The sequence below is a fragment of the Streptomyces sp. NPDC048659 genome, assembly GCF_040650575.1.
Lineage (GTDB): Bacteria > Actinomycetota > Actinomycetes > Streptomycetales > Streptomycetaceae > Streptomyces.
In genome coordinates this window covers 1-45,128 of sequence record NZ_JBEZHM010000060.1, presented here as the reverse complement: position 1 = coordinate 45,128, position 45,128 = coordinate 1, and the positions used below count along the sequence as shown (strand labels likewise).

The window sequence follows — 45,128 nt, the reverse complement described above, 5'->3', positions numbered from 1 at the left end:
GGACCAGTCCGTCGCCGGGCGCGCTGTCGTCCGTGGGTGCCGAGGGGGCCGAGGGGGGCCCCCGCCGCGCGGGGGCGGGACCACCCCCGTCGGAGGACGTCCGTGACCAACAGCAGCAAGGGCTGGGGCATAGCCGTCGCCGCCTGCGTCGGCCTGTGGCTGATCCAGAACGGCTCGGGCGAGATCACCCCGCCCGTCCCCTCCGCCGCCCAGGCGTTCGCCGCCGGGCCCAGCGTCCACACCGACGCCGCCGCGGACCCGCTGCCGCCCTCGCAGCCGCTGCGGATGCGCATCCCGGAGATCGACGTGGACACCCCGCTGACCGCCCTCGGCCTGGACGCGAAGGGCTCCCTGGAGGTGCCGCCGGCGTCCGACCGCAACCTGGCCGGCTGGTACGAGGACGGCACGACCCCGGGCGCCAAGGGCACCGCGATCGTCGCCGGACACGTCGACAACGACCGGGGCCCGGCGGTCTTCTACGCGCTGGGCGCCCTGAAGAAGGGCCACCGGGTCGAGGTGCTGCGGCAGGACGGGCGCACCGCCGTGTTCACGGTCGACGCGGTCGAGGTCTACGACAAGGACCGCTTCCCCGACGCGAAGGTCTACGGGGAGGCGGACCGCGCCGAACTCCGGGTGATCACCTGCGGCGGCGGCTTCTCCCGCAAGGACGGCGGCTACCAGGGCAACGTGGTCGCCTTCGGCCACCTGATCGGGGTGCGGTGAGGGCGTCCCGGCCCGCCACCCGTCCTACGCCCACTGGTCGAACGCCAGCTTGGCGACCAGGGAGAAGACGACCACCAGCAGCACCCCGCGGACGAACTCGGCGCCCTTGCTCAGGGCCATGCGGGCGCCGACCATGCCGCCCGCCAGGTTGAAGACGGCCATGACCGCCGCGAGCTGCCACAGCACGCTGCCGTGGTAGGCGAACATCGCGAGGGCGCCCACGTTGGTGCAGACGTTGACGATCTTGGCGGTCGCGGAGGCCGTCACCAGGTCGAGGCGGAGGACGGCGGTCAGGGCCAGCACCAGGAAGGTGCCCGTGCCGGGGCCGAAGAGGCCGTCGTAGAAGCCGATGCCGCCGCCGACCACCACGATCGCGGTGATAATGCGGGCCCGGGTGAGCGGCGGCTGGGCGGCGCCCTCCGGGCGGGTGCCGAAGGAGGGTCGGAAGAGGACGAAGAGGGCCACCCCGACCAGCACCACCATGATCACCGGGCGGAGCACCTGGCTGCTGATCCCGGCCGCGAAGAAGGCCCCGCCCATCGAACCGGCCAGCGCGGCGCACCCGATCCGCACCGCCCGCCCCACCGCGACCGGCGCCTTGCGGACGTACGTGACGGCGGCGCCCGAGGTGCCGACGATCGCGACGGCCTTGTTGGTGCCCAGGATCTGGGCGGCGGGCAGGTGCGGCAGCCCGAGCAGCAGGGCGGGCAGCAGGAGCAGTCCGCCGCCCCCGACCACGGCGTCGATCCAGCCGGCGACCAGCGCGGCGAGACAGAGCAGGACCAGAGTCGTCAGGGATATGTCAGGCATGGCGTGAGCCTAGAGAAGAAATGGCTGGCCGTTCCATCAATCCTTGGAGAGTTGAGCTACGCCAGAGCTTACGGAGCCCGCCGGCGCCCGGTCCGGCGCCGGCGGGCCCTCCGGGTGCAGCACGCCGGTCAGCAGCGTGGCGGCGCAGGCCCCGGCGGCGAGCAGCCCGGCGGCGGTCCGGCGGCGGATCCGGTCGCGCGGGACCCGGCGGTGGTGGCTAGGCATGGCTGAAGTCCTCACTGTGGATGCGGCGGGCCGGCACCCCGGCCCTGATCAGCGACGCGGTCGCGGCCCGCGCCATCCCGGGCGGCCCGCACAGGTAGACGTCGTGGGCGGCCAGGTCCGGCACCAGGTTGCGCAGCGCCCGGGGCGCCAGCGGGTCGAAGGAGTCGTCCGACGGCCCGAGCAGGAAGTGCAGGGCCGCCCCCCGCTCGTACGCGATGGCCTCCAGCTCCGCCCGCAGCACCAGCGCGCCCGCGTCGGACGCCCGGTAGAGCAGCGTCAGGTCGCCCGGCCCGCCGTCCAGCGTCTCGAACAGCGCCCGCAGCGGCGTGATCCCGACGCCGCCCGCCAGCAGCAGCACCTTGCGCCGGGTGCGCCGGTGCGCGGTGAGCGCGCCGAACGGCCCGGTCGCCACCACCCGGGTGCCGGGGCGCAGCCGCCGGATCCGCCGGGTGTGGTCGCCGCACGCCTTCACGGTGATCCGCAGCACGTCGTCGCGGACGGGCGCCGAGAGGGAGAACGGCAGCGCGGTGGAGCGCAGCCCCGGCCGCAGGAAGCGCCAGCGGAAGAACTGCCCCGGCTCCGCCCGCAGCTCGGCCACTCCCCTGCCCCGGACCAGCACCGACACCGTGTCGGGCCCCTCGGCGACGACCTCCGCGACCCGCAGGTCGTGCCGCAGCGCCCGCCGGACGGGCACGACGATCCGGTACCAGACGAGGACGACGGCGACCGTCGCGTGGGCCATCGCCCACAGCCAGCGGACCACCGGCCCCTCCACGTCCGGACCGGCGAGCTGGTGCACGAAGCCGAGCGCCGCCGCCAGGTGGCTGAGCAGGTGGATCCGCCGCCAGGTCTCGTGCCGCAGGTGCCGCCGCGCCGCCGAGGCCGCCCCGACCCCCGCGAAGAGCAGGGCCGCGACGCAGGCGGCGGCGATCCAGAAGTAGCCGAGCAGCCCCCGGACGGCGGCGAACAGGTCGGTGCCGGTGTGCAGGGCGTAGCCGCACAGGGCGAGCACCCCGTGGGCGGCGACGAGCCCGAGGACGTACCGCCCGCCCCTCGCGTGCCAGCGGGCCAGCCGGTCGGCGCCGACGCCGTGCTCGACTGCCGGGATCCGGGCCATCAGCGCCAGCATGACGAGCACCCCGTACCCGGCGAGCAGCCCGGTGAGGTGGGCGCCGGTCGCGAACAGGGCGTCGAGCCGGCCGGACGGGCGGGCCTGCACGCCCCAGCCGAGGGCGACGGCCCCGGCGCCGGCCGCGACGGCGGTGCGCAGCCGCTCGGGCGAGAGGCGCGGCGGCGCGGGCTCGGGGCGGGGCGGCGCGGGGGTCACCGGCACGGCGAGCGGGGCGTAGAGAGGGTGCGGGGCCTCGGTGGTCACGACCGGCACCCTAGGTCGCCCGCCCCCTCCGAAAGCCCCGCTCGGCGCCGCCCGCCGGATCCTTAAGCCCGCCTTGAGCGGCGCCTCACCGGGGGTTAATGCTGACCGGCGGCCGACGGCCGGGGCCTCCGGAGACTCACACGGGGCCTCCGGGGCCTCCGGGGCCTCCGGGGCCTCCAGCCACGAAAGCATCCACACTATCTTGACCGGACGTTCCGGAAAGGCGTACGGTCCTCCCATGGCACGGACCAAGGAATTCGACCCGGACGCGGCCCTCCGCTCGGCGCTCGACCTGTTCTGGGAGCGGGGTTACGAGGCGACGAGCATGGCCGACCTGGTCGAGCGCCTGGGGATCGGCCGGGCCAGCCTCTACGCGACCTTCGGCAGCAAGCACGAGCTGTACCTGAAGGCGATGGAGCGGTACGCGCAGACACAGGACCCGCGCCTCTTCGAGGAGCTGTCCGCGCCGGGCCCCGCGCTGCCGGCGGTCCGGGCGCTGGTCCGCCGCTTCGCGGCCGAGTCGGGCGCGGACGAGACCCGGCTGCGCGGCTGCCTGGTCACCAACTCGGCGGCGGAGCTGGGCCCGCACGACGCGGGTGTGGCGCGCCGGGTGGAGCACAGCTGGCAGACGCTGGAGACCCTGCTGCACGCGGCGCTCGTCCGGGCCGCCGCCCAGGGAGAGCTCCCGGCGGGCCGGGACCCGAGGGCGCTGGCGCGGATGCTGCTGGTGCTGTTCCAGGGCCTGCGGGTGGTCGGCAAGGCGTCGAGCGACCCGGGCAGGGTGCACGACGCGGCGGAGCAGGCGCTGACGCTGCTGGACTGAGGACCGAACCGCGGGCACGCGGGAGGGCGCCATCGGGCGCCCTTTCTTCGGGGCCAATTCTAGAATGTACGGTCAATTACAGGGGGATGCATGAACAGCAGGACGCTCACACGGGACCAGGGCGACCAGCCGACGCCACGGCACACGGAGCGGGCGCCCCAAGCGCCCCGCTCACCCCACGCACCCCACACACCCCGCTCCTCGGCCTCCCCCTCCCCCGCCCCCGCCTTCGCCCTCCTCGGCACCGTCCAGGCCACCCTGATCTTCACCCTCGCCTCGCTCGCCGTCCCGCTCCCCCGGATCGGCGCCGAACTGCGCCTGGACCGGGCCGAGCTGATCCTCCTCAGCGCCGCCTACGGGCTGACCTTCGCCGGGCTGCTGCTCTTCGGCGGGCGGCTGGCCGACCGGTACGGCGGGCGCCAGGCGCTGACCGCCGGGCTCCTCGTCTTCGGCGCCGCCTCCGCCCTCGCCCCGCTCGCCCCCGGCTACGGGACGCTGCTCGCCGCCCGCTTCGCCCAGGGACTCGGCGCCGCGCTCGTCGCGCCCGCCGCGATGGGCCTGCTGCGCGCCCTGTACCCGGCGCCCGCCGCGTACGGCAGGGCCATGGCCACCTGGGGCGGCCTCTCCGTGCTCGGCGCGACCGCGGGCAATCTGCTCTCCGGGGTGATCTCGGCCGCCGCCTCCTGGCGCTGGAGCTTCGCCGTCCCGGTCGCCGTCGCCGCCGCCGCGCTGCTGCTCGGCCCGCGGCTGCTGCCGGGCACCGGCCCCGCGAAGGGGCCGGGCGCCGCCCGCGGCCTCGACCTCCCCGGCGCGCTGCTCGCCACCACCGGCATCTCGCTGGCCAGTTACGGGCTCGTGCTCACCGACACCAGCCCCTGGTCCTCGGCCGCCGTCCTCGTACCGCTGCTCGGCGGGGCGGCCCTGCTCGCGGGCTTCGCGCTCGTCGAGCGGCGGGCCGCCGACCCCCTGCTGCCGCCCGCGTTCCTGCGCGACCGGCGCCGGGGCCTCGGGCTGGCTGGTGTCGCGCTCACCGCCTCCGGCACCGCCGGGGTCTTCGTCCTGCTGTCGCTCGGCCTCCAGGACGGCCGCGACTGGTCCGCGCTGCGCACCTCCGGCGCCTTCGTGCCCTTCGCCGCCGCCCTGCTGCTCGCCGGCCGGGCCGCCGGTCCGCTGATCCGGCGGTACGGGGCGGGCCGCGCGACCGCCGCCGGGCTCGCCACCGGGGCCGCGGGCCTCGGGCTCCTCGCGGCGACCGGCCTCGACCCGGCCGTGCCCTACGCGTACGGGCTGCTGCCCGGGCTGCTGCTGCTCCCGGCGGGCGCGGCGGTCTCCTTCGCGGGATCGAGCGTGCTGGCCACCGAGGGCGTGCCGCCCGAGCGGGGCGGGCTCGCGGGCGGTGTCCTCAACACCGCGATGGAGCTGGGCCCCACCGTCGTCTTCGCCGCCGTGCTGACCCTCGGCACGGACGCCGCCTCGCTGGCGGCGACGGCGCTGGCCTTCGCGGTCCTGGCCGCGGCGGCCTCCCGTACCCGCTGAATCGATTCGCCCACCGGCACCGCTGACGCCACTGGCACCACCAGCACCACCGACACCACCGACACCACCGACACCACCGACAGACACTCAAGGAGCAGACATGACCTCCGCACGCTTCACCGGCCGCAGCGTCCTCGTCACCGGCGGCGGGAGCGGTCTCGGCCGGGCCATCGCGCTCGCCTTCGCCGCCGAGGGCGCCAAGGTGGCCGTGGCCGGCCGGGGCGCCGCCGCCCTCGACGAGACGGTGGCGCTGATCGAGGCCGCGGGCGGCACCGGCACCGCCATCACCGCCGACGTGGCCGACGCCGGGTCCATGCGCCGGCTGGTCGCCTCGACGGTCGCGGCCTTCGGCGGCCTCGACGTCGCCGTCAACAACGCGGGGGTGTTCCGCGGCGGCCACTCCGCCGCCGACTTCCCCCTGGAGGACTGGCACACGCTGCTCGACGTCAACGTCACGGGCGTGCTGCACGCGCTCCAGGCGGAGATCGGCCACATGCGCGCCCACGGCGGCGGGGCGATCGTCAACATCTCGTCCAACCTGGGCCCGCACGTGCGGATCCCGGGCGTCTTCGGCTACCAGGTCTCCAAGGCCGCCGTCTCCGCGCTCACCCGGGCCGCCGCCCTGGACCACGTGGCCGACGGCATCCGGATCAACGCGGTCAGCCCGGGGGCCTCGGAGTCCTCGATGTCGCTGCGCCCGGGCGAGACCGAGGCCGACCGGGCGGTCCGGATGAAGGAGGAGTCGCCGCTGGGGCGGATCTCCTCGGCGGCGGAGGTGGCGGCGGCGGTGCTGCACCTGGCCTCCGACGCCGCCGGTTCGACGGTCGGCGCGGACCTGGTCGTCGACGGCGGCGTCTCCGCCTGACGCCGCCGCCCGCCCCGGGGACCCGCCCGCGCGGGCGGGTCCCGCTCAGCCCTGGACGGCGGCCGGGTCCATCCAGAAGACCTCCCAGTGGTGGCCGTCCAGGTCGCTGAACGAACGCCCGTACATGAAGCCGTGGTCCATCGGCTCCTTGGCCTCGCCGCCGCCGGCGGCGAGGGCCGCGTCGGCCAGCTCGTCGACGGCCTCGCGGCTGTCGCGGCTGAGGGTGATCAGCACCTCGGTGTTCTTCGTCGCGTCGGAGATCTCCTTGCCCGGCGCGGTGAAGGTGCGGAACTTCTCCTCGGTGAGCAGCATGGCGAAGATCGTGTCGCTGATCACCAGACAGCCCGTCGTCTCGTCCGAGAACTGGGGGTTGAAGGAGAAGCCCAGCTTGGTCCAGAACGCCTTGGTGGCGTCGAGGTCCTTGGTGGGCAGGTTCACGAAGATCATCTGAGCCATGGTGTCGTCTCTCTCGTCTCTCACGCGTCTGTCGCTCACGCGTCCGCTTGCGTATCCGTGCTTACGAGAGTGAAGACGGGGCGCGGCGAAGAAACTCATCGCCGCGCCGGAAACTTTTTCGAGATTCGTTCAGACCAGGTTCCGGACGGAGGTCGTCCCCGCCCCGGAGTCCACGATCCCGGGCACCCCGGCGCCCCGCCCGGTGAGGTCGTTGCCGACCAGCCAGGTGTCGGTGGAGCCCGCCATCACCCCCACGGCGGTACCGCCGGCGCCGACGGCGGCCACGGTGTTGCCCTGGACGAGGGACCCGGCCGCGTTCCCGCCGACGCGGACGGAGTGGGCGGCGGCGCCGGTGATCCGGTTGCCGCGCAGGGTGGCGCCGTCGACGCCGGCGCTGATGCCGTGGCCGGTGGTGGTGGAGACGGTGTTGTCGGCGACGAGGGCGCCGGTGGCGGCGGAGTCCACGCCGATGCCGTCGCCCTGCACGTCGGAGACCTCGTTGCCGACGACGAGCGCGCCGGGCGAGGTCTGGACGTGGATCGCCTGGCAGTTGCCGGTGGGGCTGGTGCGCAGGGTGGTGGTGACGGTGTTGCGGCTGACGGTGAGGCCGTCGGTCTGGCTCGCGTAGATCCCGGCCTCGCCCCGGACCGACCGGATCGTGTTGCCGCCGATGGTGACGGCCCGGTGCCGGGCGCCGCCGGCCGGCACGGTGACCGTGATGCCGCCGCCGCCCTCGATGCCCTGGAGGGTGTTGCCGGTGACGGTGATGCCGCCGAGGGCGTTGCCCTGGGGCGAGTTGAGGTAGATCGCGTGGGAGGCGGTGCCGCCGATCACGTTGTCGGCGATGACCGAGTCCTGCCAGTCGGCGGCCCGCACCCCGTACGCCCCGCTCTTCTCGACGGTGTTGCCGATGACCCGGATCCGCCGGTGGGTCACGCCCTTGGCGCCCCAGTGGTCGCCGCACAGCGCGCCGAACGGGCCCGTGTTCGTCCCGGGGCGCAGGGTGCAGCCGGTGACGAGGATGTCCTCGCAGGGGGTGCCGTCGTACGCGGGGGCGGGCAGGTTGCCCTCGGTGGCGCAGGTGATCTGGACGGCCTCCTTGGTGGTGAGGCTCGCCCCGTCGCCGGGGTGGTGCCCGTCGAAGACGCAGTTCACGACGGCGGCGCCGCGGACCGCGTTGAGCTCGACGGCGTGCGCGGAGGGGGTGTCGACGAAGGTGCAGTCCTTGACGAGGACGCCCTCGCAGTGGGCGAAGCCCATGGCGTCGCTCTGGGCGGGGAACGCGGCGCCGCGCATGTCCCAGGTGCCGCCGAGGACGGCGATGGAGCCCGCGCCCCGGTAGCCGGTGACGGAGGTGACGGAGTCGAAGTTCTTCAGCAGCCCGCCGTTGTCGCCGGTACGGACGATCCGGGCGCCGTACGCGAGGACGGTGGCGCCCGCGCCGACGACGAGCCCGGTGCCGGTGAGGTAGGTGCCCGGCGGTATCAGCAGGGTCGCCGGGCCGCCGACGGCCTTCAGGGCGGTGAGGGCGCTCCGGAACGCGGCGGTCTCGTCGGCCTTTCCGTCGCCCTTCGCCCCGTACGCGGTGACGTCCACGACGGGGCCGCCGGTCCCCGCCGCTGCGGCCGGTCCCGCGCCGAGGACGGCGGCGCCGCCCCACGCTCCGACGAACCCGCCCATGGCCAGCATCAGTGAACGGCGCTCCACGCTGCGCTCCCCCTCGTGTTCCGTACGCGTACCGGAGGAGGAGGCTACGTCAGCCCCGCGCGCGGGGTGCCACAGGGCCCCGTCCGCCCCTCGCCTCCCACCCGTCACCGCGTGTTGACTCCCCGTCATCTCCCCGTTGACCCGCCCCTCCTAGGTTCCGGAGGCGCGCGACCCCGTCGCCGACCGGCGCGGCGGGGCGGTTCACACCTCGATCGGGAGTGGAACGTGGAGCGACGCGGTTTCCTGCGTGGAGCGGTCATCGGCACCTCGGCCGCCGTCTTCGGCGGCACCCTGTGGCGCGGGGCGGCCTTCGCCGCGCCCGCTCAGCCCGGCATCGGCCCGTACGGGGCGCTCGGCGCCGCCGACGCGAACGGCATCCAGTTGCCGGCCGGCTTCACCAGCCGGGTGATCGCCCGGTCCGGCCAGGCGGTCCCCGGCACCTCGTACACCTGGCACAACGCCCCGGACGGCGGCGCCTGCTTCGCCGACGGCACGGGCTGGATCTACGTGTCGAACTCGGAGATCAACCCGGGCGGCGGCGCGAGCGCGGTCCGCTTCGACGCCGCCGGTGCCGTCACCGGCGCCTACCGGGTGCTGTCCGGAACCCGGCAGAACTGCGCGGGCGGCAAGACCCCGTGGAACACCTGGCTGTCCTGCGAGGAGGTGTCGCTGGGCTACGTCTACGAGTCGAACCCGTGGGGCGGCACGGCCTACCGCCGGGACGCCATGGGCCGGTTCAAGCACGAGGCGGCGGCGGCCGACCCGGTCCGCAAGGTGGTCTACCTGACCGAGGACGAGACCGACGGCTGCCTCTACCGCTTCGTCCCCACCACCTGGGGCGACCTGTCCGCGGGCACCCTCCAGGTGCTCAAGGCGGGCACGGCGACCTCCGGTTCGTTCACCTGGCAGACCGTGCCGGACCCCGACGGCTCGCCGACCACCACCCGCGCCCAGGTCTCCGGCGCCAAGCGCTTCAACGGCGGCGAGGGCTGCCACTACGCGGACGACACCGTCTGGTTCACCACCAAGGGCGACAACCGGGTCTGGCAGCTGAACGTGGCCGCCGGGACGTACGAACTGGCCTACGACGACTCGCTGGTGACCGGCGGCGGCGCGCCGCTGACGGGTGTCGACAACATCACCGGCACCGCCTCGGGCGACCTGTACGTCGCCGAGGACGGCGGCAACATGGAGATCTGCGTCATCACGCCGGACGACGTCGTCGCGCCCTTCCTGCGGATCGGCGGCCAGTCCGGCTCGGAGATCACCGGACCGGCCTTCTCGCCCGACGGGCGGCGCCTCTACTTCTCCAGCCAGCGCGGCACCAGCGGCAGTTCCTCGGGCGGCATCACCTACGAGGTGACCGGCCCGTTCCGCGCGTAGCACCGCGCCTCGCGGGGGGTCCGGGCGCCGCCGAGCAGGGCGGCGCCCAGGGGGGTCAGGGTGTGCAGCACCGCGTTGCCGTGGCGCAGCGTGGTGACCAGGCCGGCCTCGCGCAGCACGCCCGCGTGCTGGCTCGCGGAGGCGAGGGAGACCCCCGCCCGGCGGGCCAGCTCGCTGGTGGTGCCGCCCTCGCCGATGGCGCTGAGGACGGCGGAGCGGGTGTGGCCGACGAGCTTGGCGAGCGAGGGCAGGCCCGGCTCGCGCACCGTCGGCGCCTCGGAGTGGGTCACCGGGTAGACCAGGACCGGCGGCAGCCCGGGGTCGCGGAGCACGACCGGGGTGCCGCGGCAGAAGTACGAGGGCTGGAGCAGCAGTCCGCGCCCGTCGAGATGCACGTCCCGCTCGACCGGGTAGTCGGCCTCCAGGACGGGGCTGCGCCAGCGGAGCATCGGCGGCAGCGAGTCCAGCAGCTCCTCCGCGCCGCCGTCGAGCAGGGCCCGCCCGCGCAGCGCCCGGTCCGCCTCGACCCTGGCCCGGACGTGCGACCAGTACGGCTCGACGGCGGCGCGGTGGTAGCCGCGCAGGGCCCCGACGAGCCGCCCGAGGGGCTCCGAGGCGCCCTCGGCGAGGGCCCGCAGCGCGGCGGGCACGGCGGGACGGCCGGCCCGGGTGGCGCCGAGCAGGGCGAGCTCCGCGTGTATCCGGCCGGGCGGGGTCGCGCGTATCGCGTCGAGCCCCTCATCGACTCCGAGGACGCCCTGCGGCGGGGTCAGGAAGTCGGGGAAATAGCCGCGGCCCGGAACGAGCGCGGCGAGCAGCCGGGTCTCGGCGCCCAGCCGTACGCGGGCTTCCGACCGCCATTCGCCGTAGACCATCGGCCCGCGCCGGTCCCTTAAACGGTGAAAACTGAGAATCGTTTCCCAGAGAACGTCCGGCTGGGCGGCCATCCGGACCCCCGCCAGATCGTTTCCGCTGAAATGAATCCGCAGCATCGAACCCCCACCTGTGCACTCGCAACCACCCCCGACGTCGAGTATGCACAGCATCACTGCACGTTACCAGGGTGTTTCAGCCACACTTGAAAAGCCTCGCGGCGAACGCCGGTCAACCGAAAAGCTGTGCCTGTCGGGCAGGAAACCTTCAGGACCGAGGTGACGTGGCGAAGACCGTGGGGGGCTTCGTCTCGTCCGGCGGCGGTCGGCGAGGTTACGGCTCAGCTGCCCGATGAAAAATGGGCGCGGCCTCCGGGTGGGGATCCGGGGGTCGCGCCTGTCTCATTCTTTGCGAAAATCCAACGCCGTTTGAACGGCGTTCGACAGCGCCCATTGTCGTTCAATGTCCAATAATCCGATGCCCCGTATTCGCGCATGGACTTGAACAGGAACTCACATATATCCAACGATCATGTAACGCCGTGTCCGGAAGGCCCCTGAAGGGCCCCTCGGAGCCGGACGGCATACGACGGGGCGGACACCTCCGCACAAGGTGTCCGCCCCGCCCCTCTTGCGAACCGGAACCGCCGCCCATCGGTACTGAGGGTCGGGGACGGACGGCGGCTCCGGTGGTCATCGGGTGCCCATCGGGTCAGCGGCTGTCGCTGCCCTTCGCCTCGGCCGCCGCGCGGCCGGCCTCCAGGCGCGCCACCGGGATCCGGAAGGGCGAGCAGGAGACGTAGTCGAGGCCCACCTCGTGGAAGAAGTGCACCGACTCCGGGTCGCCGCCGTGCTCGCCGCAGACGCCCAGCTTGATGTCGGGGCGGGTGGCGCGGCCGGCCTCGACGGCGCTGCGGACCAGGGCGCCGACGCCGTCCTTGTCGATGGTCTCGAAGGGGCTGACGCCGAAGATGCCCTTCTCCAGGTACGCGGTGAAGAAGCTGGCCTCCACGTCGTCGCGGGAGAAGCCCCAGACCGTCTGGGTGAGGTCGTTGGTGCCGAAGGAGAAGAACTCGGCGGCCTCGGCGATCTGACCGGCGGTCACGGCGGCGCGCGGCAGCTCGATCATGGTGCCCAGGGCCAGCTTGAGCTCGATGCCGGTCTGCGCCCGGACCTCGGCGATGACCTCCTCGGCCTCCTCGCGGACCAGCTCCAGCTCCTGGACGGTGCCGACGAGCGGGATCATGATCTCGACGCGCGGGTCGCCCTTGGCGTCGATCCGCTGGGCGGCGGCCTCGGCGATGGCGCGGACCTGCATGGTGAACAGGCCGGGGATGACCAGGCCGAGGCGGACGCCGCGCAGGCCCAGCATCGGGTTCTGCTCGTGCAGCCGGTGCACGGCCTGGAGCAGGCGCAGGTCGTTCTCGTGCGGCTCCTTGCGGGCCTCGGCGAGGGCGACGCGCACCGACAGCTCGGTGATGTCGGGCAGGAACTCGTGCAGCGGCGGGTCGAGCAGGCGCACGGTGACGGGCAGCCCGTCCATGGCCTCGAAGAGCTCGACGAAGTCCTGCTTCTGCAGCGGGAGCAGCGCCTTCAGCGACTCCTCGCGCTCCTCGTCGGTGTCGGCGAGGATGAGCCGCTCGACGTACTGGCGGCGCTCGCCGAGGAACATGTGCTCGGTGCGGCACAGGCCGATGCCCTGGGCGCCGAAGCGGCGGGCGCGCGAGGCGTCCTCGGCGTTGTCGGCGTTGGCGCGGACGCGGAGCCGGCGGACGCGGTCGGCGTAGGCCATGATCCGGTGGACGGCCTGGACCAGCTCGTCGGCGTCGTCGGCGCCGGCGTGCATCCGGCCCTCGAAGTACTCGACGACCGGGGACGGCACGACGGGTACCTCGCCGATGTACACCTTGCCGGTGGAGCCGTCGATGGAGACGACGTCGCCCTCCTCGATGACCACGCCGGAGGCGGTGGTCATGCGGCGGCGCTTGGTGTCGACCTCCAGCTCCTCGGCGCCGCAGACACAGGTCTTGCCCATGCCGCGGGCGACGACGGCGGCGTGCGAGGTCTTGCCGCCGCGGGAGGTCAGGATGCCCTCGGCGGCGATCATGCCGTCCAGGTCGTCCGGGTTGGTCTCGCGGCGGATCAGGATGACCTTCTCGCCGGAGCGGGACCACTTGACGGCCGTGTACGAGTCGAAGACGGCCTTGCCGACGGCGGCGCCCGGGGAGGCGGCGATGCCGCGGCCGATCTGCTCGACCTTGGCCTTCTCGTCGAACTTGGGGAACATCAGCTGGGCGAGCTGGGCTCCGTTGACCCGCTGGAGCGCCTCGGCCTCGTCGATCAGGCCCTGGTCCACGAGCTGGGTCGCGATGCGGAAGGCGGCACCGGCGGTGCGCTTGCCGACGCGGGTCTGGAGCATCCAGAGCTGGCCGCGCTCGATGGTGAACTCGATGTCGCAGAGATCCTTGTAGTGGGTCTCCAGCGTGTTCATGATCTGCATGAGCTGGTCGTACGACTTCTTGTCGATCGACTCCAGCTCGGCGAGCGGCACGGTGTTGCGGATGCCCGCGACGACGTCCTCGCCCTGCGCGTTCTGGAGGTAGTCGCCGTAGACGCCCTCGTGGCCGGAGGCGGGGTCGCGGGTGAAGGCGACGCCGGTGCCGGAGTCGGGGCCGAGGTTGCCGAAGACCATGGAGCAGACGTTGACGGCGGTGCCGAGGTCGCCGGGGATGCGCTCCTGGCGGCGGTACAGCTTCGCGCGGTCGGTGTTCCAGGAGTTGAAGACGGCCTCGATGGCGAGGTCCATCTGCTCGCGCGGGTCCTGCGGGAAGTCGCGGCCGGTCGCGGCCCCGACGATCCGCTTGAAGTGCTCGACGAGCCCCTTCAGGTCCTCGGCGTCGAGGTCGGTGTCGCTGGCGACCCCCTTCGCCGCCTTGGCCTCGTCGAGGGCGTCCTCGAAGAGCTCGCCGTCCACGTCGAGGACGGTCTTGCCGAACATCTGGATGAGGCGGCGGTACGAGTCCCAGGCGAAGCGCGCGTTGCCGGCCTGGGCGGCGAGGCCCTCGACGGAGACGTCGGAGAGGCCGATGTTGAGGACCGTGTCCATCATGCCGGGCATCGAGAACTTGGCGCCGGAGCGGACCGAGACCAGCAGCGGGTCGTCCGCCTGGCCGAGCTTCTTGCCCATCCGGCGCTCCAGGGCGTCGAGGTGCGCGGTGACCTCGTCGCGGAGCTCGGCGGGCTCGGAGCCGCTCTCCAGGTAGACCTTGCACGCCTCGGTCGTGATCGTGAAGCCGGGGGGAACCGGCAGGCCGAGGTTGGTCATCTCGGCGAGGTTCGCGCCCTTGCCACCGAGCAGGTCCTTCAGGTCCTTGTTGCCCTCGGTGAAGTCGTAGACGAACTTCTGATCATTAATTTCCGACACGGGTCCCGACTCCTCGACGACTCGGTTGGCTGCCCTGACGGCGAGGAACATACCCAGATCGAAGGCTTCTGGGGAGGTACGCCTACCGGTCATCCGGTCTTAACCACCCGTCCGCCAGCACATCGAAAGTAACCGACCGGTAGCTTCCGCTTTCAGGCCCCGAAGTCGAGTTGACTCATTCCAGGGCTTCGCCGCTCACATGAGCGTTCAAATGACCATCTGTGTTCAACTCTTGAACGCAAAAAGGGTGGCACTCCGTGCCACCCTTCAAGCGGGAGACGGGCCCGTAACATGCTCATCTGAGCACTACCCCTATCAAGGGTGGCGAGAATCACTCGCCGAAAAGGGCCCGGAACACCGCCCCGTCTCAGCCGCCGGACGTGTCCAGCTCCGCGTCCTCGCTCACCCCGGCGCAGTCGTACGGGTCCTTCAGCCAGCCGTCCGGCAGGACGACCCGCCCATTTCCGGACGTACGGCCCCGGGGGCCGTCCGCGCCCACCGGCCAGGGCTGGTCCAGGTCGAGCTCGCTCAACTGAGCGCTCAGCTCGTCCAGCGACGAGGTGATGGCCAGCTTCTTGCGCATCTCCGAACCGACGGAGAAGCCCTTCAGGTACCAGGCCACGTGCTTGCGGAAGTCGACGACACCGCGCGACTCGTCGCCCAGCCACTCCCCGAGCAGCCGCGCGTGCTTCACCATCGTGTCCGCGACCACCCGCAGCCCCGGCTGCGCGTACGCGCCGGTGCCCTCGAAGCCCGCCACCAGGTCCCCGAAGAGCCAGGGCCGCCCGAGGCAGCCGCGGCCCACGACGACGCCGTCGACACCGGTCTCGCGCATCATCCGCAGGGCGTCGTCGGCGCACCAGATGTCGCCGTTGCCCAGCACCGGGATCTCCGGCACGTGCTCCTTGAGGCGCGCGATCGCGTCCCAGTCCGCCGTGCCGCCGTAGTGCTGCGCGGCGGTCCTGCCGTGCAGGGCGATCGCCGTGACACCCTCCTCGACGGCGATCCGCCCGGCGTCCAGGAAGGTGATGTGGTCGTCGTCGATGCCCTTGCGCATCTTCATCGTCACCGGCAGGTCGCCCGCGTTGGTGACGGCCTCGTGCAGGATCGCGCGCAGCAGCGGGCGCTTGTACGGGAGGGCCGAGCCGCCGCCCTTGCGGGTCACCTTGGGCACCGGGCAGCCGAAGTTCAGGTCGATGTGGTCGGCCAGGTCCTCGTCCACGATCATGCGGACGGCCTTGCCGACGGTCACCGGGTCGACGCCGTAGAGCTGGATCGAGCGCGGCTTCTCGGTCTCGTCGAACCGGATGAGCTGCATGGTCTTCTCATTGCGCTCGACCAGCGCCCTCGTCGTGATCATCTCGCTGACGAACAGCCCCTTCCCGCCGGAGAACTCACGGCAGAGGGTGCGGAAGGGGGCGTTGGTGATGCCGGCCATCGGCGCGAGCACCACCGGCGGCTGCACGATGTGCGGCCCGATGGCGAGGGGCGGGAACTCAGGAGACTCAGGAGACACAGCAGACGCCGAAGACACAGCAGACGCCGAAGACGCCGAAGACGCCGAAGACTCGGAGAGCGGGGAGAACGCGGTCATCCGCCCATTGTCGCGCACTGCGGAGGTCGTTAGACAGCCGTACTATCCGCACATGTCCGAGCTCACACCGCCGCGGCCCGCCGCCGCGCCGCTCCCCCGGCGGCGCAGGCTGCTGATCCTGGGCATCTGCTGCATGAGCCTGCTGATCGTCAGCCTGGACAACACCGCGCTCAACGTGGCGCTCCCCTCCCTCCAGCGCGACCTGGGCGCCTCCGTCTCGGGGCTCCAGTGGACCATCGACGCCTACACCCTGGTGCTGGCCTCGCTGCTGATGCTCGCCGGCTCCACCGCCGACCGGATCGGCCGCCGCCGGGTCTTCACCACCGGGCTGGTGATCTTCGTCCTCGGCTCGCTGCTCTGCTCCCTCGCGCCCAGCCTGGAGACGCTGGTCGTCTTCCGGATGGTGCAGGCGGTGGGCGGCTCGATGCTCAACCCGGTCGCCATGTCGATCATCACCAACACCTTCACGGACCCGGCCGAGCGCGCGCGGGCCATCGGCGTCTGGGGCGGGGTCGTGGGCGTCTCCATGGCCGCCGGGCCGCTGGTCGGCGGGCTGCTGGTGGAGTCGGTCGGCTGGCGGGCGATCTTCTGGGTCAACCTGCCCATCGGCCTGACCGCGCTGCTGCTCACCCTGCGGTACGTCCCGGAGTCCCGCGCGCCCCGGCCCCGCCGCCCGGACCCGGTGGGCCAGGTCCTGGTGACGCTGCTGCTGGCCTCGCTCACGTACGCGATCATCGAGACCAGCCCGGTCTTCGCCGGGGTGGCGGCCGGGGCGCTGGCCGGGATCCTGTTCTACGAGCCGCGCCGCCACGAACCCCTGATCGACCTGCGGTTCTTCCGCAGCGCCCCGTTCAGCGGCGCCACCGTCATCGCGGTCTGCGCCTTCGCCGCGCTCGGCGGCTTCCTCTTCCTGAACACGCTCTACCTCCAGAACGTCCGGGGCCTGTCGGCCCTGCACGCCGGGCTCTACATGCTGCCCATGGCGGCGATGACCTTCGTCTTCGCCCCGCTGTCCGGGCGCCTGGTGGGCTCGCGCGGGCCGCGCCCCTCGCTGCTGGTCTCGGGGACGGCGATGGCCGCCGGGGCGCTCCTCTTCGCCGCCTTCGACGCGGAGCGGAGCACGCCGCTGCTGTTCACCGGGTACGTGGTCTTCGGCATCGGCTTCGGCATGGTGAACGCGCCGATCACCGACACGGCGGTGTCCGGGATGCCCCGCGCGCAGGCCGGGGTGGCGGCGGCGGTGGCCTCCACCAGCCGCCAGATCGGCCAGACGCTGGGGGTCGCGGTGGCGGGCGCGGTGCTGAGCGCGGGGCTGGCCTCGGCGGCGCACGCGACGTCCCTGGACGGCTTCGCGGCGGCGAGCGGCCCGGCGTACTGGATCATCACCGGCTGCGGGCTGTGCGTCCTGGCGGCCGGGGCGCTGACCAGCGGGGCCTGGGCGCGTGGCACGGCGGAGCGGGCGGCCCGGCGGATGGCGGAGGAGGACGCGGCCCGTCAGGCGCCGGCGAGGACGCCCTCGCCCTGAGCCCCGGCGGCGGCCTCTTTTGCGGCCGTTTCCTTCACCGCGGCTTCTCTTGCGGCGGTTTCCTGTGCGGCGGCTTCTTGCTCGGCTGTACGGGCCTCCTCGGCCAGGATCAGGGCCTGGAGCCGCTCGACCCCGGCCCGGCTCTGCGCGTCGGCGGGGACGTACGTGACCAGCTTGGGTCCGGCGGCGGGGCCGAGGTAGAGGTTGGTGTGCTCCAGCCGGAGCAGCCCGACGTGGGCGTTGCGGATGGTCTTGAGCCGTCCGGACTGGTCGACGACGTCGTGCCGGGCCCAGATCTCGCGGAATTCGGGCGAGGCGGTGCGGAGCCGGTGCAGCAGCTCCTTCCAGGCGGGTTCGGCCAGGTGCTCGGCCATGGCGGCGCGCAGCTTGCCCGCGAGGGAGGTGAGGACCTCGGGCAGGTCCGCGACGGCGGCGCGGAACTCTGTGTCGGTGAAGGCCAGCCAGATGCTGTTGCGGTCCGCGCGGGGCAGCGCGTCCAGGTCGCGGAAGAGCCGGCCGAAGGTGCGGTTGTAGGCGAGGAAGTCGTAGCGGCTGTTCTGCACGGCGGCGGGCACCGGCTCCAGCTGGTCCAGGAGGGCGCGCAGCGCGGGTGTGACGGCCGGGCAGGGCGTCTCGGGGTGCGGGTCGCCCTGCCCGGCGAGGGCGAAGAGGTGGGCGCGCTCGGTGGGGTCGAGCAGCAGGGCGCCGGCGAGGGCGTCGAGGACCTGCGGGGAGACCTGGATCGGCCTGGCCTGCTCGATCCACGTGTACCAGGTGACGCCGACGGCGGAGAGCTGGGCGACCTCCTCGCGGCGCAGCCCCGGGGTGCGGCGGCGCCGCCCGCGCGGGAGACCGGCCTGCTCGGGGCTGATCCGCTCGCGCCGGCTGCGCAGGAAGGCGGCGAGCTCGTGGCGGCGGATGTCGGTCGCGCCGGCTGCGGGGGCGGGGCCAGCGGCGGCGGGTCCGGTGGCGGTGCCGGAGCCTGTGGCGGGGCCGGGGTCCCGGGTGGGTGCCGCGTCGGTCGTCATCGCTGTCATGCTCCCAGGGTGCCGGGGCGCTCAGCCCGTTTCCAGGTACTGCTTGTACCAGGATAAGGAGACTCTGGTACCAGGGTGGGCGAGGGCCGATCGTCGGTGGCGTGACTACGACATCCCCCTCCGCCCGGACCGCCGTCGCCGGTGTCGGCCACGCCCGGCCGGCGCTCGGCACGCTCGGCCTGTTCACGGTGCTGCTCGGCGCCGCCCTGCCCCTGATCGACTTCTTCATCGTCAACGTCGCCCTGCCGACCATCGACCACGACCTGGCCGCAGGACCGGCGCTCCTGGAGCTGGTCGTGGCGGGCTACGGCCTGGCGTACGCGGTGCTGCTCGTGCTCGGCGGGCGGCTCGGCGACCGGTTCGGGCGCCGTCGGCTCTTCCTCGCCGGGATGGCCGCCTTCGGCCTGACCTCGCTGGCCTGCGGGCTCGCCCCGGACGCCTGGACGCTGGTCGGGGCGCGGGTGGCACAGGGTGCCGCGGCGGCCCTGATGCTGCCGCAGGTGCTCGCGACCATTCACTCCTCGACGTCGGGCGCCCGGCACGCGAAGGCACTCAGCCTCTACGGGGCGACCGCGGGCCTGTCGATGGCGGCGGGCCAGATCCTGGGCGGGCTGCTGGTCGCGGCGGACCTCGCGGGCACCGGCTGGCGGGCGATCTTCCTGGTCAACGTGCCGGTGGCGCTCGCCGGGCTGCTGCTGGCGGCCCGCTCGGTGCCCGAGACCCGCTCGGAGCGGCCCGCGCGGGTGGACCTGCCGGGCACGCTGCTGCTGGCGCTGGCCCTGCTCACCCTGCTCGCGCCGCTGACCGAGGGCCGGGCGGCGGGCTGGCCGCTGTGGACCTGGCTGTCCCTGGGCGTCTTCCCGTTCGCGGCGGGCGCCTTCTGGTGGGCCGAGCTGCGCGCGGACCGGCGGGGCGGGACGCCGCTGGTGCCGCCGCGGCTGCTGGGCCTGGTCTCGCTGCGCCGGGGCCTCGCGGTGGTGCTGCCGCTGTCGGGCGGCTTCAGCGGCTTCATGTTCGTGACCGCGGTGGCGCTCCAGCAGGGCCTCGCGATGGGCGCGGTGGCCTCGGGCCTGGCGCTGGTGCCGATGGCGGCGGCCTTCTTCGCCGCCTCGCTGGCGGGGCCGCGGCTGGTGCGGCGCTGGGGCACCCGGATCGTGCCGGTGGGCGCCGCGTTCCAGGCGGCGGGCCTCGGGCTGGTCGCGTGGGCGGTGGCGGGCGGCTGGCCGGAGCTGTCGGTGGCGGACCTGGTGCCGGGCATGGCGGTCGCGGGCCTCGGCCAGGGGCTCCAGCTGCCGGTGCTGTTCCGGGTGGTGCTGTCGGAGGTGCCGGGCGAGCAGGCGGGTGTGGGCGGCGGGGTGATGGTCACGGCCCAGCAGTCGGCGATGACGCTGGGCGTGGCGACGCTCGGCTCGCTGTTCCTGTCGCTGGCCGCCTCGCCGGCCGGGATGGGCCCGGCGCTGACGACGACGCTGCTGGTCCAGCTGGGACTGGTGGGGCTGACGCTGCTGCTGAGCCTGCGGCTGCCGCGCTCGATCGGGTGAACGAGAGAAGTAATGAATGACAGATATTGAAATCTGTCATCGGTCATGCCATGGTTGATTCCATGACGACCACGACTCCCCTCCCCACCCGTTCCCTCGGCACCACCGGCCCCCGGGTCTCCGCCCTCGGCCTCGGCTGCATGGGCATGTCCGCGCTGTACGGCGAGAGCGACCGCGCCGAGTCGATCGCCACCCTCCACGCGGCCCTCGACGCCGGAGTGACCCTGCTGGACACCGGCGACTTCTACGGCATGGGGCACAACGAGCTGCTGATCGCGGAGGCCCTGCGCACCGCCCCCGCGGGCGCCCGGGAGCGGGCGCTCACCAGCGTGAAGTTCGGCGCCCTGCGCACGGTGGAGGGCGGCTTCAGCGGCTACGACGGCCGCCCCGCCGCCGTGAAGAACTTCGCGGCCTACTCGCTCCAGCGCCTGGGCGCCGACCACATCGACATCTACCGGATCGCCCGCGTCGACCCCGACGTGCCGATCGAGGAGACCGTCGGCGCCATCGCCGAGCTGGTCGAGGCGGGCCACGTCCGGCACATCGGCCTCTCCGAGGTCGGCGCCGACACCCTGCGCCGGGCGGCGGCCGTCGCCCCGATCTCCGACCTCCAGATCGAGTACTCGCTGATCTCCCGCGGCATCGAGGAGAAGATCCTGCCGGCCGCCCGGGAGCTCGGCATCGGCGTCACGGCCTACGGGGTCCTCTCCCGCGGCCTGATCAGCGGCCACTTCACCCGGGACCGGGAGCTCGGCGCGGGCGACTTCCGCGGCATGTCCCCCCGCTTCCAGGGGGAGAACCTGTCGCGCAACCTGGACCTGGTCGACCGGCTCCGCGAGGTCGCCGAGGCCAAGGGCGTGACGGTCGCCCAGACCGCCATCGCCTGGGTCCTCGCCCAGGGCCCCCGGCACGGCGCGGACATCGTCCCGCTGGTCGGCGCCCGCCGCCGGGACCGGCTGGCCGAGGCGCTCGGCGCGATCGAGGTGACCCTGGACGCGGCCGACCTGGCGGCGATCGAGGCGGCCGTCCCGGCGGGCGCGGCGGCCGGCGAGCGCTATCCGGAGGCCCAGATGGCCCACCTGGACAGCGAGCACTGACCGGTAGTGTCGGTGCCATGGCCGCCACCGAAACCCTGACCGCAGAGCGCATCCTCGAAGCCACCGAGGAGGTGCTGCGCCGCTACGGCCCCGCGAAGGCGACCGTCGTGGACGTGGCCCGGGTGCTCGGCGTCAGCCACGGCAGCGTCTACCGCCACTTCCGCACCAAGGCGGCCCTGCGCGAGGCGGTCACCGAGCGCTGGCTCTCGCGCACCGAGACCGTCCTGGCCGAGCTGACCGGCACCCCGGGCACGCCCGCGCCGGAGAAGCTGCGCTCCTGGTTCTCGACCCTCTTCGAGGCCAAGCGGCACAAGGCGGGCGACGACCCGGAGCTGTTCGCGACCTACGGGGTGCTGATCGACGAGAACAGCGGCGTGGTGGACCAGCACGTCGACGTGCTGATCGGCCAGGTGCGCTCGATCGTCGAGGAGGGCGCCCGGGAGGCCGAGTTCACCGCCGCCGACCCGGACGCGACGGCCCGCGCGCTCTTCCACGCCACCGCCCGCTTCCACGACCCGGCCTACGCGCCGGAGTGGCGGCGGCCCGCGATCGAGGCGGAGTTCGAGTCGGTGGTCGGCCTGCTGCTGCGCGGCCTGCGCCCGTGACGGACCCTCCCGGCCCACGGACGGCGCCCCGGGCGACGGCCCGGACGGCGCCCCGGGCCCGGACGCGGGAAAGCCCCCGGTTCCTCAGCGGAACCGGGGGCTTTCCCGTACGTCGTGCCGGACTCAGCAGCCGAGCAGGCGGCTGCCCAGGTAGCCCTGGATCTGGTCCAGGGAGACGCGCTCCTGCTTCATGGTGTCGCGCTCGCGCACGGTCACCGCGTTGTCGTCGAGGGTGTCGAAGTCGACGGTGACGCAGTACGGGGTGCCGATCTCGTCCTGGCGACGGTAGCGGCGGCCGATGGCGCCGGCGTCGTCGAACTCGATGTTCCAGTTCTGCCGCAGGTCGGCCGCGAGGCCCTTGGCCTTCGGCGAGAGCTGCGCGTTGCGGGACAGCGGCAGAACCGCGACCTTGACCGGGGCCAGGCGGTGGTCGAGGCGCAGCACCGTGCGCTTCTCCAGGACGCCCTTGGCGTTCGGCGCCTCGTCCTCGTTGTAGGCGTCGAGGAGGAAGGCGAGCATGGCGCGGCCGACACCGGCCGCCGGCTCGATGACGTACGGCGTGTAGCGCTCGCCCGTCTCCTGCTCGTGGAACTGGAGGCTGGCGCCGGACGCCTTGGAGTGGGCCGTCAGGTCGTAGTCGGTGCGGTTGGCGACGCCCTCCAGCTCGCCCCACTCGCTGCCGCCGAAGGAGAAGCGGTACTCGATGTCGGCGGTGCGCTTGGAGTAGTGGGAGAGCTTCTCCTGCGGGTGCTCGAACCAGCGCATGTTCTCCTCACGGAGACCCAGGCCGGTGTACCAGTTCCAGCGCTGCTCCATCCAGTACTCCTGCCACTGCTCGTCCTCGCCCGGCTTGACGAAGAACTCCATCTCCATCTGCTCGAACTCGCGCGTGCGGAAGATGAAGTTGCCCGGAGTGATCTCGTTCCGGAAGGACTTGCCCATCTGCGCGATGCCGAACGGGGGCTTCTTGCGCGCGGTGGTCTGCACCTGGGCGAAGTTGGTGAAGATGCCCTGGGCGGTCTCCGGGCGCAGGTACGCGACGGAGCCGGTGTCCTGGGTCGGGCCGAGGTGGGTGGAGAGCAGGCCGGAGAAGTTCTTCGGCTCGGTGAAGGTGCCCTTGTTGCCGCAGTTGGGGCAGTTGAGCTCGGCGAGGCTGGTGGGCAGGCTGCCGTGCTTCGCCTCGTACGCCTCCTCCAGGTGGTCGGCGCGGAAGCGCTTGTGGCAGGAGGTGCACTCGGTCAGCGGGTCGGTGAAGGTGGCGACGTGACCGGACGCCTCCCAGACCTCGGTGGCCAGGATGACGGACGAGTCGATGCCGACGACGTCCTCGCGCGCGGTGACCATGTAGCGCCACCACTGACGCTTGAGGTTCTCCTTGAGCTCGACACCCAGCGGTCCGTAGTCCCAGGCGGCACGCTGACCGCCGTAGATCTCGCTGCACGGGTAGACGAAGCCACGGCGCTTGCTCAGGCTGACGATGGTGTCGATCTTGTCGGCGGCCACGGTGCTCTCTTCATTACGACGACGAAGTGCGAATGCCACAGGTTACCGGCGCCCGCACCCCCTCTTTCAAATCGGTTCCCCGTCACCCGTCGGAAAGCGGAGGGAGGCGGGGACCAGGCGGTCCACGGCGACGATCAGATCGCCTCCCGACTTGTACTGGTCTGCCTGGATATCGATCACGGCCCCGTGCTCCCCGTGGAGCACCCGCCGCCCGGCCGGGCCCACCCCGAGCCCGGCCACCTGGTGCCAGCGCACGAGGTGGTTGCAGTGCCCCGTCCAGTGCGCGAGCCCCTCGTCGCCCAGGTACAGGCGCTCGTGGCGGCCGGCGCCCCCGAAGAGCCGGGGCCGGTACTCGTACGCCTCGCGCAGGCCCTCGGGGAAGCGGACGGGCTCCGGCACGAAGGGGCTGTCCGGCCCCGGGGCGCAGTGCGCGGGCATCACCAGCAGCGCGGTCGAGGGGTACCCGGCGAGGGCCTCGCGGACCTCCCGGGCCCCGGCCGCCGCGAGCCGGGCCAGCACGCCGGGGACGTCGTACACCGCCAGGCCCGAGACGTGGTCGAGCCCCGCCGCGAAGAGCTGCCCGAGCCGCCCGGTGTCCGAGCCGAGCCGGGCCGCGCGGGCGGCGGCGGCGCGGCGCACCTCCGCCTCCGCCGGGCCCCGCCCGGCGAGCGCGCGCAGCACCCCGTCGAGTCCGTCCGCGACGGCCCGGGCGCCGGGCTCGTCGGTGGGGGCCAGCAGCCAGAAGCGCATCCGTCCGCCGCCCACGTAGGCGGAGTGCAGTTCGACCTCGCCGGTCAGGTCCGGCGCGGTCGCCGGGTCCGCGGCGGCGCGGGCGCGGGCCACGTCGGCGGCGAGGTACCCGACGGGGGTGGCGGGCACGTCGAAGGAGAGCGTGACCCGCTCGCCGTCCTCGTGGGGTGCCTCCAGCCAGCAGCCGGAGGTGCCGGGCAGCGGCTCCACGACCGGCCGCTCGGGCGCCGGTCCGGCGGGCAGCCGCGGGGCGAGCGCCCTCGGCGGGGGCCCGGTGAGCAGCAGGACCGCCCCGCCCCGGGTGAAGCGAGCGGCGGCCCAGTCCCGGAGCGCGGCCGCGCCGAGGTGCCCGACGGCGGGCGCGGGCCGGCCGGTCTTGCCGGGTCCGCGCAGCCCGTAGCGGAAGGCCAGCTCGCGCTCCTGGAAGCCCTCCCAGCGCTCCTCGCGCTCCTCGCGGGCCACGGCCCGGCGCACGGCGGCGGCGAGGGCCGGGGCGTCGTCGACGGGCGGTTCGGCGAGCGCGCGGCAGAGCCCGTTGACGGCCTCGGCGACCCTCTCGGGTTCGCCGGTGACGGTGAAGCGGGTGTGGTCGCCCTCGACGGCAGCGTCCAGCTCCTCGCAGCCGTGGGCGGTCCCGGCGACCGCGTCGAGCGCGAGCCGCGCCAGGACGGCGGTGAGGCCGCGGCGCGGGAAGGGCTCGTGCTCGATCCCGGTGCCGAAGAGGAGGTGGGCCGTGCCGGGGCCGGGGACGTCGTCCCAGTACAGGGGGATGCCGTCGATCTCCGTGCGCCGCATGGTCGAACGATAGTGCCGTGGGACACACGTACGGCAATTGACAACCGTTTCCACTTTTGTTGAAAATGAGTGTCATGAACGTACGACGCCTGATACCCAGCACCGCCGTCGCCGGAGCCGCCGCCCTCGGGCTCCTCACCCTCTCCGCCTGCTCCGGGACCTCGGACGCGGCCGACAAGGGAAGCGGCGGCAAGCTGGACGTCGTGGCGTCGTTCTACCCCATGCAGTACCTGGCGGAGCAGATAGGCGGCGGCCACGTGGCCGTCGACACGCTCACCAAGCCCGGCGTCGAGCCGCACGACCTGGAGCTCAAGCCGAAGCAGATCGGCGAGCTCGGCGAGGCCGACGTCGTCCTCTACCTCAAGGGCATCCAGCCCGCCGTCGACGACGCCATCGCCCAGGCCGGCGTGCAGCACACCGTCGACGCGGCCACCCTCACCACGCTGGAGAAGCACGGCGACGAGGTCGGCCACGAGGGCCACGACCACGGCGCCGAGGAGGCCGGCGGCGAGGACCACGCCGGCCACGACCACGGCTCCGAGGCCGGCACCGACCCGCACATCTGGCTCGACCCCGTGAAGTACGCCGAGGTCGCCAAGGGCGTCGGCGCCGCCTTCGAGAAGGCCGACCCGGCCCACGCCGCCGACTACAAGAAGAACACCGACGCCCTGGTGAAGAAGCTCGGCGAGCTGAACACGCAGTTCGAGACGGGCCTCAAGAACACCGCGGGCCGCACCTTCATCACCACCCACTCCGCCTTCGGCTACCTCGCCGAGCGCTACCACCTGGAGCAGGAGGGCATCACCGGCATCGACCCCGAGTCCGAGCCGAGCCCCGCCCGCATCAAGGAGCTCCAGGACATCGCGAAGAAGGACAAGGTCACCACCGTCTTCTTCGAGACCCTCGCCAGCGACAAGACCGCCAAGACCCTCGCGGCCGACACCGGTCTCAAGACCGACGTGCTCGACCCGCTGGAGGGAATCACGGACAAGTCCAAGGGCGCTGACTACATCGAGGTCATGCGGTCCAACCTCGCCGCGCTCCAGAAGGCCCTCGGCGCGAAGTGACACCCCAGCAGCAGCAGGAGGCACCCGTGAGCACGGATGTGAGCACCGACGTGAGCGCCGAGGCGGGCGCGGCGGCGCACGACGGACCCGTCATCGCCGTCCGCGGCGCCACCGCGGCCCTCGGCTCGCGCCCCGTGCTGCGCGGCGTCGACCTCACCGTCCGGCGCGGCGAGGTCGTCGCCCTGCTCGGCGCCAACGGCTCCGGCAAGTCCACCGCCGTCCGCTCCGTCATCGGCCAGGTGCCGCTGACCGGCGGCACGATCGAGCTGTTCGGCACCGAGCAGAAGCGGTTCCGCGACTGGGCCCGCGTCGGCTACGTGCCGCAGCGCACCACCGCCGCCAGCGGCGTGCCCGCCACCATCCGCGAGGTCGTCACCTCCGGCCGGCTCTCCCGCCGCCGCTTCGGCCTCACCACGAAGGCCGACCGGGCCGCCGTCGACCGGGCCATCGCCCTCGTCGGCCTCGGTGACCGCGCCAAGGACTCCGTCTCCGCGCTCTCCGGCGGCCAGCACCAGCGCGTGCTCATCGCCCGCGCGCTGGCCTCCGAGCCCGAGCTGCTGATCATGGACGAGCCGATGGCCGGCGTGGACCTCGCCAGCCAGGAGATCCTCGCCGCCACCCTGCGCGAGCAGGTCGCCGGCGGCACCTCCGTCCTCCTCGTGCTGCACGAACTCGGCCCGCTGGAGCCGCTGATCGACCGCGCCGTCGTGCTGCGCGACGGCTGCGTCGTCCACGACGGCCCGCCGCCGAAGGCCGTCGGCCAGCACGCGCTGCCCGGCCACGACCACGTCCACCCGCACGCGGCCGACGAGCCGCTCCGTACCGGTCTGCTGACCTGAGGACGCCCCCATGGAATTCCTCCAGCTCGCCTTCATGCAGCGGGCGCTCATCGCGGCCGTCCTCGTCGGCATCACCGCGCCCGCCGTCGGCATCTACCTCGTCCAGCGGCGCCAGGCGCTGATGGGCGACGGCATCGGCCACGTCGCCATGACCGGTGTCGGCCTCGGCTTCCTGCTCAACAGCAGCCCCGTGTGGATGGCCACCGCCGTCGCCGTCGTCGGCGCCGTCGCCATGGAGCTGATCCGCGCCTACGGCAAGACCCGCGGCGACCTCGCCCTCGCGCTGCTCTTCTACGGCGGCATGGCCGGCGGCGTGCTGCTGATCAACCTCTCGCCGACCGGCTCCAACGCCAACCTCAACTCCTTCCTCTTCGGCTCCCTCTCGACGGTCTCCGCCGAGGACGTCACGGCCATCGGCATCCTGGCCGCCTTCGTCGTCCTCGTCACCGTCGGCCTGCGCCGCCAGCTCTTCGCGGTCAGCCAGGACGAGGAGTTCGCCCGCGTCACCGGCCTGCCGGTGCGCTTCCTCAACCTGCTCATCGCCGTCACCGCCGCCGTCACCGTCACCGTCGCCATGCGGGTCGTCGGCCTGCTGCTGGTCAGCGCGCTCATGGTGGTCCCGGTCGCCGCCGCCCAGCAGCTGTCCCGGTCCTTCCGTACGACCTTCGTGCTCGCCGTCGTCATCGGCACCGGCGTCACCCTGACCGGCACGGTCACCTCCTACTACCAGGACGTGCCGCCCGGCGCGACGATCGTGCTCCTCGCGATCGGCGTCTTCATCGGCCTCACCCTCCTCGCGACCCCGCTGGCCCGGCGGCGCGCCCGGGCCGCCGAGACCGCCGCGCGGGCCTGCGACGCGGAGCTCCCGGGCGCCCGGCGGCCCACCGACGACGTGAAGGTCTGATCACGGTCCGGATCCAGGGGGGCGGGGGGCTGGCAGAATGGCGGGGGCAGACAAGATTCAAGGAGGCCCCCGTGGTGACGGCAGGACCCCCCGTACGAGGCCGCTCGACGAAGCAGCGGGCCGCCGTGTCGGCGGCGCTGAACGAGGTGGACGAGTTCCGCTCCGCGCAGGAGCTGCACGACATGCTCAAGCACCGCGGCGACTCCGTCGGCCTCACCACCGTCTACCGCACGCTCCAGTCCCTCGCCGAGGCGGGCGAGGTGGACGCGCTGCGCACCAGTGACGGCGAGACGGTCTACCGGCGTTGTTCGACCGGCGACCACCACCACCATCTGGTCTGCCGCGTCTGCGGCAAGGCCGTCGAGGTGGAGGGCCCGGCCGTGGAGCAGTGGGCGGAGACGATCGCGTCCGAGCACGGCTTCGTCAACGTGGCGCATACCGTCGAGATCTTCGGCACCTGCGCGGAGTGCGCGGCGAAGTGACCCGATCCGGCCACCCGGCCTGACCTGCGACCCGACCTGACATACGAGGGGCCCGCACCGATCGGATTCGGTGCGGGCCCCTCGTCTCGCGGCCGGGCCGGGGTCAGCGGATCCGCTTGGTGTTCCGCTCCAGGATCTCCCGCACCCGGTCGGCGTCCGCCGGGTCGGCCAGCCCCCGCTTGGGCAGGAAGGCGACGCCGACCCGGCCCTTGTCGGACGAGAGCAGCACGAACTGGTCCGGCGTCTCGGCGTGCCGGGAGAACAGCTCCCAGCGGCCCACGACCTCGGAGTCCCGGCTCGTCCAGCGGACCCCGTCCTCCTCGACCCGGGCCCGGTGCTCCCCCTGCCGCTCGATCAGCGGGAAGAGCTGCCGGGCGGTGAGCCGCGGCGTGAGCGGCACCAGGACGAGCCCCATCACGCCGAGCGCGGCCACGAAGACCATCGCGCCCACCGCGGGCTCGCCGGGCGCGAAGAGCAGCACGACGAGCGCCACGGCCGCGAGCACCGAGGTGATCCGCATGAGCACCCGCGCGCGCCGGAAGGTCCCGAAGCGCATCTGGACCCGTATCGCGTCGAAGACGTCGTCCCGCGTCGGCGTGTAGACCAGCTCCACCATGTCCCGGTCCCCGCTCAGCCCTTGTCGAGGACCGCGAGGTCCGCCGGGTCCACGCCGCCGAAGCGCCGGTCGCGCTGGGCGTACTCGACGCAGGCCCGCCACAGGTCGCGGCGGTCGAAGTCGGGCCACAGCACGTCCTGGAAGACCATCTCGGCGTACGCGCTCTGCCAGATCAGGTAGTTGGAGGTGCGCTGCTCGCCGCTGGGGCGCAGGAAGAGGTCGACGTCCGGCATGTCCGGGTAGTACAGGTACTTCTGGATCGTCTTCTCGGTGATCTTCGAGGGGTCGAGCCGGCCCGCCTTCACGTCCTCGGCGAGCGCCTGCGCGGCGTCCGTCAGCTCCGCCCGGCCGCCGTAGTTCATGCAGAAGTACAGCGTCAGCTTCGTGTTGTCCTTGGTCTGCTCCTGGGCGACCTGGAGCTCCTTGGCGACGGACTTCCACAGCTTGGGCATCCGGCCCACCCAGCGCACCCGCACGCCGAGGGAGTCGAGCTGGTCCCGGGACTTGCGGATGAAGTCGCGGTTGAAGTTCATGAGGAAGCGCACCTCCTCGGGCGAGCGCTTCCAGTTCTCGGTGGAGAAGGCGTAGAGCGAGATGGAGCCCACGCCCATCTCGATCGCGCCCTGGAGCACGTCGAGCACCTGCTCGGCGCCGACCTTGTGGCCCTCGGTGCGCGGCAGCCCGCGCTCCTTGGCCCAGCGCCCGTTGCCGTCCATGACGATCGCGACGTGCTCGGGCACGAGCTCCGACTGGAGCTTCGGCGGGCGGGCTCCGGACGGGTGCGGCTCGGGGGTGGCGTACTCCCGGCGCTGGCGTCCGAGAAGTCGTGCGATGGCCATGGCGAAGGGTCTCCTAGCTCTTCTCTACGTACCGCAGCGAGCGGAGCCCGCGCTCCAGGTGCCAGTGCAGATAGGCGGACACGAGGCCGCTGCCCTCCCTGACGTGACGCGGCTCGCACGCGTCCGCCGTCGCCCAGTCGCCGGTGAGCAGCGCGCTGAGCAGGCGTACGGCCTCCGCAGAGGGTACGACGCTTCCGGGCACCCGGCAGTCGCCGCATATGACTCCGCCCGCACCGACCGAAAAGAACCGGTTGGGGCCGGGAAGTCCGCATTTCGCACAGTCGTCGAAACTGGGCGCGTAGCCGTTCACGGCGAGCGAGCGCAGCAGGAACGCGTCGAGGATCAGGTGCGGCGCGTGCTCGCCGCGCGCCAGCGTCCGCAGCCCGCCCACGAGCAGCAGATACTGCTGCACGGCCGGCTCGCCCTCGTGGTCGGTGAACCGTTCCGCCGTCTCCAGCATCGCGGTGCCCGCGGTGTACCGGGCGTAGTCCGTGACGATCCCGCTGCCGTACGCGGCGATGGTCTCGCTCTGCGTGCACAGCGGCAGCCCGCGCCCGACCAGCTCACTCCCCCGGGCGAAGAACTGCACGTCCACGTGCGAGAACGGTTCGAGCCGCGCGCCGAACTTCGACTTGGTCCGGCGCACCCCGCGCGCGACGGCGCGCACCCGCCCCTGGCCGCGCGTGAGCAGCGTGATGATGCGGTCCGCTTCGCCCAGCTTCTGGGTGCGCAGCACGATGCCGTCGTCGCGGAACAGGCTCATGGCCCCATTCTCGCGTACGGGAGTGACAGCCCAGGCCGCCCCCGCCCGGGCCCCGGGCGGGAACGCGGGTCCACGTGGTCTACGGTGGACCGACTCCCCCCGCACCACTTATGGAACCCATAAGTCCACCTTATGAGGCCATAGACCGGGCCCGGGTACCGCTCCGTTCGGCGCATTATTTAGGGTGACCTAAGTGCGGCGGGCCCTCGCCGACACGTCGCTTGCGAAGGGAAACCCGTCATGCCCCGCCCCCTCCGGGTCGCGATCGTCGGCGCCGGCCCCGCCGGAATCTACGCCGCTGACGCGCTGCTGAAGTCCGAGGCCGCCGCCGAGCCGGGTGTGTCCATCGACCTCTTCGAGCGGATGCCCGCCCCCTTCGGCCTGATCCGCTACGGCGTCGCGCCCGACCACCCCCGCATCAAGGGCATCATCACCGCCCTCCACCAGGTCCTCGACAAGCCGCAGATCCGCCTCTTCGGCAACGTCGACTACGGCACCGACGTGCACCTGGACGACCTGCACGCCTTCTACGACGCCGTGATCTTCTCCACCGGCGCCACCGCCGACCGCGCCCTGGACATCCCCGGCATCGAGCTCGACGGCTCCTACGGCGCCGCCGACTTCGTCTCCTGGTACGACGGGCACCCGGACGTCCCGCGCACCTGGCCGCTGGAGGCCGAGAAGGTCGCCGTCCTCGGCGTCGGCAACGTGGCCCTCGACGTGGCCCGCGTGCTCGCCAAGACCGCCGACGAGCTGCTGCCCACCGAGATCCCCGCCAACGTCTACGAGGGCCTCAAGGCCAACAAGGCGCTGGAGATCCACGTCTTCGGCCGCCGCGGCCCCGCCCAGGCCAAGTTCAGCCCCATGGAGCTGCGCGAGCTGGACCACTCGCCGAACATCGAGGTCATCGTCAACCCCGAGGACATCGACTACGACGAGGGCTCCATCGCCGAGCGGCGCAAGAACAAGCAGACCGACATGGTCGCCAAGACCCTGGAGAACTGGGCGATCCGCGACATCGGCGAGCGCCCGCACAAGCTCTTCCTGCACTTCTTCGAGTCGCCCACCGAGATCCTCGGCGAGGACGGCTCCGTCGTCGGCCTGCGCACCGAGCGCACCGAGCTCGACGGCACCGGCAACGTGAAGGGCACCGGCACGACCACCGACTGGGACGTGCAGGCCGTCTACCGCGCGGTCGGCTACCTCTCCGACGAGCTGCCCAAGCTCCCCTGGGACGCCGCCAGCGGCACCGTCCCGGACGCCGGCGGCCGGGTCGTCGAGGAGAGCGGCGCCCACCTGGCGTCCACCTACGTCACCGGCTGGATCCGGCGCGGCCCCGTCGGCCTCATCGGCCACACCAAGGGCGACGCCAACGAGACCGTCGCCAACCTCCTGGACGACCACGCGAACGGGCGGCTGCTCGCCCCCGAGTCCCCGCAGGAGGAGGCCGTCGTGTCCTTCCTGGAGGGCAAGGGCATCGCGTACACCACCTGGGAGGGCTGGTACGCCCTGGACGCCGCCGAGAAGGCGCTCGGCGAGCCGCAGGGCCGCGAGCGCGTGAAGATCGTCGAGCGGGACGAGATGCTGCGCGCCAGCGGCGTCGAGCTCGGCTGACCGAGAGCCCCACGGCGCCACCGCACCACCCGACGGCGTGGACCCCCGCTCTACAGCGGCGTGGTCCGCGCCGTCGCCAGTAGCCGGGCCGTGTCGTCGGCGCACAGCGCCAGCGCGTTGCCCACGGTGCCCAGCACCTCCCGCTCCGCCGGGGTGTACGGGCCGTCCGCCAGCGCGATCCGGGCGCCCTGGAGCAGGATCGATTCGCGGCCCGCGGCGGCCAGGTGCGGGGCGAGCGGTTCGAGGGCCTCGTGCAGCTCGATGGCGAGGGCCGCTCCCCCGCTGCTGACGTCGGGCAGGAAGCGCCCGGTGTCGGCGGCGAGCGCCTCGACCAGGTCGACGAGCTGGCGGGCCGTACAGTCCGTGAACCCGGCTGCCCGGACCCCGGCGGCGGCGGTGTCCACGGCGGCGCGGGAGCCGGTGCCGCCGGCCGCCAGGACGGCCAGGGCGACCGTGTGCACGGCGTCGCGCAGCATCGCCGAGAACCGGCCCGTGGTCGGGTGGGTCAGCACGTCCGTGCCGAAGTGGGTGTGGCAGGCGGCGCACTCGACGACCGGGCCCGCGTCCCCCCGGGGCAGCAGCGGCACGCCGAGCAGGGCGAAGCGCCGGCGGCCCGTCCGGCGCCGGTAGTTCCGGTCGCCGCCGCACTCCTCGCAGAAGAACTCTCCGTCGCCGACGGTGTTCCAGGAGGTGCGGATCCCGCAGAGAACCCTGCTCCGCTCCGATGACTTCCGCGCTGGCCGCACGCCGCACCTCCTTCACCTCCCGGCAACATTGCCGGCGTTGGCGTGATGTTAGCCACATCGATGATGCGGCGTCAGCACCTCGTCAGCAGAACGCCGGGGAGATGGCCGAGACCCGCCGGGCCCCGAGGGGGCGCGGCGGGTCCGGTGCGGGGGCTCAGGAGGCGCGCTTGCGCAGCTTCGCGAAGGCCAGGAAGCCGCCGCCGAGCAGGACGACCGCCGCGGCGACGCCCATCGCGGCCGGCCCGAAGGACGAGCCGGTGGTGGCGAGATCACCCTCCGGGGTGGACGAGGGCGAGGGGGCCGGGGCGCCCTCCGACGTGCTCGGGGACGGCGAGGAGGTCCCCGGGACCGACTCCGAGGGGGTGGGGGTGGCCGAGCCGGGCGGGGTGGTGGCGGGGGTGCTCGGGGTGGCCGGCGCGCTCGGCACGTCCGTCGGGGTCGGCTTGGGCTGTTCGGGGGTGACCGGGGGCTTGCCGGGGGTGGTCTCGCCGGGCAGGCAGCCGGTGAAGTTCATCTGGTGGGTCTCGGCGCCCGGGACCGTGAGGAGCTTCTCGGCGACGACGGAGCCGTTGACGTGGCCGGGACCGACGCCGGGGCCGCCCATCTCGACGGTGGCGTTCGGCGCGAAGATCGTGCCGGGCCAGGAGGTGTAGTTCTTCTTGACGCTCTCGGCCTGCGGGAAGTTCCACAGCAGCTTGGAGCGGACGCTCTTGAAGTCGGCGCTGCCCGCGTTGTAGTCGTCCATGACCAGGGCGCCCTTGGCGGCGTCCCAGAGGTAGACGCCGTAGGTGGGCGCGGTGCTCATGTCGTACGAGCCGCCGAGCACGTTCACCAGGGTGGAGGCGCCCGCCGGGACCTTGATCGATATCGCGCCGGCCTTCTGGAGGTCGGCGGCGGCGACGGCGAAGACGTTCAGCTTGGCGTCCGTACCGGTGAGCATCAGGCCCTGGTAGTCGGTGGAGCGGCCGACGGTGCCGTTGGGCTCGACCGCGGCCCAGCCGGTGGAGAGGGCGCGCAGGGAGGCGAACTCCTTGCCGAAGTCGATCGGCGAGGGGCCCTCCTTCACCTTGTCGCCGTCGACGCCGAAGCCCGAGCCCTTGGTGGAGCGGTCCACGACCTTGCCCGCGATGCCGGTGCCCTTGTCGAGGACGACCTGGTTGGCGTACAGGGTGCCGCCGACGACGAGGCTGTGGCCGCCGGGGAGGGCCGCGAGGTCGCCGGGGGTGAGGCGGTTGCCGATGGAGAAGCCGGAGGGCCGCTTCGGGTCGCCGAAGGTGGCGTCGCCGCCGACGGCGACGGCGCCCTCGGAGTCGGAGTGGCGTACGGAGTCCTTCTCGACGAACTCGGCGTAGCGCCCGGCGACGCCGAGCGGATTCGTCTCGCACGCGGTGGTGGCGGAGGCGGCGGCGGGGGCCCAGACGAGGGCGGCACCGGTCACCGCGAGGGCGGCGGCCACGGCAGCGGGCGTGCGCATGGGAGCTCCAGGTCAGGAGTGCGGGGAGGGTGTCCGAGTGGACGGTCCGAGTGGACGAGCCGACCTTCCGCCATGCGCTGATGTGGCGTCAACTCACCTGATATGACACCGATTCCGACATGTCGGCAGCTTCTTCCTTAAGTGAACCTGAAACCGTGACCGAGCTCACACATGCCGCTGCCCCGCGCCCCGGGTGGGATGCGGGGCAGCGGCCCGGTCGGAGGGTCAGCGCGCCGAGCGGTTCACCGCCGACACGACCGCCTTCAGCGAGGCGCGGGTGGTGTTGGCGTCGATGCCGATGCCCCACAGGACCTTGCCGTCGATGGCGCACTCGATGTACGAGGCGGCCTGCGCGGAGGCTCCCTCGCTCATCGTGTGCTCCTGGTAGTCCAGCAGCCGGGCGTCCACGCCGACCGCCTGCAGGGCGGCGAAGAAGGCGGAGATCGGGCCGTTGCCGGAGCCGGTCAGGACCGTCTCGACGCCGTCGACGACCGCCTCGACCTTCAGGGTGTCGGTGCCGTCCGTGTCGGAGGTGGACTGGCCGGAACGCAGCTGGATGCGGCCCCAGCGGGCCGCGGCGCCGTCCTGGCTGGGCAGGTACTCGTCCTGGAAGACGGACCAGATCTGCGCCGGGGTGACCTCGCCGCCCTCGGCGTCGGTCTTCGCCTGGATGATCCGGGAGAACTCGATCTGCATCCGGCGGGGCAGGTCCAGCTTGTGGTCGTTCTTCAGGACGTACGCGATGCCGCCCTTGCCGGACTGCGAGTTGACCCGGATGACGGCCTCGTAGGAGCGGCCGACGTCCTTGGGGTCGACGGGCAGGTACGGGACGGCCCACTCGATGTCGTCGACGGTGACGCCCTTCGCGGCCGCGTCGGCCTCCATGGCGTCGAAGCCCTTCTTGATGGCGTCCTGGTGGGAGCCGGAGAAGGCGGTGTAGACCAGGTCGCCCGCGTAGGGGTGGCGCGGGTGGACCTCCATCTGGTTGCAGTACTCGGAGGTCCGGCGGACCTCGTCGATCTGCGAGAAGTCGATCTGCGGGTCGACGCCCTGGCTGAACAGGTTCATGCCCAGGGTCACCAGGTCGACGTTGCCGGTGCGCTCGCCCTGGCCGAACAGGCAGCCCTCGATGCGGTCGGCGCCGGCCATGACCGCCAGCTCGGCCGCCGCCACGGCCGTGCCGCGGTCGTTGTGCGGGTGCACGGACAGGCAGACGTAGGCGCGGCGGGTCAGGTTGCGGGACATCCACTCGAAGCGGTCCGCGTGCGTGGAGGGTGTCGAACGCTCCACGGTGGCGGGCAGGTTGAGGATGATCTCGCGGCCGGGGCCGGGCTGCCAGACGTCGCAGACCGCCTCGCAGACCTCCAGCGCGAAGTCCAGCTCGGTGTCGGTGAAGATCTCCGGGCTGTACTGGTAGCCGAAGGTGGTCTCCGGGCCCAGCAGCTTCTCCGCGTACTCCATCACCAGGCGGGTGCCGTCGACGGCGATCTGCTTGATGTCCTCCTTGGAGCCGCGGAAGACGACCCGGCGGAAGGTGGGCGCGGTGGCGTTGTACAGGTGGACGGTGGCGCGGTGGGCGCCCTTCAGCGACTCCACGGTCCGCTCGATCAGGTCCTCGCGGGCCTGGGTCAGTACGGAGATGGTGACGTCGTCCGGGATCGCGCCCTCTTCGATGATCGAGCGGACGAAGGCGAAGTCCGTCTCGCCGGAGGACGGGAAGCCGACCTCGATCTCCTTGTAGCCCATGCGGACCAGCAGGTCGAACATCTCGCGCTTGCGGGCCGGGCTCATCGGGTCGATCAGGGCCTGGTTGCCGTCGCGCAGGTCGGTGGAGAGCCAGCGCGGCGCCTTGGTGATGCGGCGGTCGGGCCAGGTGCGGTCGGGGATCTCGACGGCCTCGTACTGCCCGTACTTGTGCACGGGCATCCCGGACGGCTTCTGGGTGTGCGTCGCGGTGGTGACGGGCGTCGGACGGCTGACGAACGGCGACTGGGACATTGCGTAGGGCTCCTCGGGTCCATCAAGAAGGACGGCCGACTGTCGAACGCAACACCGAAACCCGCGGGGAGGGGGTCGGCCTACGACTACAGGCCCTCGCCGCGGCAGCTAAGGAGAAGCAGCCCGAAACGCATGATGTGCGTCACCATAGCCCAGCCCGGCGGAGGCGGACGTCCCGTTTCAGTATGCGGGACGGGGTCCGCGTCAACAGGGAAAGGTGACCCATCACTCCATTTCGCCAATCATGGTCGCGGCTCGTGACACCCACACCACGCAGTGCCACATTTTCGTCATGACACCCCACTTCTGCACGATCGTGCCGCCCCACCTCCTGGAGCGGCTGGCGCAGTCCGACGACCCGGCGATCGCGGAGTCGGCCCGGCGGACCCTGGTGACCGACGCCGCCCACCGCACCGCCCGCCGGCTGCTGGCCCCGCCGGCCCCCGCGCCCGAGGGCTCCGGCACCGGGGAGACCGGCGCCCGGCGCACGATCTACGACGCCCACCACGGCACGCGGCTGCCGGGCGACCGGGTCCGCGGCGAGGGCGAGGCCCCGGTCGACGACGCCACCGCCAACCGCGCCTACGCGGGCCTCGGCGCCACCTACGACCTCTTCAAGAACGTCTACGGCCGCGAGTCCATCGACGGCGCGGGCCTGCCGCTGGTCGCGAGCGTCCACTACGACGAGAAGTACGACAACGCCTTCTGGGACGGCGAGCAGATGGTGTTCGGCGACGGGGACGGCGAGCTGTTCCTCGACTTCACCCTGCCGGTCGACGTCATCGGCCACGAGCTCACCCACGGCGTCACCCAGCACACCGCGAACCTCGCCTACTACGGGCAGTCGGGCGCGCTCAACGAGTCGGTCTCCGACGTCTTCGGCACCCTCGTCAAGCAGTACGCGCTCGGGCAGAGCGCCGAGCAGGCCGACTGGCTGATCGGCGCCGGGCTGCTCGGCCCCGCCGTCGACCGGGGCGTGGCGCTGCGCTCGATGAAGGAGCCGGGCACCGCGTACGACGACGACGTCCTCGGCAAGGACCCGCAGCCGGCCACGATGGACGGCTATGTGCGCACCCACGCGGACAACGGCGGCGTGCACATCAACTCGGGCATCCCCAACCACGCCTTCTACCTGGCCGCCACCGCCCTCGGCGGCAACGCCTGGGAGCGGGCCGGGCGGATCTGGTACGACACGGTGACCGGCGGCACGCTCGACGCGGAGGCCACGTTCAAGGACTTCGCGGCGGCCACGGTGGCGGCGGCGCGGGCCCGTTACGGCGAGGGCGAGGAGCTGAAGGCCGTCACGGACGCCTGGGCGGCCGTCGGGGTGTCCGGCCGCTGAGGCTGCGGTAGACAGGACCCCATGAGGATTCGCGTCGTACGCACAGGGGGCTTCGCCGGGATCGTCAGGTCGGCGGAGGTGGACACCGAGGGCAGGCCCGACAGCGAGCGGCTGCGCTCGCTGGCCCGGGAGGCCCTCGACGCCCCGCCGCCGCCCGAGGGCCGCGGGGTCCCGGACGGCTTCCACTACGAGATCACCATCGACGGGCGGACGGTGCGGTGGGCCGATCCGCACCTCACCGACGAGCAGCGCGAGCTGATCCAGCTCGTCCTGAAGGAGGGCGCGTAGCCGCGCGCCCGCCCGCGCGCCCGATGGCCCCGGGACCTAGAAGCCCAGCTTCCTGAGCTGCTTCGGGTCCCTCTGCCAGTCCTTGGCGACCTTCACGTGCAGGTCGAGGAAGACCGGGGTGCCGAGCAGCGCCTCGATGTGCTTGCGCGACTTCATGCCGACCTCCTTGAGGCGGCTGCCCTTGGGGCCGATGATGATGCCCTTCTGGCTGGGGCGCTCGATGTACACGTTGGCGTGGATGTCGAGCAGCGGCCGGTCCGCCGGGCGGTTCTCGCGCGGGATCATCTCCTCGACGACGACCGCGATGGAGTGCGGCAGCTCGTCCCGTACGCCTTCGAGCGCCGCCTCGCGGATGAGCTCCGCGACCATGACCATCTCGGGCTCGTCGGTGAGGTCGCCCTCCGGGTAGAGCGGCGGGGACTCCGGCAGCAGCGGGATCAGCAGGTCGGCGACGAGCTGCACCTGCTTGTCGCCGACGGCCGAGACGGGCACGATCTGCGCCCACTCGAAGCCCAGCTCCTTGCCGAGCTGGTCGATCGCGATCAGCTGCTCGGCGAGGGTCCGGGAGTCGACCAGGTCGGTCTTGGTGATGATCGCGACCTTGGGCGTCTTCTTGATCTCGGCGAGCTCCTTGGCGATGAAGCGGTCGCCGGGGCCGAGCTTCTGGTCGGCGGGCAGGCAGAAGCCGATCACGTCGACCTCGGCCCAGGTGGTGCGCACGACGTCGTTGAGCCGCTCGCCGAGCAGGGTGCGCGGCTTGTGCAGGCCCGGGGTGTCGACCAGGATCAGCTGGGCGTCGGGGCGGTGCACGATGCCCCGGACGGTGTGCCGGGTGGTCTGGGGGCGGTTGGAGGTGATGGCCACCTTCTGGCCGACCAGAGCGTTCGTGAGGGTGGACTTGCCCGCGTTGGGGCGGCCGACGAAGCAGGCGAAGCCGGCCCGGTGGGGGACGGTGTTCTCATCAGTACGAGCGCTCATGGGGGCCATTCTCCCCGATGGACGGCCGCCTCACGTACTCGGCGTCCGGCGCCGCCGGATCCGCAGCCCCAGGACACCCGCCGTGCCCCCGGCGACGAGCACCGCGAGGGGCAGCCAGGGCAGGGCCAGGAAGGAGACCCCGGCGGACTCCCGGACGCCCTTGGCGGTCGCGGTCAGGGTCAGCTCGCCCCAGTCGAGCTGCGGGGAGCCGGTCCACCGCTCGGTGAGCCGGATCTTCTGCCGGGGCAGCAGCTCGGCGGGGAGCCGGTCCAGGTCGCGGGCGAGCAGGGTGCGCCCGAAGAGCCCCTGGGCCTTGAGGGCGACCCTAGGGCTGAGGGTGACGTTGCCGCGGTTGTGCAGGGTGTACGAGACGACGGCGGTGCTGGTCCCGGCGCCGGGCACGAGCGGCCGGTCCTGGCGCAGGGTGACGTCCTCGACGCCGAGGGCGGGCACGGTGGGGCCGCCGACCCGGAGGTAGACCCTGGCCCCGACCGCGCGCTGCACGCCGAGCGCGACGGAGCCGCCGGAGCCCTTCGCGATCCGCTCGTCGAGGGCGACGACGGCGCCGGGGTGGTCGCCGGGCTCGGCGTCGGCGGGCACGGTCAGGGTGTACGGGACGGTGACGGCGGAGTGCGGCGGGACGGTGACCCGGTCTCGGGCGGGCTTGATCCAGGCGCCGGCGCCGGTCTGCTTCTCCTGCCGGGTGCGCACGGCGAAGCCGCCGTCGCGTTCGGTGTTGTAGGCGTCCGCCCCGTACAGCAGGAAGCTCAGCGGGGCGGCGGTCTTGTTGGCGACGGTGACCTGGTCGCCGACGGTGCCGCCGGGGTCGGCGGAGAGGTAGAAGTACGGGCGGCTGCCGAGCTGCGAGGCGGCCGGGTAGACGGCCCACTCGCCGTTCTCGGCGGCGGCGGCGGGCGCGGCGGCGGGCCCGCCGAGCAGCAGGACGGCGAGCGGGAGGCTCAGGAGGCTCAGGCCGCGGAGGACCCTCAGGAGGAAGACGTACGGCTGGCGCACGGGTGCGGACCCCTCGGGAAGTGGACGACGGGCCGGCCGGGTGCGCGGCCGGCCCGTCGGGCGGTCAGGACAGCGTCAGCGTGAGCACGCCCGCGTAACCGCCGGGCGCCGTGAACGCCGGGACGTCGAGGGAGAGCCCCGCGTCGATGGTGAACTCGCCGCCGGTGAGCGCCCCGTTGGGCGTGGAGGCGAGGGTGGCGCCGGCCGCGCCGACGGGTCCGGCGGTGCCGGGGGCGCAGGTGCTGGGGCTGCCCGCCTTGGTGGTGCAGGACGGCGTCCAGCTCAGCTTGTCGGCGCCGATGGCCCCGCCCGGCCCGGTGAAGTCGGTGACCTTGCCGGTCAGGGACCAGCCCGCGGGGCCGCCGCGGAAGTCCTTGACCGTCACCGTCTGGAGGGGTCCGGTGGCGGCGCCGCCCTGGCCGAAGTCGACGGCCGAGAGCTGTACGGCGTCGCCGGCCTGGGTCATCGACAGTTCGCCGGCCTTGACCGTGGCCGTGAGCTTCTGGCTGTTCGGCGGGGTCGGGGTGTCGTCGATGACCTGGTAGGCGACGGGTCCCGCGCCCTTGGCCGGGTCCCAGGCCGCGCCCTCGTAGGCCACGATCCCGGTGGTCGCCTTGTCGTTGACCTTGAGGCGGGCCGCGAAGGCGCCCTCGCTGTCGGTCGTGACGGTCATCCGGTCGGCGGTCTCGGCGGCGCCGGAGCGGCCGACGACGGTGACCTCGGCGAGCGGGGTGAACTTGGTGCCGGAGACGGTGACGCGGACGCCGGGCGCCCCGGAGGGGGTGCCGAGCTCCAGTGCGCGCTCGTTGGCCCCGGGCTGCGGGCTGGCGGTGACCGTCTCGGAGACGGGCGCGCTCGCGACCGTACAGGGGGTGTCCAGCTCCATGATGTAGCTGGTGTGGATGTTGTAGTCGCCGGGCGCGAGGGTGATGTCGCCGGGCGCGGTGACCTTGAACGTGCCGGTCATGGAGAACGCCGGGAACGAGCCCTTGCCCGGGACGGGCGGGTTCTTCTTGGGGCCGGTGACGGTGACCGCGCCGGTCTGGGCGCCGCCGAGGGTGACCTTGCCGCTCGGGGTCATGATGTCGGCCGGGAGGGCGAGGTCCACCGGGTTGGAGGCGGCGGGCTTGGTGACCGTGTAGGTGACGGTGACCGTGTCGCCGACCTTGGGCACCGCGTTGTCGACGGTGATCTGGGCCGTGGTGGTGCCGTCGATCGGCGGGATGCCCGCGATCGGCGGCGGCACGCAGTGGGTGCCGAACTGCACCGGCACGGAGGTCGAGGTGGCCCCGGCGGGGGCGGCGAGCACGCCCCCGGCGGTGAGCGCGAGCGCGGTGGCGCCGAGGACGGCCGCCCAGCGGCGTCGTCTTCGGGCCGCCGCGCGGCTTTGTTCGAATGCCATGTGGGTCCCCTCCTGAGGGATGAGAGGGCGCCATTGACGGCTGCGGGCCGAGAGAAGTCAATGGAATCGAAAAACACCGACTGATGACCCATCAGATACTGTCAAGATCACGGGATTCCCTGATTTCCGCAGGTCAGAGCCGTCCGGACACAGGAACGACCGGCACCGCCCAAGGCGGCACCGGTCGGCCGTGCGGGAGAGGGGGCTCAGCTGAAGACGAAGGGCCCCGGGGACTGCGAGGTGAGCGCGTCGCAGTTGACGGTGACACCGAAGATCACCATCTTGAGCGCCGTGCCCGCGAAGTACGAGTTGAGGCTGTCGCCGGAGGCGACGGTCGCGCTCAGCGGGCCCATGGTGACCGAGCCGTTCATCGGGATCGCCGGGTTCTTGGTCCCGGTGAACACCCGGGTCCCGCCGCCCGCCTTGGCCAGGGTCAGGGTGGAGTTGATGGTGTCCTTGCCGACCGCGATCGGCGTCTTCACCGCCGAGGTGATCGTGATCGTCGCGGCGGTGCCCGTCTGCGTGGCCGTGAGGGTGGCACCGCCGCCGCCCCAGGACCCGCAGTCGTAGGTCGCGGTGGCCGAGCCGGGGGACACCGCGTAGGCGCCCGGCGCGAACGCGAGGGCTCCGGCGGCGAGCACGCCGCCGATCGCCGCCGTGATCCCTACGGTGCTTCTGCTTCTCATGACGAGGTCCAGCCCCTTCCGATGACGAACGCAGGGGTGCGGACACTGCGTCTGCGAGGAGATCTGACGGTCCGTTGGACCGATGGCTGATATTGAGGCGCACCGGGGCGGGGAAGGCAAGAGACGTTCCGTTGATCCTTCACAAACGCGCAAGGAACCCGGCGCGCACCGCGCACCGGGTTCCCCTCTCTTCCCACGCGTCCGGGCTTCACCCCCGTACGCGTGTCACGCGCGTACGGGCTCAGCCCGCGGAGACCGCCGCCTTGAGGCGCCCGTCCGTACCGGCCAGCAGCACCGGCGTCTCCGGGCCGCCCAGGTCCCGCACCGCCGCGCGGTCCGCGTCGGACGCGGCCTCGGCGGCGGAGACGAGGGCCGCCGCCTCCAGCGACCGCGCGCCGCTCGCCACGGCCATGGCGACCGCGGTCTGCAGGGCGCTGAGCTTGAGCGACGCCAGCTCGACCGTCCCCGCGACGTACGTGCGGCCGGTCTCGTCGCGTACCGCCGCACCCTCCGGCACCCCGTTGCGGGCGCGGGCGCTGCGCGCCAGCGTGATGATCTTGAGGTCCTCTGCGCCGAGGTCGTCGTGCTCGCGGTTGAGTGTCATGATCCGAGGATAGGTCCGGACCCCCGGCCGGCTCTGTGCGCCCTCGGCGAACGTCCCGCCCGCCGGGCGTCAGCCCGCGACCGGGTACATCGCGCCCCGGCGGCCCTCCGGGGACACCAGCCACTCCAGCTTCGCCGCCGTGTCCGCCTCGGCCAGCGGGGTGTGCAGCACGATCACCAGGTCCGGGCGGGCCGGCACGCGCAGCTGGGTGGCCTCCACCACCAGCGGGCCGACCAGCGGGTGCTCCATCTCCTTGCGGTTCTGCCCGCCCGGCAGGATGTCCCGCCGCTCCCACAGCGCGGCGAACTCCTCGCTCACCGCCTTCGCCTCCTCGACCACCTCGCGGAAGCCCTCGTCGTCGGGGCACTCCGAGCAGGCCGAGCGGAACTGCGCGACGACCTTCGGCGCCAGCTCGCACCAGCGCGGCGAACGCACCCGGTAGATCGGGTCGGTGAAGAAGGCGATCAGGCAGTTCTGCACGATCTCCGGCCGCATCCCCAGCACGATCGACGCCGCGTCGTTGTACATCACGGTGTTCCAGTACTGGTCCATGATGTGCGCCGGGAACGGCATCCACGTGTCGATCAGCCGCCGCAGCCCGTGGCACATGTCCCGGTCCTCCGGGGCGAGCTCCGGCGCCGGCGGGTTGAGCGCGGCCAGCACGTACAGGTGCCGCCGCTCGACCGGGCTGAGCCGCAGCACCCGCGCCACCGAGTCCAGGACCTGCGGCGACACGGTGATGTCCCGCCCCTGCTCCAGCCACTGGTACCAGGAGACCCCGACCCCGGCGAGGACCGCGACCTCCTCGCGGCGCAGCCCCGGGGTGCGGCGGCGCGCCCCGCCGTCCGGGAGGCCCACCTCGGCGGGGGTGACCCGGGCCCGACGGCTCATCAGGAACTCGCGGAGCTCGCCCAGCCGGTGCGACTTGGCCTCGATGCTCTCCAGTGGCGTGGCCACGTGTGCTTCCTCCCCCGGGCTGCCTGGTGGTGCGACCAACAGGATAAGTACCCGCTCCCCACGGTTGTTCCCGAGCCACGAGAGTCGTGGGCATGGCAACAACGACCTCTCCGGACTCTCCCCCGTCCCACCGGAACACCAAGACTCCCGCGCCCTCGCCCGCGCCCACGCCCGCCGCCCCGGGGCTCTCGGGCCGCGCCCGGCTCATCCTGATCGTGCTGTGCGCCGCCCAGTTCATGGTGGCGCTCGACTTCTCCGTCCTGAACGTGGCGCTGCCGGTGCTCGGCGCCGACCTCGGCCTCAGCCCCGCCGCCCTCCAGTGGGCGGTCACCGCCTTCGCGCTGCCGTCCGGCGGCTTCCTGCTGCTGTCCGGCCGCCTCGGCGACCTCTACGGGCGCAAGCGCCTCTTCCTCACCGGGCTCGCGCTGTTCGGCGCCGCCTCCCTGCTGGCCACGCTCGCCTGGGACCCGGCGTCCTTCCTCACCGGGCGCGCCCTCCAGGGCCTGGGCGCGGCGATGATCGTGCCGACCGGCATGTCGCTGCTGACCACCACCTTCCCCGAGGGCCCGCAGCGCGACCGGGCGCTCGGCATCTCCGGCACGCTGCTGTCGCTGGGCTTCACCGTCGGCATGGTGCTCGGCGGGGTCATGACCGACACGCTGGGCTGGCGCTCCACCATGGGCCTGCTCACCCTGTTCAGCCTGATCGTGCTGCCGCTGGCGCCGGGCCTGCTGCCCGAGTCGCGCACCCCGGAGCGCCCGAAGCTGGACGTGCCGGGCGCGGTGACCGTCACCGGCGGTCTGCTCTCGCTGATCTACGCCCTGTCGACGGCGGCCGAGCGCGGCTTCGGCGGCGCGGACGTGCTGGTCACCCTGGTCGCGGGCATCGGCCTGCTGACGGCGTTCGTGGTCGTCGAGTCCCGCAGCTCCGCCCCGCTGGTGTCGCTGCCGATGCTGCGGCGCCGCACGGTCGCCTTCGGCAACATCGGCGGGCTCGTCACGTTCTCGATGATGTCGACGGTCGTCTTCGTGCTGACCCTGTACCTCCAGGAGACGCTGGGCCTCTCCGGCTTCCTGACCGGTCTGGTCTTCGGCGTCCAGGGCCTGCTGTCGGTGTTCGCGGGCTCGGTCGCCCCGAAGGTGATCGGCCGCTTCGGCGCCCGCCGCACCCTGGTGGTCTCGCTCGCCGCGCAGGGCCTGTTCACGGCGGCGGTGCTCGGCATCGGCGCCTCCTCCGGCGCGATCCTGGCCACCGTCTTCGTCTCGCTGGCCTCGATGTGCCACCTGGGCGCGATCATCTCGTACGGCGTGACCGTCACCTCGGGCGTGCCGGACGAGGAGCAGGGGCTGGCGACCGGCCTGGTGACCACGACCCAGCAGGTCGGCATCACGGTCGGCATCCCGCTGCTCGGCGTGCTCGCCACCACGGGCGGGGACCTGTACGGGGGCGTCCGCACGGTGATCGCGCTGGACGCGGCGATCGTGCTCGGCGCGGCCGTGGTGGTCGGCCTCGGGCTGCGCCGCCGGTGACTCAGGGGCGGTCGAGCCGGAGCCGTACCGCCTTGGGGAGACCGGCGACCACCAGGTCGTACGAGTCCTCGACGAGCTCCCGGACCAGCCGGTCCGGGAGTTCGCCGACGGTCACGGTGTTCCAGTGCCGCTTGTTCATGTGGTAGCCGGGGGCGATCGCCGGGTGCTCCTCGCGGAGCCGTACGGCGTCGTCCGGGTCGCACTTGAGGTTGACCCGCAGCGGGGGGGGGGGGGGGCCCCCCCCCCCCCCCCAAAAACCCCCCCCCCCCAAGAAAGAGTACCACCGGGCGGGCGGGGCGCCCCCCCGGCTCCCGCACCACCCCCCCCCCCCCCGCCCCCC

General features: G+C 72.9%; 40 protein-coding genes. 17 read left to right on the top strand and 23 right to left on the bottom strand.

What is annotated here, in order from left to right:
• Positions 1 to 102 precede the first annotated feature (102 nt).
• Positions 103 to 723 carry a class F sortase gene (locus tag AB0C99_RS32755; protein WP_362483031.1) on the top strand — a complete coding sequence of 207 codons (621 nt, stop codon included), beginning with the start codon at positions 103 to 105 and terminating at the stop codon, positions 721 to 723.
• 24 nt (positions 724 to 747) lie between these two features.
• Here the strand turns inward: AB0C99_RS32755 and AB0C99_RS32750 are convergent, their stop codons facing one another.
• Positions 748 to 1,533, bottom strand: a complete 786-nt coding sequence (locus tag AB0C99_RS32750) for a TSUP family transporter (RefSeq protein ID WP_362483029.1) — start codon at positions 1,531 to 1,533, stop codon at positions 748 to 750.
• Between the two features lie 217 nt (positions 1,534 to 1,750).
• The gene (locus AB0C99_RS32745; RefSeq protein ID WP_362483028.1) at positions 1,751 to 3,133 is read right to left on the bottom strand and encodes a ferredoxin reductase family protein; all 1,383 of its coding nucleotides are present in this window, start codon (positions 3,131 to 3,133) and stop codon (positions 1,751 to 1,753) included.
• A gap of 238 nt (positions 3,134 to 3,371) precedes the next feature.
• Here AB0C99_RS32745 and AB0C99_RS32740 point away from each other — a divergent pair, with 238 nt between their 5' ends.
• The 3 genes from AB0C99_RS32740 to AB0C99_RS32730 all read left to right on the top strand — a co-directional run bounded on the left by AB0C99_RS32740 (position 3,372) and on the right by AB0C99_RS32730 (position 6,357).
• Positions 3,372 to 3,956, top strand: coding sequence for a TetR family transcriptional regulator (locus AB0C99_RS32740; protein WP_362483026.1), 585 nt, complete (start codon positions 3,372 to 3,374; stop codon positions 3,954 to 3,956).
• A gap of 90 nt (positions 3,957 to 4,046) precedes the next feature.
• Complete coding sequence (locus AB0C99_RS32735; protein WP_362483024.1) at positions 4,047 to 5,492, top strand: MFS transporter; 1,446 nt, start codon at positions 4,047 to 4,049, stop codon at positions 5,490 to 5,492.
• Between the two features lie 100 nt (positions 5,493 to 5,592).
• Positions 5,593 to 6,357 carry an SDR family oxidoreductase gene (locus AB0C99_RS32730; RefSeq protein WP_362483022.1) on the top strand — a complete coding sequence of 255 codons (765 nt, stop codon included), beginning with the start codon at positions 5,593 to 5,595 and terminating at the stop codon, positions 6,355 to 6,357.
• Positions 6,358 to 6,402: 45 nt separating this feature from the next.
• On the opposite strand, the gene AB0C99_RS32725 is transcribed toward AB0C99_RS32730, so the two are convergent.
• On the bottom strand, positions 6,403 to 6,813 hold the full coding sequence (locus tag AB0C99_RS32725; RefSeq protein WP_362483021.1) for a VOC family protein: 411 nt from the start codon (positions 6,811 to 6,813) through the stop codon (positions 6,403 to 6,405).
• 129 nt (positions 6,814 to 6,942) lie between these two features.
• Positions 6,943 to 8,520: a right-handed parallel beta-helix repeat-containing protein gene (locus AB0C99_RS32720; protein WP_362483019.1), complete on the bottom strand. Its 1,578-nt coding sequence runs from the start codon at positions 8,518 to 8,520 to the stop codon at positions 6,943 to 6,945.
• Positions 8,521 to 8,745: 225 nt separating this feature from the next.
• Here AB0C99_RS32720 and AB0C99_RS32715 point away from each other — a divergent pair, with 225 nt between their 5' ends.
• Positions 8,746 to 9,903: an alkaline phosphatase PhoX gene (locus AB0C99_RS32715; RefSeq protein WP_362483017.1), complete on the top strand. Its 1,158-nt coding sequence runs from the start codon at positions 8,746 to 8,748 to the stop codon at positions 9,901 to 9,903.
• Here AB0C99_RS32715 and AB0C99_RS32710 read toward each other — a convergent pair.
• The 3 genes from AB0C99_RS32710 to dusB form a co-directional block, all read right to left on the bottom strand.
• A complete protein-coding gene (locus tag AB0C99_RS32710) occupies positions 9,873 to 10,895 on the bottom strand; it encodes a helix-turn-helix domain-containing protein (RefSeq protein WP_362483015.1) in 1,023 nt (340 codons plus the stop codon). The two genes, AB0C99_RS32715 and AB0C99_RS32710, sit on opposite strands and share 31 nt — an antisense overlap.
• A 592-nt stretch (positions 10,896 to 11,487) precedes the next feature.
• Positions 11,488 to 14,199, bottom strand: coding sequence for a pyruvate, phosphate dikinase (gene ppdK, locus AB0C99_RS32705; protein WP_362483036.1), 2,712 nt, complete (start codon positions 14,197 to 14,199; stop codon positions 11,488 to 11,490).
• Between the two features lie 367 nt (positions 14,200 to 14,566).
• Positions 14,567 to 15,715 (bottom strand): tRNA dihydrouridine synthase DusB, encoded by a 1,149-nt coding sequence (dusB, locus tag AB0C99_RS32700; RefSeq protein ID WP_362483014.1) that lies wholly within the window; start codon positions 15,713 to 15,715, stop codon positions 14,567 to 14,569.
• Between the two features lie 130 nt (positions 15,716 to 15,845).
• Here dusB and AB0C99_RS32695 point away from each other — a divergent pair, with 130 nt between their 5' ends.
• Entirely contained in the window at positions 15,846 to 17,318 is a 1,473-nt protein-coding gene (locus AB0C99_RS32695) for an MFS transporter (RefSeq protein WP_362483012.1), read from the top strand.
• On the opposite strand, the gene AB0C99_RS32690 is transcribed toward AB0C99_RS32695, so the two are convergent.
• Positions 17,288 to 18,355, bottom strand: a complete 1,068-nt coding sequence (locus AB0C99_RS32690; RefSeq protein ID WP_362483010.1) for a helix-turn-helix domain-containing protein — start codon at positions 18,353 to 18,355, stop codon at positions 17,288 to 17,290. The two genes, AB0C99_RS32695 and AB0C99_RS32690, sit on opposite strands and share 31 nt — an antisense overlap.
• Positions 18,356 to 18,456: 101 nt before the next feature.
• Between AB0C99_RS32690 and AB0C99_RS32685 the strand changes: the two genes are divergently transcribed.
• The 3 genes from AB0C99_RS32685 to AB0C99_RS32675 all read left to right on the top strand — a co-directional run bounded on the left by AB0C99_RS32685 (position 18,457) and on the right by AB0C99_RS32675 (position 21,598).
• Complete coding sequence (locus tag AB0C99_RS32685; RefSeq protein WP_362483008.1) at positions 18,457 to 19,896, top strand: MFS transporter; 1,440 nt, start codon at positions 18,457 to 18,459, stop codon at positions 19,894 to 19,896.
• 62 nt (positions 19,897 to 19,958) lie between these two features.
• Positions 19,959 to 20,993, top strand: a complete 1,035-nt coding sequence (locus tag AB0C99_RS32680; protein ID WP_362483007.1) for an aldo/keto reductase — start codon at positions 19,959 to 19,961, stop codon at positions 20,991 to 20,993.
• 17 nt (positions 20,994 to 21,010) lie between these two features.
• Positions 21,011 to 21,598: a TetR family transcriptional regulator gene (locus AB0C99_RS32675; RefSeq protein WP_362483005.1), complete on the top strand. Its 588-nt coding sequence runs from the start codon at positions 21,011 to 21,013 to the stop codon at positions 21,596 to 21,598.
• A 123-nt stretch (positions 21,599 to 21,721) separates the two neighbouring features.
• Here the strand turns inward: AB0C99_RS32675 and AB0C99_RS32670 are convergent, their stop codons facing one another.
• On the bottom strand, positions 21,722 to 23,101 hold the full coding sequence (locus AB0C99_RS32670; protein ID WP_362483003.1) for a glycine--tRNA ligase: 1,380 nt from the start codon (positions 23,099 to 23,101) through the stop codon (positions 21,722 to 21,724).
• Positions 23,102 to 23,167: 66 nt separating this feature from the next.
• Positions 23,168 to 24,646: a hypothetical protein gene (locus tag AB0C99_RS32665; protein ID WP_362483001.1), complete on the bottom strand. Its 1,479-nt coding sequence runs from the start codon at positions 24,644 to 24,646 to the stop codon at positions 23,168 to 23,170.
• A gap of 74 nt (positions 24,647 to 24,720) precedes the next feature.
• Between AB0C99_RS32665 and AB0C99_RS32660 the strand changes: the two genes are divergently transcribed.
• The 4 genes from AB0C99_RS32660 to AB0C99_RS32645 all read left to right on the top strand — a co-directional run bounded on the left by AB0C99_RS32660 (position 24,721) and on the right by AB0C99_RS32645 (position 27,938).
• On the top strand, positions 24,721 to 25,713 hold the full coding sequence (locus AB0C99_RS32660; RefSeq protein ID WP_362483000.1) for a metal ABC transporter substrate-binding protein: 993 nt from the start codon (positions 24,721 to 24,723) through the stop codon (positions 25,711 to 25,713).
• Between the two features lie 50 nt (positions 25,714 to 25,763).
• The gene (locus tag AB0C99_RS32655; RefSeq protein ID WP_362483034.1) at positions 25,764 to 26,552 is read left to right on the top strand and encodes a metal ABC transporter ATP-binding protein; all 789 of its coding nucleotides are present in this window, start codon (positions 25,764 to 25,766) and stop codon (positions 26,550 to 26,552) included.
• 10 nt (positions 26,553 to 26,562) lie between these two features.
• On the top strand, positions 26,563 to 27,456 hold the full coding sequence (locus tag AB0C99_RS32650) for a metal ABC transporter permease (RefSeq protein WP_362482998.1): 894 nt from the start codon (positions 26,563 to 26,565) through the stop codon (positions 27,454 to 27,456).
• A gap of 71 nt (positions 27,457 to 27,527) precedes the next feature.
• On the top strand, positions 27,528 to 27,938 hold the full coding sequence (locus AB0C99_RS32645) for a Fur family transcriptional regulator (protein WP_362482997.1): 411 nt from the start codon (positions 27,528 to 27,530) through the stop codon (positions 27,936 to 27,938).
• A gap of 103 nt (positions 27,939 to 28,041) precedes the next feature.
• On the opposite strand, the gene AB0C99_RS32640 is transcribed toward AB0C99_RS32645, so the two are convergent.
• The 3 genes from AB0C99_RS32640 to recO are packed head-to-tail and all read right to left on the bottom strand — an operon-like array spanning position 28,042 to position 30,156.
• The gene (locus AB0C99_RS32640; protein WP_362482995.1) at positions 28,042 to 28,554 is read right to left on the bottom strand and encodes a YcxB family protein; all 513 of its coding nucleotides are present in this window, start codon (positions 28,552 to 28,554) and stop codon (positions 28,042 to 28,044) included.
• A gap of 14 nt (positions 28,555 to 28,568) precedes the next feature.
• Positions 28,569 to 29,393: an isoprenyl transferase gene (locus tag AB0C99_RS32635; RefSeq protein WP_362482993.1), complete on the bottom strand. Its 825-nt coding sequence runs from the start codon at positions 29,391 to 29,393 to the stop codon at positions 28,569 to 28,571.
• 13 nt (positions 29,394 to 29,406) lie between these two features.
• Positions 29,407 to 30,156, bottom strand: a complete 750-nt coding sequence (gene recO, locus AB0C99_RS32630) for a DNA repair protein RecO (RefSeq protein WP_362482991.1) — start codon at positions 30,154 to 30,156, stop codon at positions 29,407 to 29,409.
• Between the two features lie 240 nt (positions 30,157 to 30,396).
• Between recO and AB0C99_RS32625 the strand changes: the two genes are divergently transcribed.
• Positions 30,397 to 31,770 carry an FAD-dependent oxidoreductase gene (locus tag AB0C99_RS32625; protein ID WP_362482990.1) on the top strand — a complete coding sequence of 458 codons (1,374 nt, stop codon included), beginning with the start codon at positions 30,397 to 30,399 and terminating at the stop codon, positions 31,768 to 31,770.
• A 50-nt stretch (positions 31,771 to 31,820) separates the two neighbouring features.
• Here AB0C99_RS32625 and AB0C99_RS32620 read toward each other — a convergent pair whose 3' ends face one another.
• The 3 genes from AB0C99_RS32620 to leuA form a co-directional block, all read right to left on the bottom strand.
• Positions 31,821 to 32,516, bottom strand: a complete 696-nt coding sequence (locus tag AB0C99_RS32620; RefSeq protein ID WP_362482989.1) for a TerB family tellurite resistance protein — start codon at positions 32,514 to 32,516, stop codon at positions 31,821 to 31,823.
• A gap of 154 nt (positions 32,517 to 32,670) precedes the next feature.
• A complete protein-coding gene (locus AB0C99_RS32615) occupies positions 32,671 to 33,990 on the bottom strand; it encodes a choice-of-anchor A family protein (RefSeq protein WP_362482987.1) in 1,320 nt (439 codons plus the stop codon).
• Between the two features lie 225 nt (positions 33,991 to 34,215).
• Positions 34,216 to 35,988, bottom strand: a complete 1,773-nt coding sequence (gene leuA / locus AB0C99_RS32610; protein WP_362482986.1) for a 2-isopropylmalate synthase — start codon at positions 35,986 to 35,988, stop codon at positions 34,216 to 34,218.
• Positions 35,989 to 36,280: 292 nt separating this feature from the next.
• Between leuA and AB0C99_RS32605 the strand changes: the two genes are divergently transcribed.
• Positions 36,281 to 37,330, top strand: a complete 1,050-nt coding sequence (locus AB0C99_RS32605) for a M4 family metallopeptidase (protein WP_362482984.1) — start codon at positions 36,281 to 36,283, stop codon at positions 37,328 to 37,330.
• Positions 37,331 to 37,351: 21 nt separating this feature from the next.
• The gene (locus AB0C99_RS32600) at positions 37,352 to 37,618 is read left to right on the top strand and encodes a protealysin inhibitor emfourin (protein ID WP_362482982.1); all 267 of its coding nucleotides are present in this window, start codon (positions 37,352 to 37,354) and stop codon (positions 37,616 to 37,618) included.
• Positions 37,619 to 37,654: 36 nt separating this feature from the next.
• Here the strand turns inward: AB0C99_RS32600 and era are convergent, their stop codons facing one another.
• The 6 genes from era to AB0C99_RS32570 form a co-directional block, all read right to left on the bottom strand.
• Positions 37,655 to 38,596 carry a GTPase Era gene (era, locus tag AB0C99_RS32595; RefSeq protein ID WP_362482980.1) on the bottom strand — a complete coding sequence of 314 codons (942 nt, stop codon included), beginning with the start codon at positions 38,594 to 38,596 and terminating at the stop codon, positions 37,655 to 37,657.
• A 30-nt stretch (positions 38,597 to 38,626) separates the two neighbouring features.
• Positions 38,627 to 39,568 (bottom strand): DUF916 domain-containing protein, encoded by a 942-nt coding sequence (locus tag AB0C99_RS32590; protein ID WP_362483033.1) that lies wholly within the window; start codon positions 39,566 to 39,568, stop codon positions 38,627 to 38,629.
• Between the two features lie 106 nt (positions 39,569 to 39,674).
• A complete protein-coding gene (locus tag AB0C99_RS32585) occupies positions 39,675 to 41,012 on the bottom strand; it encodes a beta-xylosidase (RefSeq protein WP_362482977.1) in 1,338 nt (445 codons plus the stop codon).
• Positions 41,013 to 41,218: 206 nt separating this feature from the next.
• Positions 41,219 to 41,698: a hypothetical protein gene (locus tag AB0C99_RS32580; RefSeq protein WP_362482974.1), complete on the bottom strand. Its 480-nt coding sequence runs from the start codon at positions 41,696 to 41,698 to the stop codon at positions 41,219 to 41,221.
• Positions 41,699 to 41,939: 241 nt separating this feature from the next.
• Positions 41,940 to 42,302, bottom strand: coding sequence for a cytidine deaminase (locus AB0C99_RS32575; protein ID WP_362482971.1), 363 nt, complete (start codon positions 42,300 to 42,302; stop codon positions 41,940 to 41,942).
• 69 nt (positions 42,303 to 42,371) lie between these two features.
• Complete coding sequence (locus AB0C99_RS32570; protein ID WP_362482969.1) at positions 42,372 to 43,259, bottom strand: helix-turn-helix transcriptional regulator; 888 nt, start codon at positions 43,257 to 43,259, stop codon at positions 42,372 to 42,374.
• 92 nt (positions 43,260 to 43,351) lie between these two features.
• Here AB0C99_RS32570 and AB0C99_RS32565 point away from each other — a divergent pair, with 92 nt between their 5' ends.
• The gene (locus tag AB0C99_RS32565) at positions 43,352 to 44,788 is read left to right on the top strand and encodes an MFS transporter (RefSeq protein WP_362482966.1); all 1,437 of its coding nucleotides are present in this window, start codon (positions 43,352 to 43,354) and stop codon (positions 44,786 to 44,788) included.
• A 1-nt stretch (position 44,789) separates the two neighbouring features.
• Here the strand turns inward: AB0C99_RS32565 and AB0C99_RS32560 are convergent, their stop codons facing one another.
• Positions 44,790 to 45,059 (bottom strand): MmcQ/YjbR family DNA-binding protein, encoded by a 270-nt coding sequence (locus AB0C99_RS32560; RefSeq protein WP_362482963.1) that lies wholly within the window; start codon positions 45,057 to 45,059, stop codon positions 44,790 to 44,792.
• Positions 45,060 to 45,128 lie beyond the last annotated feature (69 nt).

Excerpts from the sequence above, each read along its gene's own strand:
- AB0C99_RS32750 (WP_362483029.1), bottom strand. The coding sequence starts at position 1,533 with ATGCCTGACATATCCCTGACGACTCTGGTCCTGCTCTGTCTCGCCGCG.
- AB0C99_RS32740 (WP_362483026.1), top strand. The coding sequence starts at position 3,372 with ATGGCACGGACCAAGGAATTCGACCCGGACGCGGCCCTCCGCTCGGCG.
- AB0C99_RS32735 (WP_362483024.1), top strand. The coding sequence starts at position 4,047 with ATGAACAGCAGGACGCTCACACGGGACCAGGGCGACCAGCCGACGCCA.
- AB0C99_RS32730 (WP_362483022.1), top strand. The coding sequence starts at position 5,593 with ATGACCTCCGCACGCTTCACCGGCCGCAGCGTCCTCGTCACCGGCGGC.
- AB0C99_RS32725 (WP_362483021.1), bottom strand. The coding sequence starts at position 6,813 with ATGGCTCAGATGATCTTCGTGAACCTGCCCACCAAGGACCTCGACGCC.
- AB0C99_RS32710 (WP_362483015.1), bottom strand. The coding sequence starts at position 10,895 with ATGCTGCGGATTCATTTCAGCGGAAACGATCTGGCGGGGGTCCGGATG.
- AB0C99_RS32695 (WP_362483012.1), top strand. The coding sequence starts at position 15,846 with ATGTCCGAGCTCACACCGCCGCGGCCCGCCGCCGCGCCGCTCCCCCGG.
- AB0C99_RS32690 (WP_362483010.1), bottom strand. The coding sequence starts at position 18,355 with ATGACAGCGATGACGACCGACGCGGCACCCACCCGGGACCCCGGCCCC.
- AB0C99_RS32680 (WP_362483007.1), top strand. The coding sequence starts at position 19,959 with ATGACGACCACGACTCCCCTCCCCACCCGTTCCCTCGGCACCACCGGC.
- AB0C99_RS32675 (WP_362483005.1), top strand. The coding sequence starts at position 21,011 with ATGGCCGCCACCGAAACCCTGACCGCAGAGCGCATCCTCGAAGCCACC.
- AB0C99_RS32665 (WP_362483001.1), bottom strand. The coding sequence starts at position 24,646 with ATGCGGCGCACGGAGATCGACGGCATCCCCCTGTACTGGGACGACGTC.
- AB0C99_RS32660 (WP_362483000.1), top strand. The coding sequence starts at position 24,721 with ATGAACGTACGACGCCTGATACCCAGCACCGCCGTCGCCGGAGCCGCC.
- AB0C99_RS32650 (WP_362482998.1), top strand. The coding sequence starts at position 26,563 with ATGGAATTCCTCCAGCTCGCCTTCATGCAGCGGGCGCTCATCGCGGCC.
- AB0C99_RS32640 (WP_362482995.1), bottom strand. The coding sequence starts at position 28,554 with ATGGTGGAGCTGGTCTACACGCCGACGCGGGACGACGTCTTCGACGCG.
- AB0C99_RS32635 (WP_362482993.1), bottom strand. The coding sequence starts at position 29,393 with ATGGCCATCGCACGACTTCTCGGACGCCAGCGCCGGGAGTACGCCACC.
- recO (WP_362482991.1), bottom strand. The coding sequence starts at position 30,156 with ATGAGCCTGTTCCGCGACGACGGCATCGTGCTGCGCACCCAGAAGCTG.
- AB0C99_RS32625 (WP_362482990.1), top strand. The coding sequence starts at position 30,397 with ATGCCCCGCCCCCTCCGGGTCGCGATCGTCGGCGCCGGCCCCGCCGGA.
- AB0C99_RS32615 (WP_362482987.1), bottom strand. The coding sequence starts at position 33,990 with ATGCGCACGCCCGCTGCCGTGGCCGCCGCCCTCGCGGTGACCGGTGCC.
- leuA (WP_362482986.1), bottom strand. The coding sequence starts at position 35,988 with ATGTCCCAGTCGCCGTTCGTCAGCCGTCCGACGCCCGTCACCACCGCG.
- AB0C99_RS32605 (WP_362482984.1), top strand. The coding sequence starts at position 36,281 with ATGACACCCCACTTCTGCACGATCGTGCCGCCCCACCTCCTGGAGCGG.
- AB0C99_RS32600 (WP_362482982.1), top strand. The coding sequence starts at position 37,352 with ATGAGGATTCGCGTCGTACGCACAGGGGGCTTCGCCGGGATCGTCAGG.
- era (WP_362482980.1), bottom strand. The coding sequence starts at position 38,596 with ATGAGCGCTCGTACTGATGAGAACACCGTCCCCCACCGGGCCGGCTTC.
- AB0C99_RS32585 (WP_362482977.1), bottom strand. The coding sequence starts at position 41,012 with ATGGCATTCGAACAAAGCCGCGCGGCGGCCCGAAGACGACGCCGCTGG.
- AB0C99_RS32580 (WP_362482974.1), bottom strand. The coding sequence starts at position 41,698 with ATGAGAAGCAGAAGCACCGTAGGGATCACGGCGGCGATCGGCGGCGTG.
- AB0C99_RS32575 (WP_362482971.1), bottom strand. The coding sequence starts at position 42,302 with ATGACACTCAACCGCGAGCACGACGACCTCGGCGCAGAGGACCTCAAG.
- AB0C99_RS32565 (WP_362482966.1), top strand. The coding sequence starts at position 43,352 with ATGGCAACAACGACCTCTCCGGACTCTCCCCCGTCCCACCGGAACACC.